47 protein-coding genes and 1 pseudogene (2 of these 48 only partly in view) are annotated in these 57671 nt (G+C 62.1%); 8 read left to right on the top strand and 40 right to left on the bottom strand.

Going from position 1 to position 57671, the window contains the following annotated elements; genetic code table 11:
* Positions 1-1066 carry the 3' portion of a Fic family protein gene (locus H6A07_RS05080; RefSeq protein WP_204813844.1) on the top strand. It extends 173 nt beyond the left edge of the window, so only the last 1066 of its 1239 coding nucleotides appear in the window; its start codon lies off the left edge, out of view; its stop codon occupies positions 1064-1066.
* A gap of 257 nt (positions 1067-1323) precedes the next feature.
* On the opposite strand, the gene rfbB is transcribed toward H6A07_RS05080, so the two are convergent.
* The 11 genes from rfbB to H6A07_RS05025 form a co-directional block, all read right to left on the bottom strand.
* Positions 1324-2343, bottom strand: coding sequence for a dTDP-glucose 4,6-dehydratase (gene rfbB / locus H6A07_RS05075; RefSeq protein WP_204813843.1), 1020 nt, complete (start codon positions 2341-2343; stop codon positions 1324-1326).
* A gap of 284 nt (positions 2344-2627) precedes the next feature.
* Positions 2628-2822, bottom strand: coding sequence for a hypothetical protein (locus H6A07_RS05070; RefSeq protein WP_239471076.1), 195 nt, complete (start codon positions 2820-2822; stop codon positions 2628-2630).
* An 81-nt stretch (positions 2823-2903) separates the two neighbouring features.
* Positions 2904-4133, bottom strand: a complete 1230-nt coding sequence (locus tag H6A07_RS05065) for a Coenzyme F420 hydrogenase/dehydrogenase, beta subunit C-terminal domain (RefSeq protein ID WP_204813842.1) — start codon at positions 4131-4133, stop codon at positions 2904-2906.
* Positions 4126-5556: a lipopolysaccharide biosynthesis protein gene (locus tag H6A07_RS05060; protein WP_204813841.1), complete on the bottom strand. Its 1431-nt coding sequence runs from the start codon at positions 5554-5556 to the stop codon at positions 4126-4128. The genes H6A07_RS05065 and H6A07_RS05060 overlap by 8 nt, the downstream gene beginning before the upstream one ends.
* A gap of 11 nt (positions 5557-5567) precedes the next feature.
* The gene (locus H6A07_RS05055; RefSeq protein ID WP_204813840.1) at positions 5568-6659 is read right to left on the bottom strand and encodes a polysaccharide pyruvyl transferase family protein; all 1092 of its coding nucleotides are present in this window, start codon (positions 6657-6659) and stop codon (positions 5568-5570) included.
* Positions 6656-7825, bottom strand: a complete 1170-nt coding sequence (locus tag H6A07_RS05050) for a glycosyltransferase (RefSeq protein ID WP_204813839.1) — start codon at positions 7823-7825, stop codon at positions 6656-6658. The genes H6A07_RS05055 and H6A07_RS05050 overlap by 4 nt, the downstream gene beginning before the upstream one ends.
* Before the next feature lie 5 nt (positions 7826-7830).
* On the bottom strand, positions 7831-8859 hold the full coding sequence (locus tag H6A07_RS05045) for a glycosyltransferase family 2 protein (RefSeq protein ID WP_204813838.1): 1029 nt from the start codon (positions 8857-8859) through the stop codon (positions 7831-7833).
* A gap of 1 nt (position 8860) precedes the next feature.
* Complete coding sequence (locus H6A07_RS10370; RefSeq protein ID WP_204813837.1) at positions 8861-10108, bottom strand: O-antigen ligase family protein; 1248 nt, start codon at positions 10106-10108, stop codon at positions 8861-8863.
* Entirely contained in the window at positions 10108-10932 is an 825-nt protein-coding gene (locus H6A07_RS05035; RefSeq protein ID WP_204813836.1) for a glycosyltransferase, read from the bottom strand. Before H6A07_RS05035 ends, H6A07_RS10370 begins: the two co-directional genes overlap by 1 nt.
* A 1-nt stretch (position 10933) precedes the next feature.
* The gene (locus H6A07_RS05030) at positions 10934-11620 is read right to left on the bottom strand and encodes a sugar transferase (protein WP_342636563.1); all 687 of its coding nucleotides are present in this window, start codon (positions 11618-11620) and stop codon (positions 10934-10936) included.
* A gap of 298 nt (positions 11621-11918) precedes the next feature.
* Positions 11919-13844, bottom strand: a complete 1926-nt coding sequence (locus tag H6A07_RS05025) for a hypothetical protein (protein WP_204813834.1) — start codon at positions 13842-13844, stop codon at positions 11919-11921.
* Between the two features lie 70 nt (positions 13845-13914).
* On the opposite strand from H6A07_RS05025, the gene H6A07_RS05020 reads away from it, so the two are divergent.
* The gene (locus tag H6A07_RS05020) at positions 13915-15195 is read left to right on the top strand and encodes a lipopolysaccharide biosynthesis protein (protein ID WP_204813833.1); all 1281 of its coding nucleotides are present in this window, start codon (positions 13915-13917) and stop codon (positions 15193-15195) included.
* A gap of 70 nt (positions 15196-15265) precedes the next feature.
* Here H6A07_RS05020 and H6A07_RS05015 read toward each other — a convergent pair whose 3' ends face one another.
* From H6A07_RS05015 to H6A07_RS04995, 5 genes are read right to left on the bottom strand one after another with little or no spacing between them, the layout of a single operon-like run.
* Positions 15266-15526, bottom strand: a complete 261-nt coding sequence (locus tag H6A07_RS05015; RefSeq protein ID WP_204813832.1) for an HPr family phosphocarrier protein — start codon at positions 15524-15526, stop codon at positions 15266-15268.
* Between the two features lie 12 nt (positions 15527-15538).
* Positions 15539-16987 carry a glycoside hydrolase family 1 protein gene (locus H6A07_RS05010; RefSeq protein WP_204813831.1) on the bottom strand — a complete coding sequence of 483 codons (1449 nt, stop codon included), beginning with the start codon at positions 16985-16987 and terminating at the stop codon, positions 15539-15541.
* Positions 16975-17310: a PTS lactose/cellobiose transporter subunit IIA gene (locus H6A07_RS05005; RefSeq protein WP_204813830.1), complete on the bottom strand. Its 336-nt coding sequence runs from the start codon at positions 17308-17310 to the stop codon at positions 16975-16977. The genes H6A07_RS05010 and H6A07_RS05005 overlap by 13 nt, the downstream gene beginning before the upstream one ends.
* 11 nt (positions 17311-17321) lie before the next feature.
* On the bottom strand, positions 17322-18689 hold the full coding sequence (locus H6A07_RS05000; RefSeq protein ID WP_204813829.1) for a PTS transporter subunit EIIC: 1368 nt from the start codon (positions 18687-18689) through the stop codon (positions 17322-17324).
* A 42-nt stretch (positions 18690-18731) separates the two neighbouring features.
* Complete coding sequence (locus H6A07_RS04995; RefSeq protein WP_204813828.1) at positions 18732-19046, bottom strand: PTS sugar transporter subunit IIB; 315 nt, start codon at positions 19044-19046, stop codon at positions 18732-18734.
* Positions 19047-19273: 227 nt separating this feature from the next.
* Between H6A07_RS04995 and H6A07_RS04990 the strand changes: the two genes are divergently transcribed.
* From H6A07_RS04990 to H6A07_RS04975, 5 genes and pseudogenes are all read left to right on the top strand, one after another.
* Positions 19274-21208 carry a PTS sugar transporter subunit IIA gene (locus H6A07_RS04990; protein ID WP_204813827.1) on the top strand — a complete coding sequence of 645 codons (1935 nt, stop codon included), beginning with the start codon at positions 19274-19276 and terminating at the stop codon, positions 21206-21208.
* Between the two features lie 712 nt (positions 21209-21920).
* Positions 21921-22718, top strand: a complete 798-nt coding sequence (locus tag H6A07_RS04985) for a dCTP deaminase domain-containing protein (RefSeq protein ID WP_204813826.1) — start codon at positions 21921-21923, stop codon at positions 22716-22718.
* A 140-nt stretch (positions 22719-22858) separates the two neighbouring features.
* Positions 22859-22924 (top strand): annotated as a pseudogene (locus tag H6A07_RS10425) (zinc-ribbon domain-containing protein); the annotation flags it as partial.
* A 225-nt stretch (positions 22925-23149) separates the two neighbouring features.
* On the top strand, positions 23150-23962 hold the full coding sequence (locus H6A07_RS10310; protein ID WP_342636562.1) for a DUF6273 domain-containing protein: 813 nt from the start codon (positions 23150-23152) through the stop codon (positions 23960-23962).
* Positions 23963-24196: 234 nt separating this feature from the next.
* Entirely contained in the window at positions 24197-25351 is a 1155-nt protein-coding gene (locus tag H6A07_RS04975; protein ID WP_204813824.1) for a glycosyltransferase family 87 protein, read from the top strand.
* Between the two features lie 9 nt (positions 25352-25360).
* Here H6A07_RS04975 and H6A07_RS04970 read toward each other — a convergent pair whose 3' ends face one another.
* The 15 genes from H6A07_RS04970 to H6A07_RS04900 form a co-directional block, all read right to left on the bottom strand.
* Positions 25361-26803 (bottom strand): sugar nucleotide-binding protein, encoded by a 1443-nt coding sequence (locus tag H6A07_RS04970; RefSeq protein WP_204813823.1) that lies wholly within the window; start codon positions 26801-26803, stop codon positions 25361-25363.
* 3 nt (positions 26804-26806) lie between these two features.
* A complete protein-coding gene (gene rfbA / locus H6A07_RS04965; RefSeq protein ID WP_204813822.1) occupies positions 26807-27709 on the bottom strand; it encodes a glucose-1-phosphate thymidylyltransferase RfbA in 903 nt (300 codons plus the stop codon).
* A 77-nt stretch (positions 27710-27786) separates the two neighbouring features.
* A complete protein-coding gene (locus tag H6A07_RS04960; RefSeq protein ID WP_204813821.1) occupies positions 27787-28758 on the bottom strand; it encodes a glycosyltransferase in 972 nt (323 codons plus the stop codon).
* A gap of 49 nt (positions 28759-28807) precedes the next feature.
* Positions 28808-29866 carry a polysaccharide pyruvyl transferase family protein gene (locus H6A07_RS04955; RefSeq protein ID WP_204813820.1) on the bottom strand — a complete coding sequence of 353 codons (1059 nt, stop codon included), beginning with the start codon at positions 29864-29866 and terminating at the stop codon, positions 28808-28810.
* 34 nt (positions 29867-29900) lie between these two features.
* Entirely contained in the window at positions 29901-31910 is a 2010-nt protein-coding gene (locus tag H6A07_RS04950; RefSeq protein WP_204813819.1) for a hypothetical protein, read from the bottom strand.
* Between the two features lie 81 nt (positions 31911-31991).
* Positions 31992-32984, bottom strand: coding sequence for a glycosyltransferase family 2 protein (locus H6A07_RS04945; RefSeq protein ID WP_204813818.1), 993 nt, complete (start codon positions 32982-32984; stop codon positions 31992-31994).
* An 8-nt stretch (positions 32985-32992) separates the two neighbouring features.
* Positions 32993-33652 carry an HAD hydrolase-like protein gene (locus tag H6A07_RS04940; RefSeq protein WP_204813817.1) on the bottom strand — a complete coding sequence of 220 codons (660 nt, stop codon included), beginning with the start codon at positions 33650-33652 and terminating at the stop codon, positions 32993-32995.
* A gap of 3 nt (positions 33653-33655) precedes the next feature.
* Positions 33656-34450, bottom strand: coding sequence for an aldolase/citrate lyase family protein (locus H6A07_RS04935; protein ID WP_204813816.1), 795 nt, complete (start codon positions 34448-34450; stop codon positions 33656-33658).
* A gap of 23 nt (positions 34451-34473) precedes the next feature.
* The gene (locus H6A07_RS04930; protein ID WP_204813815.1) at positions 34474-35412 is read right to left on the bottom strand and encodes an NAD-dependent epimerase/dehydratase family protein; all 939 of its coding nucleotides are present in this window, start codon (positions 35410-35412) and stop codon (positions 34474-34476) included.
* Positions 35405-37252: a thiamine pyrophosphate-dependent enzyme gene (locus tag H6A07_RS10365; RefSeq protein WP_204813814.1), complete on the bottom strand. Its 1848-nt coding sequence runs from the start codon at positions 37250-37252 to the stop codon at positions 35405-35407. Before H6A07_RS10365 ends, H6A07_RS04930 begins: the two co-directional genes overlap by 8 nt.
* A 1-nt stretch (position 37253) precedes the next feature.
* The gene (gene rfbH / locus H6A07_RS04920) at positions 37254-38588 is read right to left on the bottom strand and encodes a lipopolysaccharide biosynthesis protein RfbH (protein ID WP_204813813.1); all 1335 of its coding nucleotides are present in this window, start codon (positions 38586-38588) and stop codon (positions 37254-37256) included.
* Positions 38589-39689: a CDP-glucose 4,6-dehydratase gene (rfbG, locus tag H6A07_RS04915; RefSeq protein ID WP_239471074.1), complete on the bottom strand. Its 1101-nt coding sequence runs from the start codon at positions 39687-39689 to the stop codon at positions 38589-38591.
* Positions 39690-39692: 3 nt separating this feature from the next.
* Positions 39693-40484, bottom strand: a complete 792-nt coding sequence (rfbF, locus tag H6A07_RS04910) for a glucose-1-phosphate cytidylyltransferase (protein WP_204813811.1) — start codon at positions 40482-40484, stop codon at positions 39693-39695.
* Positions 40485-40644: 160 nt separating this feature from the next.
* Positions 40645-41745: an AAA family ATPase gene (locus H6A07_RS04905; protein ID WP_239471073.1), complete on the bottom strand. Its 1101-nt coding sequence runs from the start codon at positions 41743-41745 to the stop codon at positions 40645-40647.
* A 135-nt stretch (positions 41746-41880) separates the two neighbouring features.
* A complete protein-coding gene (locus H6A07_RS04900; protein WP_204813810.1) occupies positions 41881-43074 on the bottom strand; it encodes an ATP-binding protein in 1194 nt (397 codons plus the stop codon).
* A 194-nt stretch (positions 43075-43268) separates the two neighbouring features.
* Here H6A07_RS04900 and H6A07_RS04895 point away from each other — a divergent pair, with 194 nt between their 5' ends.
* Positions 43269-44585, top strand: a complete 1317-nt coding sequence (locus tag H6A07_RS04895) for an endonuclease/exonuclease/phosphatase family protein (protein WP_204813809.1) — start codon at positions 43269-43271, stop codon at positions 44583-44585.
* An 11-nt stretch (positions 44586-44596) separates the two neighbouring features.
* On the opposite strand, the gene H6A07_RS04890 is transcribed toward H6A07_RS04895, so the two are convergent.
* From H6A07_RS04890 to H6A07_RS10360, 9 genes are all read right to left on the bottom strand, one after another.
* Complete coding sequence (locus H6A07_RS04890; protein ID WP_204813808.1) at positions 44597-46261, bottom strand: RNA-binding domain-containing protein; 1665 nt, start codon at positions 46259-46261, stop codon at positions 44597-44599.
* Positions 46262-46575: 314 nt separating this feature from the next.
* Positions 46576-47586 (bottom strand): hypothetical protein, encoded by a 1011-nt coding sequence (locus tag H6A07_RS04885; protein ID WP_204813807.1) that lies wholly within the window; start codon positions 47584-47586, stop codon positions 46576-46578.
* A 3-nt stretch (positions 47587-47589) separates the two neighbouring features.
* Positions 47590-48036, bottom strand: a complete 447-nt coding sequence (locus tag H6A07_RS04880) for a YtxH domain-containing protein (protein ID WP_204813806.1) — start codon at positions 48034-48036, stop codon at positions 47590-47592.
* Positions 48037-48082: 46 nt separating this feature from the next.
* The gene (locus tag H6A07_RS04875; protein WP_204813805.1) at positions 48083-48853 is read right to left on the bottom strand and encodes a cyanophycin synthetase family protein; all 771 of its coding nucleotides are present in this window, start codon (positions 48851-48853) and stop codon (positions 48083-48085) included.
* A gap of 75 nt (positions 48854-48928) precedes the next feature.
* Positions 48929-50275, bottom strand: coding sequence for a hemolysin family protein (locus H6A07_RS04870; protein WP_204813804.1), 1347 nt, complete (start codon positions 50273-50275; stop codon positions 48929-48931).
* Positions 50276-50664: 389 nt separating this feature from the next.
* Positions 50665-51672, bottom strand: a complete 1008-nt coding sequence (locus H6A07_RS04865; RefSeq protein WP_204813803.1) for a hypothetical protein — start codon at positions 51670-51672, stop codon at positions 50665-50667.
* A 105-nt stretch (positions 51673-51777) separates the two neighbouring features.
* On the bottom strand, positions 51778-52962 hold the full coding sequence (locus H6A07_RS04860) for an FprA family A-type flavoprotein (protein ID WP_204813802.1): 1185 nt from the start codon (positions 52960-52962) through the stop codon (positions 51778-51780).
* 132 nt (positions 52963-53094) lie between these two features.
* A complete protein-coding gene (locus H6A07_RS04855; RefSeq protein ID WP_204813801.1) occupies positions 53095-55170 on the bottom strand; it encodes an elongation factor G in 2076 nt (691 codons plus the stop codon).
* A 170-nt stretch (positions 55171-55340) separates the two neighbouring features.
* Positions 55341-57671, bottom strand: partial view of a Spy0128 family protein gene (locus tag H6A07_RS10360; protein WP_204813800.1) — the 3' end only. 3099 nt of this gene lie beyond the right edge of the window; 2331 of the gene's 5430 nt are visible here — the last part of the coding sequence; its start codon lies off the right edge, out of view; the stop codon is at positions 55341-55343.

Here is a 57671-nt window from a genome sequence, read left to right as displayed (position 1 = left end):
TAACGAGACCATTCTGGGGCGTGAACGGGAAATCGCCGTCGCCCTCTCCAATCTTCCCGCCATCGCCCGTGGCGCCCTTATCCGCAGCCTCGTCATCGATGAGGTTGTCTGTTCGAACGAGCTCGAAGGCGTATACAGCACCAGAAGACAAATCAATGAGCTCCTGGAGACCTTGCCCATAGATTCGAGCAAGCTAAGCCACAGGAGATTTAGGGAACTGGCGCGACTCTATCTCGAGCTGAGCGACAACGCACGCGTTCTTCCCCAGACCCCAGAAGACATCAGGAGCATTTACGACCGCATCATGTCAGGAGAGGAGCTGGGCGAGGATGCGCCGGACGGGACGCTCTTTCGGAAAGGGGAAGTGAGCATCATCGGGGATGGCGGCCGAGTGATACATCAGGGTCTCTCGCCCGAGAGCAGAATCATCTCCGCGCTGTCTCAGATGATCGGCCTTGCATCCTCTCCCGACATTCCTGGAACATATCGTGCCGCAGCGTCGCACTTCATCTTCGAGTACACGCACCCGTTCTACGACGGCAACGGCAGAACGGGTCGCTACCTGCTGGCACTCTATCTCAGCCAGTCCCTCTCGACGCTTACGGCGCTCTCCCTCTCACGTGTCATCGCAGAGAACAGGAGCCCGTACTACAAGGCGTTCCGGGAGGTCGAACACCCGCTCAACCATGGCGAGCTCACGCCATTCGTCATCATGTTGCTCACATATGTTGACGTCGCCCAACAGCGCATCCTCAGCGACCTGGAGATTAGGAGCGGCCAATTCCAAATCGTGCAGAGAGGCCTCGAACGGCTGTCCGAGCAAGCATCCATTCCGGACAAACAGCGTGACCTCCTGTTCATGCTCGCACAGTTTGACCTATTCGGCGCCTTCCCCGACGTGCCAATTGAGGTTATGGAGGAGTATCTCGGCCTCCACCGTGAGATGACGAGAAAGCACGTGAAAGCTCTTGAAGAGATCGGGTTCGCCAAAAAGGTCAGCGGGCGCCCTCTTCGTTTTGCTCTCACCGAGAAGGGCGAGACATTGCTCGGCATCGGAGACGTTTAGAAAAGGCGTTTTACTCGGCTGCGGTGCGCACAGATCGCTAAGCGCGACCTGGTGCGCGGATACCATGCCTCGCACCTCTACCTGTTCTCCAAGCGGGCCGTCTCCGAAGCAACCGCCGAGAAGTGTGCCCACCGAGCTGACGTGCACCTCGTAACGCTCGAAGAGCTCTACGCGCTCTGAGGCACCCCCAAGAAAAGGGGCCCCGGATCATATCCGGAGCCCATTCCACTCAGATATGCCTGCCGAGAAGAACCGCGCTACTGGCCCTGGGCGGCGTACTTGGCCTCGGTGGCCTCCTTGGCCGGGCGCCACCAGGCCTCGTTGTCGCGATACCACGCGATCGTGGCCTCGAGGCCGCTCGCGAAGTCGGTGTGGCGCGGCTGCCAGCCCAGCTCGCGGCGGAGCTTGGTGGAGTCGATCGCGTAGCGACGGTCGTGGCCGGGGCGGTCGCGAACCCAGTCGAAGGCGTCCTCGGGCTGGCCCATCGCGCGCAGGATCTCGCGCAGGACGGTGATGTTGTCCTTCTCGCCGTCCGCGCCGATGAGGTAGGTCTCGCCGTAGCGGCCGCGCGTGAGGATCTCCCACACCGCGGAGCTGTGGTCCTCGGTGTGGATCCAGTCGCGGACGTTCTTCCCGTCGCCGTAGAGCTTGGGACGGATGCCACACAAGACGTTGGTGATCTGGCGCGGAATGAACTTCTCCACGTGCTGGTAGGGGCCGTAGTTGTTGGAGCAGTTGGAGATCGTGGTGCGCAGGCCGTAGGTGCGGGTCCAGGCGCGGACGAGCATATCGGAGCTGGCCTTGGTGGAGCTGTAGGGGCTGCTCGGGCGGTACGGCGTCTCCTCGGTGAAGCGCGCCGGGTCGTCCAGGGCCAGGTCGCCGTAGACCTCGTCGGTGGAGACGTGGTGGTAGCGCACGTCGTACTTGCGGCAGGCCTCGAGCAGGCGGTAGGTGCCCACCACGTTGGTCTGCACGAAGGGCTCCGGGTCGGCGATGGAGTTGTCGTTGTGGGACTCCGCCGCGTAGTGGACGATCGCGTCGTGGCCGGGGACGATACGGTCGAGCAGCTCGGCATCGCAGATGTCGCCCACCACGAGCTCCACGCGATCCTCGGGCAGGCCGGCGATGTTCTCGGGGTTGCCGGCGTAGGTGAGCTTGTCCAGCACCGTCACGTGCACGCCGGGGTGGTTGTTGACCACGTAGTGCACGAAGTTGGAGCCGATGAAGCCGCACCCGCCGGTGACGATGATGTTGGTGGGGTTGAAGGTGTCAGGCATGTTGGAATCCTCTCTCGCGCCGCCGCGCTAGACCACCGCCGGTCCGTAGACCAGGGCAAGCACGTCGACCGTGCTTCCGTCATAACGATACACAATCAGGAGCGTCGAGATGGTGATCTGTCGCAGCCCCTTGCCATGCCGGACCTCAGACAGCGGAGCACGGTTGCCGACCCAGCTCGAGAGAGGCCGGCAGGCTATCCAGCGCGCCCCGAACCCTCAAAACGTGCTCGGAAGACACCTCGACAAGTGCCTTAACAAAATCGTCGGCAAGTCGAAGCTCCGCCCTAGGTGCGCTTTCTCCTCAGCTCCTCAGCCCGTTCGAACGCCTCGTCAACTGAGGTGGCATAGCGGCCCGTCTCGATGTCCGCGATCCCTCGGCCCACCGCCTCGACAAGGCGCGCCTCAAAGGCGGCGTCTCCTCGCTCGGCAGCTATCCGTCGCTCGAACTTGGGACAAATCGACTCCACCGTTCCTCTCACGATATCGCTCCCCGTTATCCGCTGTATTTGCAAATAATTATCTTATAAATGATTAGACGAGAAGAACGTCGGACAGTAACTTCAGCGGCCCAGCAATCGCTTGACCACGCGCTTGAGCGGCTGGGGCACGCAGCGTTTGGCGACCTGCAACGCGCGACGTCGCCGTGCCGCACGCCGCCACAGCACCTCGACCGCGTCCCAGCCGCCGTCGGCAAAGGCCGCTAGGTACGCCGCGCGGCCGGCAGGCTTCTCGGCCGGGTGGCGCAGCTGGTCATTGTGCAGCGCCACGTTCTCAAACGCGACCGGCTCGCGCACGATCTTCTTGCCCAGCTCTTCAAGCCAGCGCGCGCCCGCGTCGGTGTTCACGAGCAGGCATGACACCCCGCGCCGGAGGCTGAACGGCCCGCCGGCATCATCGAGCAGATCGGGGCGTACCTCCTCGATGCCCCAGAAGTCCCCGATCGTGAGGTCGCCCGGGCGGAGCGGCCCCGCGAACGGACACGCGTAGCAGCTGTCACGCAGCGTCTCCAGGCGCAGGAAGCAGTCGTAGTAGCTCGACCGTCCGGACGGGACGCACCTCCGTGCCCCGTCGGCACGCACGAGCTCGAGCTGCAGCGATTCCGACCAGCCGTCGCACTTGGGCCTAAACCTCGCGTCCGTCACGCGCGCGCCCGAGCCCTCCAGGCCCCGCAGGTACTCCCGCAGCATACGCTCGCTCGGGACGCCATGGCACACGATGTCCACCGTGAGCAGACCGTCATACGGACGACCCAGATAACCCCGCAGGCCGGCGACCTGACACGGCGTGCCCGAGAAGAGCACCTCGCGGCCGGCCCTCAGCTCCCGCTCGACCTCGCCAAAGCACGCCGACGCCGAGCTCTGGACGTATTTGGACCCATAGAGTCCCTCGAGCTCTCCCTCCGTCCGAGCCGCGCGGTGCCGGACGAGAAGACCGTCCTCCTCCTGCTCGTACGCACAGCCAAAGACGACGCCGCCACGCGCGACCGTCGTGCGCGCCAGGGCGCCGAAGACGCCCCCGGAGGCCGACCGCTCGATCTCGTCCTCGACCGTCGCCGCAGCGTAGGCGCGCGGCCCCGTGACCCATCCCAGCCCGCGCTGAAAGCCGCATACCTGCTTGCAACGCCCGCACCGGACGCAAGCGTCAGCGTCGATGCGGGGATACGTAAACCCGCACTCATCCTCGTGCATGCTGATGGCACCCACCGGGCACGCCTCATGGCACGCCCCGCACCCGCAACACTCGTCCGCAGACGAGAAGAGCGTGGGGACTGCGCGGCCGGGCTCAGCCATTGCGCCTCACACCCACCATATCGCGGGCCATCCGGGCGCCCAAGCGGAACATGTCCATGTTGGCCCACAGGAAGAACGCGACCGAGACGGCTAGACCCACATAGAGCAGCCACGTCAGATCCAGGTACGCCTCCAGATAGAAACAGGCGAACGTGGCGGCCAGGCACGCGAGCGTGACAAGCTGCTCGCGGCGGTCCTCGACGAGCCGGGCGTACGCGCGCACCTTGACCCGTCGGTACTCGTTCACCATGAACATGGCCGCGATCGTGGCGAAACTCGCACCGTAGAGCCCAAAGCGCGGGATGAGCAGCAGGTTGAGCACAAGACACGCGAGCGCGGAGACGATCGTGGTGGTACCCATGATCTTGGTGTCCTTGTGGGCCGTGAAGATGCCCCCGTAGAACCCCGATATGTTGCTCAGGTACGTGGCCAGCAGCAGGATGGGCACGTAGAGGATACCCTCGTGATACTGCCAGTCGATCATGAGGTCATAGACAAAGGGCATGAGCGCCGTCATGCCCAGCACCACGCTCATCATGAGACGCCTAAGGGCGCAGTAGATCCGGTTGTAGAAGCCCACCTCGTCCTCGCTGGAGTTGAGGGCGCGCGCGGAGCTCTCCTTCCAGGACTGGTAGAAGAACCCGTAGATCTGGTCCATCACGTTGGGGAACTTGTACGCCACCGCGTAGAGGCCGGCCGCCGCCGGACCGATCGACATCATGATGACCAGGCGGTCGAGCATGTTCATGATGGTCCAGGAGACCTTGTTGGGGATGAGCGGCACGGAGTAGCGGACGAGCCGCCCCATGTACGCACGATCGATCGACCGTAGGTCAACGAAGCGCCACACCCGTTTTCGCACCGCAAACACGAGCGCGATGCCCCCTTGGGCGATGACCGTGGCGGCCAGCATGCCGTTCACGCCCCAGCGCAGCACCGCAATGAAGAGCACGTTGAGCACGATCATGATGGCGCTGGCGAGGAAGTTGGCGAGCGCGTAGCCCGTCGTGTCACCAAAGCCCCTGAGCAGCGCGGAGACCACCTGCAGCAGCACCCCCGCATAGACGAGCGCCACGATCCACCAGAAGCTCTCGGGGTGGAAGATCAGGTCGAGCACGCCCATGAGCACGGCAAACAGCACACAGCCCACCGCGAGCACACCAATCGTGGCCGTGACGGCCCGGCGACGGTCGGCCTCGGAGCGGCAGTCGATCAAAAAGCGGAAGAGCGCCTCATCCATGAGCAGCGACGCTACGGGCACGCAGAAGAGCGCGATCGTGTTGAGGTAGTCCACGGCGCCGTACTCCGCCGGCGCGAGCACCGAGGTGTACAGCGGCAGCAGCAGGAACTGGACCAGCTTGGTCGCCATTCCGCCCACGGCGATGATGCCGGTGTTCTTTATGAGTCTTCTCGCCTCTCCCATAGGTGACCAGTCTACTCCGCGAGCGCCCGGTCGAGAAACGCCAGGGAGCTCGCACGCAGCTTCTCCAGGCGCGGCGCCAGCACCTCGGGGGGCACCGCCGTCGGAACCGTCAGCACGGAGCCGTCCACCAGATGGCTCTCCTGGCCCAGCTCGGCGAGAAGCTCGCGCATGCGCGACCCGCTGCGCTCCGTGACAAACGTCTGGAACGGCACACCAAAGAGCAGCGAGAAGACCGTGGCGTGGAAGGAGTTGGTCACCACGGCCGAGCAGCCGCGCACCAGGCCGAGAAACTCCGAGGGCCCCACGCCATAGTAGTTGCGCGCCGGGACACCAAAGTCCAAGCGGTGCTTGGAGACGTAGCTCACCGAGACGCCTGTCTCGCGCGCGAGGCGCGCCGCATAGGCCACGAGCTCGGGGTTCTTCTCGAGCATGTAGACGAGGAGGGTATCCTTCGCCTCGGTCACGGGGGTCGTAATGGCGTCATAGTCCGCCGCGTCCAGAAGCAGCGTGGGGTCGAGGCAGGTCTCGATCGGCACGGGGCAGAGCGGCTGGAAGAGCGGTGCTGTCGACGCCTCGCGCACCGAAACAGCCGAGAAGCGCGACAGCCAGCAAGCGATCTGCTCCCGCTGCGCGGGGCCAAAGTTCTCCGACGCGAACGCAGTGTGCGAGAGGCTCGGTGCATAGGCCACGCGTCGCACTCCCCCGGCGAAGCTCAGGAAGTAGGGGCCGACCGGACCGCAGGTGCAGTCGAGGTTCCAGATCTGGTCGCTCCCGCACACGAAGCAGTCGAACCGCTCCGGCAGCTCGGCGGCCATGCGCGCCTCGTCATCCACACCGTAGCGCGCGGTCGGCACAAGCCGCTCGGCAATGAAGCGCTCAAAGGAGTCTCGGCGCCGGCGGTTGGACCCGTAGAACGCAAGACTCGCGAGAAACGCCTTGGGCGAGAAGGTCTGGATCAGGCGGTACTGGTCAAAGTCGCGCCCGCGGTAGTCCACGACGTGCGCCTCGTGCCCGCGCGTCCCGAGCGTGCGCAGCAATGCCCACGCCTGCAGCGCGGACCCAAAGTTGTACGCACAGTGGAACGTGACGATTCCGACCCTCATCGTCGCCTCACCGCCTGCCGATAGATGCGCCACGCAGTGGCGAGCTTGATGCTCCCCTCCTCGCGGACGAGCGCGGCGCAGGCGAGGCACCACAGCTCGTAGCGCCGCTCACGCAGGGCGCGCTCGGCGTCGGGCCACGCCCCGCCGAGCGTCGTCCGGGCGTCGCCCAGCTCGTCCAGGAACGCCAGCAGGTCACAACAGGCCGAGAAGAGCGCGCGGCGGCCAGCGTCATCCAGAAACGTGGTGCGCCCCATGAGCAGCGGGCCCATCAGGCGCAGGATGCGGTCGTAGTCCGACTGTCCGTAAACGATGCCCAGCTCGTCACGCCAGCCCAGCATCTCCTCGAGCGCCCAGTAGGAGTCGAGCGCCTTGGGGTTGGACGAGCTCTCCTCGACGATGGAGCCCGGCCGGCTGCGGTACAGGTACCCCGCGTCATCGACGAACTCCTCGTGAAAGAGCGGCTGGATGCAGCAGGGCGTGATCAGGTCCTCGTACCAGCAGCCGACGGGAAAGCGCAGCCGCTCCCAGACCTCACGCCTATACAGCCGGCCCCACGGCGCCATGTGCGTGCGCACGGGCTCGCCGAGCTCGCCCACCACGCCGTCCTCGCTTATGCGCCGCCAGAGGGAGCCCACAACGTCGCACCCGCCCTCACGAGCGCGGGCAAGAAGGGCGGCAAGGTGCCCGGGCGCGAGCAGGTCGTCCGAGTCGACGAACGCGAGCCAGCGGCCACGGGCGAGCGCGATGCCAGCGTTGCGCGCCGCCGAGAGACCCGCGTTCTCCTGCGTCACCACGCGCAGACGCGCGTCCTTCTCGGCAAGGGAGCGGACGATTTTCTCGGAGCCGTCCGGCGAGCCGTCGATGACGGCTATGACCTCGAGCGTGCCGTCGAGCTCCTGCCCGAGGATGGACTCGAGGCAGGCGCCCACGTACTTCTCGACGTTGTAGACGGGGACGATCGCGCTGATGTCCAACGTCGCCGGCGGCAGGGGTGTCGGCTCCGCGCGCATGCCGCGAGGCCGGAGCGAGATGGCCTCCAGCCGCTCGCGCGCGTCCGGCACCTCAGTGACAGGGCGCCGCAGGGCCGCCGAGCGAAGCCGCGCGTAGACGGGGCCGGAGAGGACCGCCCCCTGGATCACGCCCTTGACGACGTCCTTGACCGGCACGCCGCTCACCGCCTCGCGCGGGCGTCGCGCACCCGCTTGAGCGCCTCAAAGGCACGAACGAGCTGAACGACGCCGCGCCAGCTGCCGCGCTCGAGCGCCCGGACCTCCAGACGCTTGTCGGGACGCAGGTCATGCTCCCACGGACCGAAGAGCCCCGCACCCGTCGCGTAGTCATGGATGCGCGTCACCTGCTCGCGCAAGGCGCTCGTCCCCGGCCGCGAAGAGACGAGCATGTGCAGCAGATAGCTCACCTGAAGAAGCGCCCCCTTGCGCGCGGCGAGCAGGTACTCGTCGCCCCACGCCGCCGCATGGCGCAGCAGCGCGTCGAGCGCGGCGGACAGGTCATCGAGCTGGCGCGGTTTGTAGCTCCCCGTGGCGCTCGCCGGGTTGGGCCGATAGTAGTAGAGCGACTCCCCCACGTACGAGAAGGTCCGCCCCGCGTCCACGATCGGTAGGAGCTGCAGGAGGTCCTCGGCGTGCGTGAGCCCGCGTAACGAGGAGTAGTCGGCGTCGACGTCTGCGATGGCGCGGCGGTAGCACTTGCTCCAAAGGTTGTTGTGCCGGCCGCCGCACACCTCGGCGCGCAGGAGGCCGTAGTCGTCCGCTCCGTAGTACCCGGGTGCGATTCCCAGGCGGCTCGGCCCAAAGGTCGCAAAGTCGACGGAGCGCGAGAAGTCAAAGGCCACGATATCGGGAGCATGCGCGTCAATCTGAGCCGAGATCACGGCGAGCGCGTCCGGACGCAGCGCGTCGTCGGAGTCGAGCGTGACGACGTAGTCCCCCGTCGCAGCCGCGAGGCCCGCCCGCCGCGCCAGCAGCAGCCCGCGATTCTCCTGATGGATCACCGTGAAGTTATCGTGGGCGGCGGCATACGCATCGCACTTCTCACCCGAGCCGTCAGTGGAGCCGTCGTCCACGAGGACGACCTCGTAGTCGGAACAGGTCTGCGCAAGCACCGAGCCGACGGACTCGTCGAGGTAGGCGCCCACGTTGTAGACGGGCATGACCACCGAGAAGCGCGGCGCGGCCCCCATGCTAGGCCCTCTCGCGCAGCATGTCATAGCCAAAGGCAACGAGGCCCGCCAGGGCAAAGCCCACGAGCAGCTCACCGCCCTTGAACTGGATCATCCCGCCCACCAGGTAGAGGACGACGAACGCCACGAACGGGCTACGGAAGTGCGCGCGAGCGCCCAGCACGAGGAAGCGCACGACCACCACCGCAAAGACCGCCAGACCCACCAGGCCAAAGTCGAGAAGGACCTGCAGCGGGTAGTTGTGCACGTTGTCCTCGTGGTAGGGGTAGCCCGTGACGGCGCGCACCGCGTCCATCGCGTTGCCGGCACCGTAACCCAAGACGGGCGCGTCATAGAAGGCCTCGACCGAGCCCATCCAGATGCCGCGGCGCCCGGGGATGCCCTGGGGCGCATCCGGGTCTAGCGTCTCCTCCTCGAGAACCGGACTCTCCGCGGCGGCGCGGACGGACCCCGCGCGCGGACCGTAGAAGGTGTAGACGACCGCCAGGGCCGCCACCGCGCAGACCACGAGCACGCGCCGCAGCGCCGGGCGCCCGGCGTCCTTGATGAGCAGCACGTAGACGATCGCGCCGACGGCCAGCATGAGGCCCGCGCGGCTCTGCGTCAGGGCACCAAAGACGTACGTGATGCCCAGGTACGTCCAGCCGCTGCGGTTGTTGCGGCAGAACACGCCGAGCATGGCCGGCCACGTGGCCTCCAGGTTCACGCCGCCCGAGAAAATCGTCGCGTAGTTGGGATGACCGTCCCACGGGTGGTCGTAATACTCGAGGAACGCGCCGGCGTGCGCAACCGCGTTGACGAGCACGATGGCCAACACGATCCAGGCGCCCGCCATCACGAGCCGCTCGCTCTTCTCGCCCCCCACGAGCACCATGAGGTTCAGCGCCACCACCAGCACCAGGTACTGGAAGACGTACTTGAGGATCGTCGAGCCAAAGCCGTGCGCCGGCGTGTCCACGAGCGTGATCGCGGCAAACACGACGAGCAGCACGTTGATCGACGCCGAGGGAAGGACGGGCCGCGCATGTGCGAGCAGCACCCGCGCCACCGCCGCAGCACCGACCGCACCCACGAGAGCGTGCCCCAGCGTGAAGTCCATGCCGCCAAAAGCAAAGAGGTTGGGTCCCTGCACGCTCAGCGCGACGACCATCAGGACGAGAAGGACCTCGTTCACGCCGAGGCCCAAACGGGAGAACGGACCCGCCGCGCCCTTCTCGGCCGTGGCGATCCTTTGCTCAGCGGGTGACACTAGGAACTCCTCCTCAAAAGATGCTTGTAGATGGCGTCCCGCACGCCGTTGGGGACGAGCGCGACGCCCACGTTGGCGGCGGAGCGCACGAGGAAGTCCACCGGGGAGAACCAGCCCTCGCGCAGCTCGAGCGCGTTGAACGAGAGCATGTCGCAGACGTAGCGCAGACCTCCGCGACGGCGGTACGCGCCGGCGTCGACCCGCACGTCCGCGAGCGTCTCCTGGAGATTGTAGCCCCGGTTGCCCGCCTTGAGCAGACGGATGAACAGGTCAAAGTCCTCGGCGTAGGGAACGCTCCGATAACCCCCGACCGCCTCCAGCGCGGCGCGCCGCACGACGAAGGTGGGGTGTACGAAGGGGGCGCGCCTCTTGGCGAAGCGCACGATCTGGTCATGCGTCTCGGGCATGATGCGAGAGGCGTTAGGGTGATCGACGTCCTCTGAGAACTCGGCCGCGTTGCAGCCCACCATGTCGTAGCCCTCATCGAGCTTGGCCAGCTGGCGCTCAAGGCGCTCGGGGCGAGAGTAGTCGTCGGCGTCCATGCGCGCGACGACGTCGCAGGAGCAGTGCGCGAGGCCCGCGTTGAGGGCGGGGCCCAGGCCCACGTTCTCCCTCAGCGGAACACGAACGAGCAGGCCCGGGTGGGCGGCGTCGAACGCGTCGATGGCGGCAAGCAGGGGCTCGGTGAACGGCCCGTCAAAGACCAGCACGATCTCTGCGGGAGGCGCCGTCTGGGCGGCCATGCTGTCCAGCGCGAGGGCCAGCCACTCCGGGCGGTCCTTGGCGTAGCAGGACATGAGCACCGAGTACGCGGGCGTGGCCATGCTACTTCCCCGTCTTTCTCGCCATGACGCCAAAGGTGCGCGCGAGGATGTCCAGGTCCATCTTGATGCAGCGCTTGCGCACGTAGGTGAGCTCCATCTCCTGGCGCACGCCGGTCTGGTAGGTGGCGTCGTTGCGCTCGAGCGTCTGCCAGAGGCCGGTGATGCCGGGATGGCAGGAGAGCAGCTCGTCGACGTCGTCTCCGAACCAGGCGAGCTCCTCCTCGGTGACCGGACGCGGGCCCACGACGTTCATCTGGCCCGCGAGCACGTTGAGGAACTGCGGGAACTCGTCGATCGAGGACTTGCGCAGGAAGGCGCCCAGATGCGTGACGCGCGGGTCGTGGTCGAGCTTGTGCTCGCGACGGAACTGGGCGAGCTCCCAGTCACAGAGGTACTTCTCGAGGTCGTCCGCGTCGGCGACCATGGTGCGGAACTTGAGCACGCCGAGGCGCCGGCCGTGGTAGCCCACGCGCTCGTGCACGTAGATCGGCGAGCCCTTGGTCTCCAGCATGATGGCGAGGCAGAGGATGAGCCCGGGGACAAGAAGGACGACGAGCACGAGCAGCGAGAACACGATGTTGAAGGCGCGCTTGACCAGGCGGTATGCCAGCTTGGCGGTCTGACGGTACTGCCCACGGTCCGCGTAGCGGTCCGCGAACTCGTGCAGCTCCGCGAGCTGGGAATCCACCTCCCTGCTGGCGGCGGGGCTCCCCACGGAAACCTGTGTGTCTGTCAGCTGCGTCCTCATGCCCCTCGCGTGCGGTGGGATTCGTTTCACGTATTCTTAAGGATATCAGCCCCGGCACATTCGCAACGGTCTCAACTCAAAAACAACGCGACTACACGTGGAGAGGCCCTGATTTCTTGCTTGCTAAATTAACCAGCAAAATCTGACATTCACAAAATTCTTTCCAGCGAATATATAAATATGAAATCATTATTTGCGGGTTATTTTCCACGGGAGGGCACGCCAGGGAGCGGCAGCGTCAGCCCACCCGCTCTATCCGGTAGACGACAATCGTATCCCTCCCATTGTTCGAGTTGGTCCCCAGCACGCGCTCCGAGACAAACGTTACGGGTCCGTAGAGCCCCTCTAGGTAGCTCCTGAGCAGGTCGGTGCTCTTTTCTGAGCCGCTCACAAAGCGCACGTTCTCATCAAAGAAGTCCTCGGTCGTCTGACGCCCCGAGAATCCGGCCTTCTTGAGGGCCTCGTCGTACCACGGGGCGAGATACCTCCACCCGCCCCACGCGACCTGGTTGTTGGGGCACCGGAGGTTCCACGGGTCCTGCGAGACCAGCGACGCGGATCCGTCAAAGATAAAGAGGGTGTTGGGATGGGCCTCCGCATAGTCGTAGAACGCGTCGACGTTACGCTCGCGCTGTGCCTCCTTTGCGTAGTCCTCGCTGCCATATCCATACTGCGTGACCGCGCACGCGGCGGGCAGCAGCGTGAGCGCAGCGAGAAGCGCCAGGATGCCGCCGCTCAGGACGCGCAACACGCGGCCGTTTGTCCCACGCCGCACGGCAAGGTCCCGTGCCGCGGCGAGCGCCATCGTCATGAGCGACACAGCGATGACGAAGCGCCCCGCCCGTGCCGCCGAGACAAACAGCGGCGCCGAGAAACCTGCGCAGAGCACCAAGGACACAATGGTCGGCCACGCAGCCTTGTCGCGCGGGCCGGGGCGCCTCTCTCCCACCCCGACGGATGCCAGCGCGCCCAGCGCCGGGAGCACCACTGAGAACACCGCCCGCTGGGGGATCCGGCCTCGGAGGAACAGGTATCCCAGGAGCCCCAGGGCGAGGACGCCGGTCAGCAGGGCCACGCGTCGGGTACCGCATCGCGTGAGGGAGACCACGGCCACAAACGCGCCGGCAAACAGCGCGAAGTAGCTCACCGTGCTTCGCTGGGACGCCTCGGAGAGCCGGCTCGCCGTGACCTCACCCGGGTCCTGGAGCAGCTCGGTCAGCCAGGTGTTGTTGTTCGCCATGACCGCGTCGAGCGCCTCGGGAGTAATGCGCTCGTCCATGGCGTACCAGTCGGCGACGAGCTCCGCCAGGTCCTCGTCCCAGCCCACGGACTCATAGCGCTCGGGATCCGACTCGTACGACACACGAGGGTAGTCCGTATAGGGAGAGATCGAGCCGTCAAAGGCGGCCTGCCACTCGGCGGTCCCGTACACGACCCTCTGAACCACGAACAGTCCCAGGCACATCACCACGCACATTGCGAGCGCGGACCAATATCGCCTCGTTGTCGCAAGACGCTCCCGCACCCCGCCCGACACGCGGACGAGGGCGGCGACAACGGCGCACCCCCAGAACGCCAGACCCAGCAGCCCCGACTGCTCACGGATCGCAAACCCGATGGCGCCGAGAACCGCCGGAAGGACTGCGCGGGCAACCGGGTGGCCGCCGCGCCCGGGGGCACAGCACGAGCACACGATCGCGGCCGTCATGAGCAACGACGCGGTATCGGTGAACTGGAGCCGGGCCACCAGCAGCGAGAAGAGCCCCACCTCCGCACAGGTGAGGCACGCAAAGGCCGCCCACCGGGGCAGCCTCGGCAAACGCTGGCACGTCACGCAAAACGCCGCGTAGCCTATCATGGTCATCGAGACGTAGATCAACGCCAGCTGGACCAGCGGCCACCACGCCACCCCGGAGATCAGCGCGTAGAGCCTTGAGACGAGCCAGCAGAGGCAGTAGTTCATGAACGAGATGTACCCGCTGGGCTCTGGGGCGATGAGGCCCGCCATGATCTGCTGGGCGTACGGGTCATCGTTGGTGGGGAAGAACATGGGGATAAGCGCCATCGCCAGCGCCATCGCAATGGCCGCGGCAGCGGCCGCGACCGGCCACGCACCGCGAGCGGAGGCGCACTCTTTTCCTGAAGATGCCTCGGGCTGCTGCATGTTCGTCCTTTGCCGAGTACCATCGCTACCGTAACGTTTTCAACAAGTGTACCCAAGGGGAGCGGAGCACGTGAACAGCGCAGCCAAGCAACAGCCCGCCGCCGACGCCGCCATCGAGCGCGCGGCCTACGTCTGGAACACGGCCGCCGGGCTGCTCAACGCCTTTCAGTCCGTAGTCATGCTCGTCGTGCTCTCGCACGTGTGCGACCCGGTGCAGGCGGGCATCTTCACGATAGCCTACGCCAATGCCAACCTCTTCCTCAATCTGGGCAAGTACGGCGTCCGCAACTTCCAGGTCTCCGACGTGGACGAAAAGTACGCCTTCGCCCCCTACCACGCCGCCCGCGTCGTGAGCGTGCTGGGCATGGTCGTCTTTGGCGTCGCCTGGACGGCGTGGTCCGCGTTCACGGTCGGCTACACGGTCGAGAAGACCCTCGTGGTCCTCATGATGCTCCTCTTTAAGGCGATCGACGCCTACGAGGACGTGTTCCACGGCAACTACCAGCAGCACGGCCGACTCGACGTGGGCGCCAAGGTGCTCACGCTGCGCATGGCAACCATGATCGCGGTCTTTGCCGTCCTGATTGCCGTCACGCGCAACCTGCTGCTCTCCCTCACCGTCACCACAGTCTTCACCGCGCTCTTCTTTGTGGGCGAGACGATCTGGGCGCGTCGGAGCTTTGGCCTGCCGTGTGACGACGCGCCCCAACAGACCGGCCGCCTCGGCCGGCAGACCGTCGCGCTCCTGCGCGAGTGCTTTCCCGTGTTTCTCGCCGCCTTCCTGCTCTTCTACATTGGCAACGCGCCCAAGTACGCCATCGATGCCGTGATGGACGACGTCGCGCAGGCGCAGTACGGCTACATTGCCATGCCGGTCTTTGTGGTGGGGCTGCTCGCGGGCTTCATCTACAACCCCATTATCGCCTCGCTCGCCGACGACTGGGCGGAGGGCCGCCGGGACGCGTTCGCGCGGCGCTTTGCCCTGCAGGTCCTCATCATCGTGGGCATCACGCTCGTGTGCATCGCGGGGGCGTGGCTCGTCGGCGTGCCGGTGCTCAACCTGCTCTACAACACCGAGCTCGCGCCGTACAAGGTCGACCTCCTGGTGCTGCTGGCGGGCGGCGGATTTCTGGCCATGGCCACGCTCTTCACCACCGGGCTCACGATCATCCGCTGGCAGAACAAGCTCATCCCGGGATATGTGGTCGTGTCCGCGCTCGCGTTCGTGGCGTGCCCGTTTGCGGTCGGCGCGGCCGGCATCGACGGCGCCTCGTGGGTCTACCTGGGCCTCATGGCGATTCTCACCGTATGGTTTGGCATCGTGTTTGCGGTGGGAATTAAACGAGCGTAGGGCAACGAACGCTCGGACGAGGGAGACTTGCCTAAAAGGGGTCTGACCCCTTTTAGGCAAGTCCGGGAAGTTAGTCGGGCAGGCTCTGTAGGCACGCCAGCACGGCGGCCAGCGCCTCGTTCTCGTCGCTGCCCTCGATCCGAACCGTGACCTCGGCGCCGGGCCGGACGTCCGCCGAGAGCACCGCGAACGGACTCTTGGCGTTTGTCGCCCTGCCGTCGTACAGCAGGATCACGTCGCTCGCAAACGACGATGCCACCCTCGCGAGCTCGGTCGCCGGCCGCGCGTGCAGCCCCGTGCGATTCCGGATGGTCGTCGTGGCCTCGCGCATGACGCTCGCCCCCTACTCCAGGTTGGCCCCGTTGGTGGCGATGACGTTCTTGTACCACCAGAACGAGTCCTTGCGGTAGCGCTTGCACTCGCGGACGTCGTCGTCGGTGCGGTCCACGTAGACGAAGCCGTAGCGCTTGGCGATGCCGTTTGACGTGGAGAGCAGGTCGATCGCACTCCACGGGTTGTAGCCGAGCATCTCCACGCCGTTGTCGATCGCGCGGCCGATGGCCTTGATGTGCTCGCGCAGGTACTCGATGCGATACGGGTCGTGGACGGAGCCGTCCTTCTCGAGCGTGTCGTAGCCGCCAAAGCCGTTCTCGCACACCATGATCGGCTTGCCGTAGCGGTCGTAGATGTCCTCGAGCATGTACTGCAGGCCGCTCGGGTCGATGGGCATGGAGAAGTCCGTCTCGCCGATGAACTCGTTCTTGCAGCCCTGGAACAGGTCGGGCTGGATCTCGTAGGTGACGTGACCGCCCTTGCCGATCTTGTTGTTCTGCTTGTAGCGGCGCGCGGCTCCCGGCGCGGCGGCCTCCACGCACTGGCTCTGGTAGTAGTTCACGCCCAGGAAGTCAAAGCAGCGCGCGCCCTCGGCGATGATGTCCATGTCGCCGTCCTGGATCTCAAAGTCCAGGTGCTGGCGGTGCAGGTAGCTCATGACGGACGGCGTGTAGATGCCCTTGAAGTAGGCGTCCATGTAGAAGTAGTTCTTGAACTCGTTGGCGTTCTTCGCCGCCATCACGTCCGCCGGCTTGCTGGTCTTGGGGTAGTACGGGGCGATGTCGAGCGCGGCGCCCGCCTTGCCGCCGGGCACGAGCTCGTGGATCGCGATGCAGGCCTTGGCGTGCGCGAGGTTCATGTAGTGGTTGGCCTGCCAGCGGAAGCGCGGGTTGAACATGTCCTCGACCGAGATCTTGTTCTTCCGGTCGATGTAGTTCACCACGATGCTCTGCTCGTTGATGGTGAGCCAGTACTTGACCTCGTCGCCGTACTCCTTGCAGAGGAAGCGCGCGTAGTACTCGAAGTCGTCCACCAGCTCGCGGCTCTTCCAGCCTCCGCCGTACTTCTCGACAAGGGCCATGGGCAGGTCGTAGTGCCACATCGTCACCACGGGTTCGATGTTGTGGGCGCGCAGCTCGTGAATCAGGTCGTGGTAGAACTGGACGCCCTGGGGGTTGGGCTCGCCCGTGCCGTCCGGCAGCACGCGCGACCAGTTGATGGAGAAGCGGTAGGACGAGAAGCCCATCTCGGCCATCAGGGCCACGTCCTCCTTGTAGTGGTGGTAGTGGTCGGAGGCAACGGAGCAGTCCGCGTAGCCGTACTCGTCGTGAATCTCACGGTTGATGACGTCCTGCTGGCTGTCCTTCTTGCCGTCGATCTCGGCTGCGCCCTCCACCTGGTAGGCGCTCGTGGCGGCGCCCCACATGAACCCCTCGGGGAACGGCTTTACGATCTGCATGAGGCGATCTCCTTCCTGAGGCGGCGGTAGGCCGCGATGAGCTTCTCGTAGTTGTTGACCTCGGTGGTGATGGTCATGAGCGTGTCCTGCGCGTGCACAAAGAGGAGCGTGATCTCGTGCTTGTTGCCGGCCGCCTCGGCCTGGATGACCCCGGTCTGGGCGCGGTGCGCCTCCTGAAGGTCGGCTCTGGCCTCGGCGATCAGTGCGTCCACGGCGTCATCCTCGTCAGCGAGGAGCCGGTCCACGGCCTCGCTCGCCTTGTTGCGCGCGTCGCCGGCGGCAAGGATGATCTGCATGGCGATGGTCGTCAGTTCGTCGTCCATGGTCGCCTCCCCTAGGCCACAGCCGGCCGGGCCGCCGCGTCCACATCGGCCGCCGGGCTCTCGGAAGCCGCCGCGCTGGCAACGGCCTTGGCAGCCTCAACGTCCACGAGTCTCGACGGGGCGTCCTCAGTACCGGCCGCCGCCTCCTGCTCGGCCTCCTCGGCCAGCACCTGACGCTCGTACGCCTTGAAGAACGGGTAGTAGATGGCGAGGTAGAGAATCAGGCAGACGGCCCACCAGATGATGCCGCGCCAGTCGTCGCAGAACACGACCGTGGACCAGGGGGCCGGGAGCGTGCCCACCATGGAGAGCTGGATGGACGGGATGTTGAGCAGTCCGAACGACATGATGCCGTACACCAGCGTCGAGCCGGCGAACACGCAGAGCCACATCGGGATCATGAGCAGCGGGTTGAAGACCATCGGGATGCCGTAGAGCAGCGGCTCGTTGATGTTGAAGATCGAGGGGGCGAGACAGACCTTGCCGAGGGAGCGCAGGCGCTTGCTCTTGGAACGGAGCATGAGCAGGTTGAGCGCGAGCGTGCAGCCGATGCCGCCCAGGTTGATGAGGGCGATGGTGGAGCAGGTCTCGGACGTAGTGATGTTGGTGGCGACGCCGCCGGCTGCGACCGCAGCGACGTTGGCCGCCATGGCCGGGATGAAGATTGCCTGTCGCGGGCCCGAGAAGACCCAACCGGAGATGCCGATCGAGTAGAACAGCGTGATGAAGAGGTTCATGAACAGGAAGCCCGGGTAGGACTGCGCGATGGCCTGAATCGGGGTGAAGACCGACGTCACGATCGGGAACAGGTCAACGCCAAAGTCGAGCACGATGAACTTGAGGATGAACACCGACAGGAAGATGGGGATGATGTTCCTGATCCACTCCTGCAGGAACTCCGGGACGGTCGTGTTGTTCTCGAACAGCTTGAGCTTGGCGATGAGGTTGAAGATGACCGCCACGTAGATGCCCACGATGAGGGCGACGATCATGCCGGTGGGGCCAAAGCGGTTCCAGGTCACGGAGTAGACACCGTCAACGGTCTCCCCGCCCATGGACATCATGTAGCAGCAGATGCCAGTCAGGCCGCCCACGACCTGGTACTCGCGGTGCTTGAGGTACTGCATGGCCTGATAGACCATCATGAACGCGACCAGCAGGGCGAGCATCGAGAACGTGTAGTCCGTGACCGCGCTCAGGCTCGGAAGCCAGGGGAAGAACACCATGAGCGCGTTGTAGAAGTAGATCAGGCTGCCGGTGAGAATGAACGGCAGGCACTTCACGATCGCCGAGGAGAACGCGCCGATCCACGGGCGCGTGGTGAAGCGCTGCACCGCCGGAGCAAGACTGAACTGCAGCCAGTTCATGAACTTTTCCATGAAAACCTCCTTTGGGGAACGTCGAGAAGAACGATCCGGTCGCTACCTTCCGAGCTCCGAGAGAACGAAGTCGACCATGCCGGCGCCGTCGAGGCTGCCGTAGATGGCCTGCGGGATGACCGCGACGTGAACGTGATAGGGCGCGGCAAGGTCCTCGAACTCGCTCAGGTGGGAGCCGAAGTGCGGCCCCAGCAGCAGGATGTCCATCTCGTCCAGATAGTCGTCCACGACGCTCTGGCTCACCGCCTTCACGCGCATGGCGACGCCCTTGGCGTTTGCAGCTTGCTGGGTTTTCTGTGCAAGGAAGCCCGAGCTCATGCCTGCGCCGCAGCACAGCAGGACGCGAATGTTCTCCATCGCAATCTCTCTTCCTCTCGTGGGTACGTACTGTCGTGCGCCTTGGTCGACCTTGGCCACAGCATCCACCGCCCCGCGCGGGCGGACAAATCGCCGCTTGCATCGTTGGGTGCAGGAGCCCTGCGGGGCCCCTGCCCGCTACGGTGCAAGCGACTGCGCGACGGCGGGGGCGGCGTACCTACACTGGCGTCAGGCCCGCAGGCACGGCCCCGAGACGAAGGAGAGCGGTGAGAAGAGACGCGATCAAGCTGCTGCGCATTCTGCTGGCGCAGGAGGGGCCGCTCACCGCCGGCCAGCTCTCGGAGCTGCTCGGCATCTCCGTCCGCTCGGTCAAGTACCGGGTCTCCGACCTCAACAAGACGGGCGAGCGCCTCGTGGGCGGGCTGCCCATCCAGTCGTCGCGGCGAGGGTACACGGCCGTGCGCGACCTCGCGCGGCCCCTGCTCCATCAGCTCGACGAGGCTCCCGCCCCGCGCACGGGCGCCGAGCGGGAGCACCAGATCGTCAAGCGCTTTGCGCTCGACGGCGCCGACGGCATCAGCATGTTTGACCTGTGCGACGACCTCCATGTGAGCTACTCGACCCTGCGCGGCACCATCTCGCGGCTCAACGAGCGCTACGCCTCGTTCAACGTCACGTTCTCCATCGAGCACGACGTCGTTCGGCTCGAGGGCTCCGAGCTCGACAAGCGCTCCCTCATCAGCAGCGCCCTGTTCGAGGAGACGGGGAGCGGGCTCATGGGCGCGTCGGTCCTCGAGAAGAGCTTCCCGGCCGACACCGTGGAGCGCGTCTCGCGCATCCTCGACGACGGCCTGACCGCGCATCGATACTCGATAAACGACTTTGCGAGGGTCGTGTTCCTGCTCCATCTGATCGTGACGGTCAGCCGTATCAAGAACGGTCAGTCCATCACCGAGGGGTCCACCCTCGAGGCCACGGGGGACCCGCAGCAGGAGCTCGTCTCCGACGTGTGCGACCAGCTGGAGGAGGCCTTCTCGATCTGCATCAACCAGCGGGAGCGGGCGAGCATATACCTGCTCTTTCGGTCGTTCACCGGCACCGAGATGGAGAGCAGCGCCGAGGACGCCTGCAAGATCGTGGACGAGCAGCTCCTGGATCTGGCCTACTCGATCGCATGCAAAATCAACGACCTGTATCTCATCGACCTGCGTGACGACAGCTTTCTCGTCCCCTTTGCGCTGCACGTCAACACGCTGCTGTTCCGGAGGAAGGCGGGTGCCCACATCAGCAACCCCCTTGCGCTCACCTTCAAGTACGACTGTCCGATGATCTACGACGTTGCGGTGAGCATCTCCCTCATGCTCAAGGACGCCCTCGCGCTCGACATCAACGATGACGAGATCACCTTCGTTGCTCTCCACGTCGGGGCGGAGATCGAGCGGCAGAAGACCGTCGCGGACAAGGTGAGCTGCGTCATACTCTGCCCCAGCTATCACGGGATGGCGGAGGCGCTTCGCAACCGGATCCAGGCGAACTTCTCAACGCAGCTGAGCATCATCCAGACGGTCTCCTACGAGCATCAGATCGAGCACCTCAAGTTTGACCTGCTCATAACCTCGGTGCCCGTGCACACCCTTGGGAGCTTCGAGACAGTGCAGGTCACGCCCTACGCCAAGGACCTCAACTTTGCCGCCATCAACACGGCCGTCTCGCGCATCATGCAGCGCCGTCACAACCAGGTGCTGCACAACAACTTCGCGCGCTTCTTCCGGCGAGAGCTCTTTGTCTCGCCGGCGCCGGAGACGAGCGACGAGTTTGAGCTCATCGTACTGCTCGCAGACCGGCTGCTGCGGGAGGGCTGCGTGCGCGAGGCCTTCTGCGAGAACGTGCTCGACCGCGAGCGGGCGGCGTCGACGGCGTTTGGCAGCGTGGCGATTCCCCACTCCGTGGTGGGCGACGACGTGATTCGCACCAGCATCGCCGTGGCGATAAGCGACAAGGGCGTCCGGTGGGGCGGCTCCGTCGTGCACGTCGTCTTTCTCATCGCGATCGGCGACGACGCCCGCGACACGTTCAAGAGCGTCTACGAGTCGCTGTTTGGCCTCTTCACCGACGCCTCGCTCGTGGACCGCGCCCGCGAGGCCCGCTCGTTCGACGAATTCGCGAGATTCATCCGCTCATGCACAGAGGCGGGAGCGTAGGAGGCACATTACCGTCGTTTATCGCCACGGATTATCGACAATTGGACCCACAGATTACCGGTAAATTGACCCACGCGCTGGTAGAACATAGTAGATTGCAACGCATGCAAGAGATGGCTGCCCGCAGATATCCAAGGCGCCAGTGTCGAGCCTGCTTGTGCTTGGATGCCGTGAACCACGTATCACCTACTCCCCTGCCCGCACGAACTCGTACACGTTCATGCCGCCGGCAATCTTGTCAACCTGGCGCATCTCGACGTCGTCGCCATAGGTGCTACGCATATAACGCAGCAGCAGGTCGCACGCGCTCTCAGAGGCGGAGATGAAGATTCACCGTAACGACGCCCGGAGCCAGGACAAGGGCGGCGGCGAGAACAGCAACGACCAGCCTTGCTCGCATCGGCAGGGGCTCCGCAGCGGCGCCGCCACCACCCAAGAGAATCTGAATAGTGCACGAATCGTCGTTGGCTCCAAAGAACATGGGGACGAGCAACCCGGCCGTCAGCATCGCCACTGCAGAAGCGCCGCACGAAACTAACCATGTGCTTCTTACGTGCAAGCCCTCCCCATCGCCGAGTGTCTTGAATCTCCAACCAGTCCCCACCATCTGCCATCTTGGTCTAGTTTACTCACGAAACCACACCAACGACCACCGCATCACACCGTGCTATACTTGCAAGGCATCGAAGAGATTGTGGCAGGGGGCCTCGCGATGCTGTTAAGTCATCAAAGCATTCTCGCGTGCATAAATGATGGCGTCATCAAGGACGGAAAGACTGCGAACGTTGGACCTGTCTCTTACGATCTTACCACGCAGAACTTCTTTACCGACAAGGTGAGCTATAACCAGGGGCTTGTCTCGTACACCCTCAACCCGGGAGACTCCGTTTTTGCCGCCTCCGTTGAGGTTGTCGACCTTCCCAGCAACCTTGCCTGTAGCGTGAGAATCAAAAACTCACGTCTTCGCTTGGGGCTACATCTCGACGCGCCCCTTTACTTCCCGGGGCACGAAACGCGTGTCTACTTTAGGGTTACGAATGTCTCCGGCGACGTCATCGTGCTCGACACCAAGAAGGGAATCGCGCAGCTCGTCTTCGAGCGTCTCGACCAACCGACGGACACCCCGTACGAGGGAGCGTTCAGTGACGAAGACGCCTTCAGGGGCCTAGGCGACTACGAGTCCCGCTATGAGCATGACCTCAAGAAAGTGGAGAAGAAGGCGACCGAGGTCGAGGGGATCGAGAAGCGCATCTACGGCAATGTTATGACCCTCATGGCCATCTTTGCTGCCGTGTTTACTCTCGTGAACGTCAACATGGGCTGTCAGAAGGCTCCTGACGTCAAGCTCGTCATCGCGATTAATCTAGCGACTGTGGGCAGCTTCTCGTTGCTCGCTGGTCTCATAGCGCTTCCCCTTAAGCCCAAAGAGTGGTACGTGAAGGCAATTCCCTGGATTGTAGCCGTTGCCGCCTTCGCATCCGCAGCCGCGATGCTCTGCATAGGGGCCTAGCTCTTCCTGGGGCCCACCCAGCGCCCGAATCGGCTGCCAAACGGTAGCCGTTCGGCGCAGTTAACGAGCTTTTCTCCCGGCATAAGGCGAGCTCTCAACTAGAATGAACGACAGAAACGTCCTCGAACATCGGAGGAGATATGTTCTGCACTAATTGTGGCACCAAGAACGCTGACGGCGCAAAGTTTTGCACAGGATGCGGGGCACCGCTTATGCCCTCCGCTAGTGTAAGCAACAACCAACAGCAGGCCCCCGCGCCTCAGCCAGCCCGGCGTGTTCAGGAGGCCCCGATCGTTGAGGGGCAGCCTCCCATCCAGTCCAACTCCTCCGTCGCCGAGCAGCCTCGGCCCAAGCGCAAGAAGTCAAAGGCCCGCGTCGTCATCCCTGTTCTCGCCGCAGTCTTCATAGTCGCTGCTGTGGCGGTCGCCGCAGTGCTCACCAACGGCTTTGGTCTCCTTGGTGTTCCGGTGAGGGCAACAGTAAACGATTACTCCTGGGAAGAGTTGTCGAAGATTTCTGCCCAGATTTCCGCTTGCGGCAGCCAGGAGGAAGCCCTTGAGGTCGCCAAGAGCTACAACCTCACTAATCCCGACGGCACGCTTGACGGCACGCAGGTGAAGCAACTTGAACTCGCCGATGGCACCACCACCGAAGTCCAGATCCTTGGTTTTTACCATGATGACAAGTCTGACGGATCTGGTAAGGCGGGCATATCGTTCGTCTTCAGGGACGCCATCGGACAACATGTTATGAACTCCAACGGAACCACCGAGGGCGGTTGGGCAAATTGCGAGATGCGCGCTTGGATGAACAGCGATCTCATTGCCCTTCTCCCTGAGGATCTCCAATCGCGGATTGTCCCCGTGAATAAGCTCACCAATAGTGTTGGTTTCACTGGTGATCCAAACTCCGTTACAGCTTCATCTGACAGCTTGTGGCTACTCTCCCAAATCGAAATTGAGGGCCCCTCAGATGGTAGTAATTCCGCATACTTTGGGGCTCTCGATTGTGAAGGCAGTCAGTATCAACTGTATGCAAACTGCGGGGCGGCACGAAACGTTCCCCTGCCCACTCTTCAGAAAACACTGGCCACCGCGCCCGGAATATCTGCAGTCCCTTGGTGGCAGCGCTCGTCCGCAGCAGATGTGGCGGCGAATTTCTATTACACATCTGAGGGAGGAGAGGCTTTCCGCGGGGGTGCCGCCTCGAACGCTTTTGGCGTTGCCCCTGGCTTCTGCATTTAGTGCATCATAAAGAACGCCCCCGTCGGTCACTATACTTGGCGGGGGCAATTTCGTTTTCTAATCATTCCATCTAGTACATTCGAAGGGATTCTCGTGAGTAAGCCATCATACTTGCGACGCTATTCTCCTCTTCTCTTATTTGCAATAGTGAGTGGTGCGTCTTTCCTGGCCATTCTACTCTCCCGCGGACTTCTACTTGACTCCTATTTCCATCCCGCGCCAACTGACTCGGCAATGGACTACTTCAACTGTCTTGCCATGGCAACCTCTGATCAACCTTATGCAGACGGTTCGAACTATCCCCCTCTCTGTTTCATTGCTTTAAAAATACTTCATTATATTGTTCCAACTGGAGTGCCGACCGCAGACCAGCTTGTCCAATCAGGCACCGCGACCACTGGCTTTTTTCTGAGGAACTATGAGCCAGCCTTCATTTCTTACATCGTTTTTACGATGCTCTGCGTGGTCGGGATATGCATCTCCATCATCCACATGACTCGCTCGCTTCCGGAGCATTTAAGATATTGTATCGTACTAATCAATATTCTCTCCGGCCCTTTTCTGTTTCTTCTCGAACGGGGTAACCTGCTGCTGCTTTCCGTATGCGGGACCTTCATATTTGCAGCCCTCCATCAATCACCCAATAGGGCCCTCCGCATCATTGCCTACATTTCGCTTTCCATCTCAGCCGCAATTAAGATATATCCGTTTATATTTTCATTTATTTTATTGGGCGAGCACAGGTACCGGGCGTTTTCCTTCACAGCATTGCTCATTTTTATGCTGTTTATTGTGCCGTTTGCCTTGCTCGGCGGAATGGATGCCTTATTTGGTCTGCTCGCTGGACTTAATCAATTTGTCAACGACCACTCAGCGCACGGCTTCGGCCTACAGTTCTCAATCCTGAACATGCTGCACGTTCTCGAGGCGATTCTTGGTCATGCCTTACCGCGTAGTCTGGATACAGTCCTCTGCTTCGCAGTTCTAGTTCTAGGAATCTACTTCTTGATCCGCGAGACGTCTTCTTGGACTAAGTTCGTTATTGCTGGCCTCCTCTGCGTCATTGTCCCTTCGGTCAGCTATACGTATTCCCTAGTCATGCTTCTTCCTGGACTCACCATGGGCATCCGTGACAGACTGAGCTCTTCTCATACGAATAAAGCAGAGTCAATTGAGCTCTGTCTCTTGTCGCTCTCGGTCTGCACCATCACTTTGCCTATCGTCTCCCTTCCAGGAAATACTCCAGAATCTGTTGTCTACCCTCTATACTGGGGGGGAGTGGTCATCAATCTGGCTCTTATTCTGCTATTTGCATCTATCGTTCTCGGCGCCACACGCACTTCAAACCACCACGACCTCCCTTTGGTAAACGCAATTCAGGGAAGCTAGCACCGAGCGCTAGACTTGTAGATACTCCTGCAGCTCGTCCTCCCAGTCGCGGGGCGAGAAGCCCGCCGCACGGATCTTGGAGAGGTCGAGGTCGGAGTGGGCGGGGCGCGGGGCCACGGGGCCAACGGCGCTCGCGTAGTACTCGGCGGTGGCCACGGGCACGACGGCGTCGCCGTTGCCGCGCGTGAGCTCAAAGACCTCGCGGGCAATCTCGGCCCAGGAGGCCACGCGGCCGGAGCCTGTGAGGTTGTAGGTGCCGTACGGAGCATGGGCGTCGAGAAGAGCATAGATGCCCTCGGCCATCTGGTCGGTAAAGGTGAGCCGCCCCAGCTGGTCGTCCACCACGGTCACGCACTCGATCGCGTCCGCGGGGTCGGCGCAGCGGCGCGCGAGGCCCGCCATCGTGCGGACGAAGTTTCCTCCGTCGCCGATGACCCAGCTCGAGCGCACCACGTAGTGCGCAGGGCAGCCCGCCACGGCCAGGTCGCCGGCGGCCTTGCTCTGCCCGTAGACGCCCAGCGGTGAGAGGTCCTCATCCTCGCCGTGGTTCTCGGTCGCCCCGTCAAAGACGTAGTCCGAGCTCACATGCACGAGCGTGATGCCGTGCTCCGCGCAGGTGCGGGCGAGCAGCGCCGGGCCCGTGGCGTTGGCGCGCCAGCAGGCGACACGGCCCTCGGCGGTCTCCGCGCGGTCCACGGCGGTGTACGCGCCGCAGTTGATCACCGTGCCATAGAGCGACCAGTCGTAACGGTCGTACTGGGCGGGGTCGGAGAAGTCAAACTCGTCGATGTCGCAGAAGTCAAAGTTGGCGAGAAGACCGCGCTTCTCGATAAGCGCGCGCACGGCGCGGCCGAGCTGGCCGTTGCAGCCCGTGACGAGCGTGCGCTCGGGCGCCATGGGGAGGGCGTCGGCGAGCATGGGGTGGTTCTTGTCGGCCTCCGAGAGCGTGCACTCGGAGAGCGGGATGGGCCACTCGATGCCCAGCTCGGGATCGGCGAGGTTCACAAAGGTGTAGGTCTTCTTGAGCTCGGCGGACCAGTGCGCGTCCACAAGATAGGTATAGGCGGTGCCGTCCTCGAGCGCCTGGAAGGAGTTGCCCACGCCGCGCGGCACGTAGATCGCACGGGATGGATCGAGCGTGCAGGTGAAGACGCGGCCGAAGGTCTCGCCAGGGCGCAGGTCAACCCACGCACCAAAGATGCGGCCCGCCGCTACGGAGACGAACTTGTTCCAGGGCTCGGCGTGGACGCCGCGCGTGACGCCGCGCTCCGCGTTGAAGGAGACATTGTTCTGCACGGGGCGGAAGTCGGCGGGCAGCCCGGCGGCGACCATCTTGGCGCGCTGCCAGTTCTCCTTGAACCAGCCGCGGGCGTCACCGTGCACGGGCAGGTCAACCACCAGCAGGCCAGGGATGTTGGTCTTGGTAACGCGCAAATCCTTCTCGAACTCCATGGACTACCACTCCCGCTTCTGGTGCACGACCTTGCCCTCGGCAACGCGGCGCAGGTGGGCGCCGTAGACGCTCTTGCCGTAAGCGTCCGCGGCAGCGAGGAGGGCGTCCGCACCGACCCAGCCGTTCTCGTAGGCGATCTCCTCGAGCACCGCGACCGGCGTGTCCTGCGCGCGCTCGACGGCGCGGACGAACTCGCTCGCCTCGTAGAGGCTCTCCATCGTGCCGGTGTCCAGCCACGCGTAGCCGCGGCCGAGCGTGACCACGTTTAGCGAACCGTCCTCCAGGTACATCTGGTTGAGCGTGGTAATCTCCAGCTCGCCGCGCGCGGACGGCTTGACCTTCTTGGCCAGCTCGCAGACGCGGGAGTCGTAGAAGTAGAGGCCGGTCACGGCGTAGGAGCTCTTGGGGTGCTCGGGCTTCTCCTCGATGGAGAGGGCGCGGCCCTCGGCGTCAAACTCCACGACGCCAAAGCGCTCCGGGTCGTCCACGTGGTAGCCGAAGACCGTGGCGCCGCCCTCGGCCTCGGCGCGCTCGACGGCGCGACGCAGGTGGCGGGAGAGGCCGTTGCCGTAGAAGATGTTGTCGCCCAGGACGAGCGCGCAGGGCTCGCCGGCGATGAACTCCTCGCCGATGATGAAGGCCTGCGCGAGGCCGTCGGGCGAGGGCTGCTCCGCATAGGAGAGGCTGATGCCAAACTGCGAGCCGTCGCCAAGCAGTCGCTCGAAGTTGGGCAGGTCGGTGGGGGTGGAGATGATCAGGATGTCGCGGATGCCCGCCATCATGAGCACCGACAGCGGGTAGTAGATCATCGGCTTATCGTAGACGGGCAGCAGCTGCTTGGACGTCACGAGTGTGAGCGGGTAGAGGCGAGTGCCGGATCCGCCCGCAAGGATAATGCCTCTCATAATTACGTCCCCATCAATTCACTCTATAGCTGTTTTATAGTAGATTGATACATAATCAATTGTACATTTTACCGAAATCAATAGCGATTCGATAAGACTCTAAATTTCAATACCGCGGTGCCCACTAAGTCATCACGATGCGCCCTGAAGGCGAAGGCGAGACGCTTTGCAGCCGACTCTCGGCATTCGCTACTCATAAGCAGGTACCGACGAAAGTCTGGATCGACTTTGCCGGATTTAATTGCATTATCTATGTCATTTCCGTACCATCGAATTAGTTGGTCTGAAGCATAGCTCAATGGATATTCACCGTATCGATCTGGATCAGTAAAGAATCTTGCCTTCGATTTTAGTTTATCTATGAATTTCATATCATTAGACGTATCAGCAATTTGGTTTGCGCCATGCTGCCTGTACAGAACACAAGGCCTGCAATCATATTGGACTACACCGAATAGCGACGCCAATAAAACCATCCAGTGATCGTGGAATAGAATCGGCATATCATTTATATCAATTTTGGATATTAAATCACGCATCTTCCCATTAAACACGTGTGTCATACCCATGGTCGCACTCATGGAAAGGAGGCTCTTCGTAGTTATATTCTGCAAGGGGTTCTTTATGTATTGAGGATGAGGGTCATTTAAATTTGCATTGACGACCAGCGTATTCGCGCAGTAGAGAGCCGGCATGTCGGAAAACTCGCCAATCATCGACACCGCTCTTGCAAGCTTATCTTTAAGCCATACGTCGTCTTGGTCAGAAAATGCGTAGAAATCTGCTTTCGGGACATCTCTTAACGCAGCAAAAAAGCTAAGCTTTGGCCCATAATTTCTATCGCTATCAATAACTGTTACATTAGGATACTTATTTGAAATTGTTCTAACGTATTTTATCTCATCATTACTGGATCCATCGTCAAATACAACGATATTTGTTGCTACGTTCTCTTGCGCAGCAATGCTGTCGATCTGTTCTTCAATATATTTTGATCCATTATAATACGCCAGTATCACCGTGACGCTCGACTTGATGTTCTTGTTCATTTTCCACCAATTCCATATTCATGAACAATTGTTTGAGCGGTTATTTCTTTCACTTAGGTGACTTTTCTCTACCTGTCGCTATTGTATATTTTTGCAGCATCTTCTCTCTTATAAAATCAGCCATTCTTGGATACCGACCATGAATTAAGTGATATGCCTTTACATAAAATGGCGTAGCAAGATGGGCCTTAGCTCTACTTCGATAGTACGAGTCGATAGCACGCATTATCTCTTCAGATTGCCCCCCCCCGTCAATCAGTAGCGCTTTAGCAAGGTTAATCAACTCTTGCTTTATCCAAGTCATATCTGGGGGCGTCGGGTCCCAATCAATCTGCGAAAAGCGATCAGGAGTGTATAGCGGTAGATACTTTTCAATCCATCCGTATCTTTCATCAAAATACTTTCTGGCAAGAATAACTGGTATCCCCATGCCCAAGCATGGTCCCGCGCAATGGAGACGCGAGGTTATAACAAGACGTGCTTCATCCGAATATCTTTTTAATTGCTTTTTTGCCAAAGAGTCGAGCCGTGCAACCTCGTCATCAAAGGACTTGCTCAAGTATGGGACCTCTTGCGTCAGATATTCTATATTATCTTTTAGGTAGTCTGGCATATAGTCCTCGATGCCGGAGGGCGCATCAACAAGAAATACTTTGGTACCCTTCTTTTGTTCGCTGCGTTTTGGAAACACAACTGTTGTGCAACCCGTTAAGTATGCGCGAATGCCCTTTCTCCTCATCATCTCGCATGTTGCCTCGTCCCTGCAGCAAACCGGCTCATGCCCCTTTATCGTTTTGACTGCCAGGCTGCTGTAGTGTCGCGGATCAACAGAGTGATAGCCCAGATATACCGGGGTGATATGTGATGAAAGTGGATAGGTCTCGATGCCGCCCACTCGTCCAAACCATCCCTGCATTGGCAAGATGCAGGCTTCGCCCGAATAACTCGACAGTCTGTTTCTGTCTATACGGACGATGAGATCATCCTGTATCGATATGGACTTGTAGATATAGTCCATTGCATATGTTTGGAACCAGTCGCCTAGGTTCCCATACTGGTGCGTTTCTATTTGATTCGGTCCATAGACCATTTCGGCGTATTTCAACATTCTTCCACTTCTTCGGAGACAGACAATACGTGTGTTATTTCTTCTCTAATATATAGAAGCACATCTCGGACTGCATCGGGATGGAAACCCAGTTCGGTTCACCCGCAGCGTACCATTGGCCCAAATATAAGAGGATGTCGTCCATCGCATTCTCGAAACCGGCATAGGAGTCAACGTTGGATCCATCAAAGTTTCTTTGCGAGAATGGATCCCCTATCAGAATAATCGTAGATGGCAAGCTATCTCCCTCACTTGCCAAGCTTCTAAACTCGTCAGCATCCCAGCACTTTAGGTCGACAATACTATTCCCATCCTCTTTTCTTAACGTTCGTCTCCCCTCAGCAATATCCCAGTTTAGCCCCAAGTCAATGCGCCCTCCGTTTCCGTCATCAATTATCGTTCCGCCAGTAACGGAGAGAGTAACGTCGACGACTTGAGAGTTGTTGTATGCCAGCACGCCCTGCGTCCCATCGTATCCAGCCTCATTCAAAATCTCGTCAATTAGTTCTCCACGACTAAGCAGCTGTCCGTTGTATACGGCCATATCCGGCCCGCCATTGGTAAATACAATAGGATTCTCTATACGATTGCTGCCATAAAAGCGGTTTGCCTTTTGAGGCGCGTACACTTCCACTCCCTCTCTACCCGACGGAATACCTACGCCGAGCAGCCTCGTAATAGGGTCAATTGATGTGTAAGCCTGAACCATGGATATAATGACCAGCGCCGTTGCTGCGACAGTCATGTATTTTGCATGCCCAGACGTTGATGCCAAGACAAGAAAGATAGCACAGAGCGTCGAGGCGAACAGCTCCAGCGGCATCGAATACCTTGGGTTGTTCAGTGTGACATAGAGTATTGAAAAGGCACCGAACAGAATAACGCATACCATGATTACCAGCGTTATATGGTGGCAGAGGGGGTAATTTTTCCATATCCCTGCTGTAAACAGCCTTCCCTTCGTCAGAATAATGGCGAGACACGCCGTTAGCATCCAATAGAGCCAGTTGAAATTAATTAGAAAGCATGTAATAAATCGAAAAATGAAGTACTTAGTTAAATCAATTGTTGTTTCTATGGTTAGATGTTCTATAATATAGTCAAAATATGAGACATTTGCCGCAGATGGATCCCAAGACTGTACATACAGCCTAGAAAAGGCATAGATTCCTGCGGATAAAGCCAGGGGAGCAATTAGCACGAAGCTGCCCACTTTTATAGCATCGTCATTGTGCTTCTTTCCATGCTTAGCAAGCAGCATTCCCCCAATGATGCCAAACAGCAGTATTACACCAGGCTCTTTGGAAAAGACTAGGCACAGCGCCGACGCAATATAAAGTATTTCATGATTGAATAGAATGAAATAAATAGTGTATACAGTAAAGATGTGCAGCGGCCAATCCAAGTTGAGAGTGCCAAATACCCCTAAGTAAAGCGGGGACGACACGACGAGGGCCGCGCCGAGCGCTGCCATCGATGGCCTAGCCTTCGGTACAATTTTTAAGATAATTCGGTATAAAAATACTCCCTCAATGATAGACATAAGGACACGTATAGCGTTGACACCTGTGGTTCCATATGGATCGAGATAGTACCCGATCAAAAGAAAGATGCTGTATGCCTGTGATGGATGATATCCAATCGCGGCATAATGCATTAAGTCTGAGAAGGAGAAGTTGAATTCTGCAGCTAACTGTAAACCATGCCAATAAAAGGCCGAATCCCAGAATAAGGGGACGTGCAACTGGAATAGACGCGGAACGAGAACAACTGCAGCGACTGCGAGCCCCCCGAACAATGGCGCCTTATTCTCAATCAGCCATTGCTTGGCCGCGGGACGTTTAAAGCGGAGTCTGAGTTCCATCAAGAACACCGCAGCCGCAATGGCCGTGGCCAACACAAACGCCAGGGATATCACTAGTCCCCGAATCCTAAATTGGTCTCTCAGAAAGTCGTAGTAGGCAGCTAGCACAAAAAAAGTGGCAAAGACCGCGAGGATTACCGTTACATCCATTGCTCGATTAATCTTCGTGTTTCTTGCCATATGCTGCTTCCTTGCTCATACTTGCTGATATTACGTATTATTTATACTTTGTTATTTGATTATATAAGAGCAAGCGCCCTTCTACTGCTTTGCAGCATGCCCCGGCCCCCGTTGTCCCCACTCTCCGATTCTTTGATCCTCAACCACTAGAGGTCTTCTCATGCTTCGCGCATTAATGGTTAATACGTACTCCCCCAGCAGTCCAATGAAAAACAGCTGGAGCGAGCCCAGAACAAGTACCGCCAAAAGGACGGGAATTGAGCCGGCCGGCCAAGCAGACCAGTTCGTCAACTTAAGCACCAAGAACACAACAGCAACAATCAAGCTGATCGCCGAAGCCGCAAACCCGATGAACACCGCTGCCCTTAACGGAGCCTTGGTGTAGCTTGTAAAAGACAACATCGCGGCGTCGTACAAGCTCCAGAAGTTGTTATGCGTCTTGCCGCTCTTGCGCTCCTGCTGCTCATAAGGAAGAAGAGCACGGTCCGCAGGGCCGAGCTCGGCAACAATTCCGCGCAAGAAGGGAGTGGGATCTTCAAGGGAGCGCATGACATCCAGAAATGCCCTGCTATAGAGACCGAAACCAGTAAAGTGCTCAATCTGATCGACTGAAGAAAGCTTTCTGATTAGCTTATAGTAGCAAGACCGCAGGAAGTAGACGAATCCACTTTCCTTGCTCTGTGTCTTGACTGGGCACACTATGCCGTGCCCGTCCTCCCAGAGCTCGAGCATCTTTGGGATGAGCTCGGGGGGATCCTGGAAGTCACAGCTCAACGAAATGGCACAGTCCCCGCTTGCCTGACAGAGGGCGTAATACGGCGAGTTGAACTGGCCGAAGTTTCTCGAGTTGAGAATGGCCTTCACTTTAGATCCCGCAGCGCAGATCTCGCGCAACTTGTCGCGCGTACCATCCGTCGAGTAGTTATCGATGAAGATAATCTCGTAGTCATATTGAGGCAGCGCGTCCATCTGCTCCTTAAGGGCGGCCGCCATCGGTATGACATTGTCAACCTCATTGAAGCAGGGCACACATATGCTCACGAGCTTCTTTTGTTGCTGTGTAGTCTCATTCATGGCGTCTGCTATCGCTCCATCAAAATCGATTTAAGCTCGCGGGCGTTGCGAGCAACCGGCGCATCCGAGGAGACCGCAAGCACCCGACGCTCGTCGCCCTGTCCCCAGGCGCAGTATACAAAGCGCATGTTCGCATTACTCGCCGTCAGCGCATCACTCACTCCGTCGCCAACGTATACCGCCTCTTCGGCCTTATAGGGGCCAGCATCGAGCAACACGTTCACCCCACAGGGGTCAGGCTTGTGCGGGATTCCGTCCACAAGACCGCTAACGGGAATCTTCATGTTGGGAAACGCAGATGCCAAGCACTTCTCCGCTAGGTCCTGACCCTTGTTGGTGTTAACGGCGATATCTACCCCGTTGGCTTTCAACTCGCCCAGCAGCTCGGGAATTCCGTCATAGGGACGAGTCTTTGGCTTTTCGCTCGCCGCATAGATTCGACGGTAGCAATCCTTCACCTCAGCCACATCCTTTTGGGATGCGCCTAGAGGCAGCAGCTTGCTCACAATCGTCTCGAGGTCACCGCCGACCAAGGCGATAATGTCATCGAGAGACTTCGCCGGAAAACCGCACTCGCATAGGGCCGCGTTGAAGCAATCAGCAACGTCCTCAACGGTATCGAGAAGGGTTCCGTCCAAATCGAATATGACGAGCTTGGGTCGTGTCACGACTTACAGCCCCAAGTCCTGCTCGGCCTTAGCGATGCGCTCATGCATCATCTTCATTCGAGCGCGATCCTCGTTGGCCATGCTGTCATAGAACGAGCACTTATTCTCGAGGTAGAGCGCCTCAAACTGCATGGCTCGGAAGATGCCGCCCTTGAGCTTCTCGGCATTATCGGTGACCTCAAAGTGGACCTTACGCGTCTCGAAGCGATCGGCATAGGGCGCCATGGCCTGAATGAAGGGAATAGCGTCAAAGGAAACGCCGCCACCGAAGGCGACCATCAGGCCCGCCTCACGGGAGCGCTTTGCAATATCAATGCAGGCCTCGAGCATCACATCGTTGTTGATGTCAGCGCGCGTGAGGCCGCGCGAAGCGGAGTAATCAACGCGCCCGATGCCCACCATGTCGAGAAAGCCCTTCCCCTCTTCAAGGATGGCATCGTAGTTGTTGTGGCAAGTAATGGTCTCGGCGTTGATGACCCAGTTAATCTCGTTCATCTCGTCGCCGTAGATCTTCCGGGCAGCACCCTTGAACTTGCTCAGGGCGAACGGCGTCTCGATCATGGGGGCCATGATGCTCTTGGCGCCGAGCAGCTTGCACTGGTCGAGGTCGCGCACGGCCTCGCAGCCGCCAATCTTGATGGTCAGCGGGATGTCCACGGTGTTGAGCACCTCGCAAAGCATGATCATCTCATCGGTGCGGGAGCCTTCGGCCTCAAACTCGGCCTTCACGGCAACACAACCGTAGTCGTCACGAAGTTCCTTGAGCAGCTCGACCATCTTCTTGCCGTTTACGTTCATGGCGGTTCCTTTCCTCGGTATGCTTACTCAGCAGCCCTTATCGAATCGATTGTTTCGCGAATGCCCTCCTCAAAAGAGAACTCGGGCACAAAACCTGTATCCTCCTTTAGGTTGGCTATGTCCGCCTCGAGATGCATGACCTGGTTCGGGTAGTAATCTATCTCACCAAAGCCAATCTCTGCCGAGGGATCGATGATGTCCCGAACGGCCTCGATGTACTTGCGCAGGGTACGGGTCTCGCCCGTTCCAAAGCAGTACACCGAACCATGCTGTCCCCGCTCGGCAACCAGCTTGAAGGCGCGGGCCGCATCCTTGCTGTAGATGTAGTCCCAGACCTGGTCCCCCTTGGTGCAGGAGAGGTGCTCATGAGCAAGGAGCTTTCTGATGGTCTGGGAGATGAGGGTGTATTCACCATCTCCGGGACCAAAGAGGCTGAGAATCCGGCACCACTCCTGGCGCATGCCGAGATGGGTGCAGTAGGCCTTGGTCATCTCGCGGGCGGCAAGCTTAGCGGCGCCGTAGCCGTTGTCCGGGTTGCAGGGCATATCCGGGTGGAGCACACCATCCACGTGCCCAAACTCACTCTGGCTACCGGCACCCACAAAGACCTTGCATCCCAGCTCGTATGCGGCACAGACGGCATCGACGGAGAAGTCGACGTTCTTTGTCTGGGTCGCCCAGTCCTGGCGAGGGGCCCCGAACGTCCCGTCCCACGCGAAGTGGTAGAAGGCGTCGCACTTCTCCCCCACCAGCTCGGGAAGCCTAGCGTAGTGGTCAAGCGAGCACTCCACCACCCTGACGAGAGGGTGCTTCGGGATGGACGAAAGGCGCTTGGAGGCCTCGCGGGGCACCGCCACGACCTCGATGCCGTTGGCAACCAGCTCGTTTATCAACGCTGTGCCCACGGCTCCCGTCGGGCCCGTAATAACGGCACATTGGATGTTGAGCGGCGCGCTAGACACCGGCCATCTCCTCAAGCTTGCTCAGCAGGTTGGTCATATCCTCGTCAGGAATAAACGGGGACATGTCCTCGAGCGACGGAGACACCATGGTGCCGTCCGGAAGTCTCTTCGAGCCAAGCTTCGGCTCGAAGAACTGTCCAGTCGTCACTACCGCCTCAAGAATGGCGGGGCCCTCCTCGGAGAGGAAAGCGTCAATCGCCCTCTCAGCTTTATCGAGCGACGAGACCCTGTGGAAAGGAATCCCAAAGGCAGCGGCAATCTTCTCCCACTTGGGGAAGCCGACGCCGCTTTTCTCGTCCACGCCGCAAAAATGCGAGTTAAACGTATTGGTCTGCGTCTGACGGATGGAGTGATACCCGTCGTTGTTGATGATGACAAGCTTGATATTGAGATGGTTGTACGCGACTGTCTCAAGCTCCTGAAGGTTCATCATGAGGGAGCCGTCGCCTTCGAGGCAGATGACCGGCTCGCCCTTGCGTGCTACCGCCACGCCCTCGGCGGCAGGCAGGCCGTAGCCCATGGACGCACAACCGGAGTTGGTGAAGAGTCTCTGCCCTTCCTTCATGCGCCACGCCTGGAAGCCCACGACGCACGCCGATCCGTTGCTGGCAACCACAGCCTGTCCCTCGGGAGCAGCGGCGCTCAGCACATCCATGAAAGCATAGGGATTCATGGGCTCGGAGGGAACCCCTTGCGCGGGGAGCGTGGCGGGGAACTTCTCATTGACCATCTTGCACCAAGAGAGCCAGCCCTCGTGCTCCCAAGCTTCCACGCGGGTACCAAAGGAAGCGGCCTTAGTGAGGAAGTCTTTGACGTCTGCATGAATTGGCAGATCAATCGAAAGCGTCGGCTTTACCAACTCGGCAGAATCGATGTCGACAGCAACCTTGTACGCCTTGGGCGCGAAGTTCTCCCAGTTGTAGCTAATCTGCCGGATGTTCATGCGGCACGCCAAAGAGATAAGCAGATCAGCATTCTGGACAACAAGGTTCCCGCCACGCAGGCCAACCGTACCGGGACGGCCCGCGTAGAGAGGATGCTCATCGGGAAGGAGATCGTGAGCGTTCCAGGCGGTGCACACGGGAACGCCCATCGCATCAATAGCGGCAAGGAACTCGTCGTATGCCTTTGCCGTTCGGATGCCGCCACCAGCAAGGACCACGGGACGCTTGGCATTGCGGATGAGCTCGAAGAGCTGTTTCACGGTCTCGTCCGCAACGGGTGCAACCTGCTCCTGTTTGAGAAGCGGCATGCGCCCTGAACCCAGGTCATCGTGCTTGGGGTCAAAGTGAAGAAGCTGGTCCTCCTCAATCAGGGCACCCTGAACATTGAGGGGAACATCCAGCCAGCAGGGGCCGGGTCGCCCGTTCGTGGCCACATAGAGGGCCTTCTCGAGGTGATACGCAATGCGACTGGGATCGGTCACCATGGAGCAATACTTGGTCATGGGCCGCACGGAGTCCACGATGTTGTACTCCTGGTCACCGAGCTGCCTCAGAGGCACGTCAGTTGACGCAATGGTTGTCTCGTACTTGACCTGACCCGAGAGCACCAGCATGGGAATCGAATCGAGCCAGCCGCCAAGCACGCCGGTCATAGCATTGGTGCCACCTGGACCGCTCGTCACGTTAACGACGGCGATACGCTGCGTAAGACGCGCATAGCCCTCGGCCGCAATCGCACACGCCTGCTCATGATGGTTGTAGGTGACGTGCATGCCGGGGTTGTTCCCAAGCGCGTCATTCAGATGCATCGCGCCACCGCCGGTTACACAGAAGCAGTCGGTGATGCCGTGGGCTATAAGCCAATTGGCGATGTAGTCCGCAACGCGAATTGCCACGTTACGCCACCGCCTTCTTGATGGCGTTAGCCATGTACTCGAGCTTCTCGTCCGTCATGCCGGGGTAGACGCCGATCCAGAAGGTATCGCGCATGATTCGGTCGGTCTGGTCGAGGGAGCCCACCACACGATAGCGGTCGGTGTTGCGGATGGGGTCGAAGCACGGGTGGCGCAGGAGGTTGCCCGCAAAGAGACGCCTGGTCTGGACGCCTTCCGCCTCCACGCGACGTGCGACTTCGCTGCCGTCCACACCCTCCGCAGAGGTGATGACAAAGCCGAACCAGCTGGGATCGGAGTCGGCCAGCGGCTCCGGAAGAATGAGCTTGTCCTCCGTACCGGCAAGCACGTCTCGCAGATACGCCCAGTTCTTCTTACGCGCCTCGACGAAGTCGGCGATCTTCTCAAGCTGCGCGCAGCCGATGGCAGCCTGCATGTCCGTGACCTTGAGGTTATAGCCAAAGTGCGAGTAGACGTACTTGTGATCGTAGCCACGCGGGAGCTCGCCGTACTGGCCGTCAAATCGGTGGCCGCAACGGTTGTCCTCGCCGCCGCGGCACACGCAGTCGCGACCCCAATCGCGGAACGAGCGGACCATGCGATTGAGCAGCGGGTTGTTGGTAAAGACGGCACCTCCCTCGCCCATCGTCATGTGGTGGGCGGGATAGAAGCTCGCCGTTCCGATGTCGCCAACGGTACCGCACATACGAAGCTCGCCGTCGACGAGGGCCCTGGAGCCCAGGGCATCGCAGGAGTCCTCCACCAGCCAGAGGTTGTGCTTGTCGCAGAAGCTCTTTACCGCAGCAAGGTCAAACGGGTTGCCCAGCGTGTGCGCGATGATGACCGCCTTTGTCTTGGGCGAGACGGCCTCCTCGAGCTTGGTGACGTCGATGTTGTACTGAGGAATGGTCACGTCCACAAAGACGGGGACGGCGCCAAACTGGATGATGGGCGACACCGTGGTGGGGAAGCCAGCGGCCACGGTGATGACCTCGTCGCCCGGGCGGATAGCGCGGTCGCCGAGATCCTGAGCTGTCAGGGCGGAGAAGGCCAACAGGTTAGCGGAGGAGCCGGAGTTGGTGACGGCGGCATACTTGACGCCGACGTACTTGGCGAACTCACGCTCGAACTTCTCTGTGTAGCGGCCGGCGGTAAGCCAGAAGTCCAATGAGGAATCCACCAGATCAACAATCTCACGCTCGTCGAACACGCGACCGGCATAGCTAATGCGCTCCCCAGGCTGCCAAGGCTTGGGCATCTTGTAAGCCTTCGTATACTCGGCCACGAGCGCCAGAATCTCCTCGCGTGCCTCCTGCTCGGTCTTGTCCTCAAAAGCCATCTAAATCAGAGCTCCAAGATAGTCGTTGATCTGCTCGTCCATGCAGGCGACTGCCGCGGCGTCGCCGCCGTCGAGCCAGGCGCGTGTCCAGTCTACCGTACGAGAGATGGCCTCGGCCACGTCCCATACGGGCTGCCAGCCCAGCCGCTGCTTGGCCTTCGTGTTGTCCAGCTTGAGGAAGTTGGCCTCGTGCGGACCGTCCACATGGCCCTCCACGAAGGAGAAGCCGTCGCCCCAGCTCTTGGCAAACAGACGCACGAGCTCACCGGTGGTCACGCAATCCTTGTCGTCCGGACCGATGTTGTACCAGTCGGCGAGCGCACGGTCGGCTTCCTGCCCCGCCGCAATGCGCAAGTAGGCAACGAGGGGCTCAAGAACATGCTGATAGGGACGCACGGAGTTGGGGTTACGGATGACGATGGGCTCACCGGACTGCACGGCGCGCACACAGTCGGGAACGATACGGTTGGCGGAGAAGTCACCGCCGCCAATCACATTGCCGGCGCGTGCCGTGGAGATGGCACAGCGGCCTGCCGCATCGCCGGTCGCACCCTCGTCGAAGAAGCTCTTGGCGTAGCAGTGGGTCACGATCTCCGAGCAGCTCTTGGAGTTTGAGTAGGGGTCAAACCCGTCAAGCTTGTCGTCCTCCTGGTAGCCGTAACCGGGACGCTCAAGGTTCTCGTAGACCTTATCCGTGGTGACGTTGAGGAAGGACGTGACGCTGTCACAGGACCGCACGCACTCGAGCACGTTAACGGTGCCCATGACGTTGGTCTCGTAGGTATAGCGGGGGCGCTCGTAGCCGTCAATGACGAGGGGCTGCGCGGCGAGGTGAAGGACAACCTGAGGACGGAACTCGTCGAATGCTTTGGCGAGGGCATCTAAGTCACGGATGTCCGCCATGGAGTGCGCGGCCTTCTCGCCCATCCCGGCGATGCCCCAAAGACTCGGGGTGGTGGAGGGCTCGAGGGCATAGCCGTATACCTCGGCCCCCAGAAGTTGGAGCATGCGGCACAGCCAGCTTCCCTTAAAACCAGTCGAGCCCGTGACGAGCACGCGCTTTCCCTCGTAGAAAGAGCGAAGAGAGCCTTGCGTGGTCATGTGCTACCACACCTTCCATGGAGCGTTGCCAGACTCCCAGAGATCCTCAAGCTTCTGCTTGTCGCGCTGAGTATCCATGCAGCGCCAGAAGCCTTCGTAGGGATAGACGGTAAGTTGGCCCTCGCGAGCGAGACGCTCCATCGTTACGCCGGAGAAGTCCTCGCGGTCCGCAGGGACGCCGCTCGTGCCGATGATGTCAAAGACCTCGGGCTCCACGACCATGAAGCCTCCGTTTATGAAGGCGTTGTCCGCGTCGCGCTTCTCGCGGAACGACGAGATGTGGTCCGTCTCGTCTATGTCCAGCACGCCAAAGCGCTGACTCATAACAACGCCCGTAATGGTGACAAGGCCGCCGACCTTCTTGTGATGGGCGATTATGTCGTTGGGGTTCACATCCGAGACGCCGTCGCCATAGGTGAGCAGGAAGGGCTCGTTGCCCACATACTTCTGGATACGCTTGATGCGGCCAGCGGTGAAGGTATCAAAACCGGTATCCGCCACGGTCACGCGCCACGGCTCGGCGACGGTGCTGTGGACCTCAACGTCCTTGTTGCCGTCACGATAATCGAACGTGACATCAGACATCTCGAGGAAGTAGTCGTTGAAGTAAGTCTTGATTACCTGCTGCTTGTAGCCCGCGCAGATGACGAAGTCGTTGAACCCATAATGGGCGTAGCCCTTCATGATGTGCCAGAGAATCGGCTTGCCACCGATTTCAATCATGGGCTTGGGGCGCAGATGGCTCTCCTCGGAAATCCGGGAGCCAAAGCCCCCAGCCAGGATGACGACCTTCATACCAGCTCCTATCAGTCAGGGGAGCGGCTGAGTTGCAGCCTCTCCCCATGCGCTTTCATCAACTTTTAATCATAGCGGTCTTTGCTGGGCATTTGTGGTGGCGGAGCATGATTTACGTAAGCTATATGGAGCGGGCGGTGGACGCTCTCCGGCTGGGTCGTTACTCCCGACTTAGATAGTCCTGCAGGTAGGATACGGCAAAGCGGACAAAGCCACGGCCTGCTGGCTCGATGATGCCTGCGTCTATGAGGCGCTTCCGATACTTCTGCGCGTAGTCCACGGTGACGTGCATCCGCTCCGCGATGTCGGACACGCGGGAGCGCAGCTGGTCGCCTGCCATTGCCGCAAGAAACTCGGCGTCCTTCTCGGACACTGTGGCAAGGGTCGTCTCGCACACGTCTTTCTCGAAGATCCGGGCGGCGGCCGCAAGGGCACGATCCAGCCCGGGTTCTGTAACTCTCCCGAAGTCATCGGCCACCAGCACGACGCCATGCCCCACCAGCTGAAGCAGATACGGCGATCCCTGCGTAAACTCCGCCGCGCGCTCGCAGCCGGACCCAGGGACCCGTATTCCCAGAGCCTCGAACGACTGGCGAAGGTACGACTCAACGTCTGCCTGGGCCAGCGGGGGCAAGGTTATTCGGTTCGCCCTGTTGAGGAATGTCAGCACGTGATCGTTGAGCGTGGCGGACACGGCTGTGGGAAGGCCCGCAAGAGCGATTGCGACGTTGAGGCGCTCGCCCACCAGCTCCTGGTAGACGGAGACGAGCCGTCTCACCTCGGACGAGTTGGCCTGGAGCTCGTCCACCAGAATGAGCATACCGTGCCCCTCGGCCGTGAGCCGTCGTGCCAGCTGAGTGAGCCGGTGTTGGGCGCTCTTTGTCTCCTGGACCTCGCGCGAGAACTCAAACCCCACGGAGAACCCAAGGGCACCGATGGATCCGCCCGTCAGCCGGCTTTCCCTCTCACCGATATAGCGCTCAGCCTGGTCTTGGATTTTCTCGACGATGCGCTCGAGCATATCCTCGGAGGTTATGGTCGGACTTGCGACGACAAAGCCCTGACGTGTCGCACGATCGGCCAGCTCCCAGAGCAGAACCGTCTTTCCGCTGCCGCGCTGGCCCAGCAGCATCATCGCCCGCTCCCTACTTCCGGGCTGACTTTGGATAGCGATGGCAAAGTCCCGGAGAATCTGCTCGCGACCCACGAGCGCGGACGGCCTGTTCCCAAAGGACGGCGAGAAGATGGTGTCTTGAATCATGGCGGCACTCCTGGATGGCTTTCCTTTTTTCCTAAACTGTCAAGGAGCTGGAAATTGGCCATCGTTATGTTGCCGGCTTCCCACCACGGGGCCGGCGATGTCATTCAAGGCGAATCGACGCCGTGGGCTGGACGGCTAGTAAAACAGCTCCACCTCGCCGAGCAGGAACTTCTCGACGGAGCAGGCCCCGGCGGATGCGCCGCCCACGACGATGCGCTTGGCGCCAGGGTGACCGTCGAGAAACTGCGCCATGCCGCTCTGCCTGGTCTCGGCCCCCGACTTCACCTCGACCGCAGTGAGCGACGAGCCCCGCCGCAGCACGAAGTCGACCTCTCTGTTGCCCTCGCGCCACCACATGACGTCAAAGCCCTCGTTCGCGGATCGGGCGAGCAGGTACGCCCCCACGGCAGACTCGACGAGATGCCCGCGCAGCTCGCCCGGAGCAAGGAACTCGTCTTTCCCCTTGTCCGACGTCGCCGTCATGAGCGAGGTGTCATGGACCATGAGGCGCGGCGAGCTCCGCCGTCTGGTGAGCTCCTTGTCGGAGAACTTGGGCATCGCGAAGATCATTCCCGCCTTGTCCAGAAGGTCCAGGTAATGCGCGAGCGTCACCGTGTTTCCGTTGTCCTGGAGCTGTCCGAGCATCTTGTTGTAAGAGAGCTCCTGCCCCGAGTAGGCGCAACCCAGGCGGAACAGGGCGCGCATGAGGGCGGGCTTGCGTACCTCCTCCATCTCGAGGACGTCGCGCGCAATCGTGGGTTCGATGATGGCGTCGCGCAGGTACGCCTTCCAGCGGAGCTCGTCCGACGCAAACGCCGCAGCTCCGGGATAGCCTCCAAAGTACAGGAACTGATCGATCGAGAAGCCGAAGGCATCGCTGCACTCCGAGAGACTCCAGTGGGGCGAGCGGATTATCTCGTAGCGTCCCATGAGGGAGTCCTCCATGCCCTTGTGGAGCAGGAGCGAGGACGACCCGCTGAGCACCACGCGAACCGGAATTCCCTCACGGCGATCGCGGTCGTAGAGCCCCATGACCTGGCGGGCCCAACCAGGGACTTTCTGCGCCTCGTCAATGCAGAAGACGACAGTCTGCCTGCCGCCGAGGGTCATGTCGCGCGCGACCTGCCACTCGCGCTCGATCCAGGCGGCGTTTGGGTTGGCAACTTCGTCGGCGCTCACAAAATGATGCGCAACATCCACCTTGGCGAGCGCCTGGGCCAGGATCGTACTCTTGCCCGTCTGGCGCGGCCCAACAACAAACTGCATCGTCCAGATATTCGGCTCAGACAGCCGGCCGGAGAGGATGTCAACTTGAGCCCTCTGGAACATGCCTGACCTCCTGCTCTCTCACCGCGTTGCGTTTTTTCTCATTGTATCTAGTATTTTTGCTAACTGTAGTGAGTGTTTTTGTCACTCATTGAGATTTATGCGAAGGTGACCGTTGCGGCTGCAAAAGTTGTGGTGAGCGCCGGACGGCGCGAGCCCAAGGGTACGATATGCCTGTCAGCAGACGAGGAGACCCCATGGCGCAGCCGTACGAAGACGAGGACACCAGCGCGCGCTGGGAGCCCATTCCGGACGAGGAGTGGGCCATGGGCGAGGCTGTGCCGGAGCCCGCGTCCGACACGGCGGCCGAGCGCGCCGTCGACGCGTGGCTCGAGCCGTCGGCGACCGTCGTGCGGCAGACACCCGTCAGCGTCGCGTCAGACAGCGGCAAGGTCGCCGTGACGGCGCCCGGGCCGCGCGCCGTCACGGCGACTCCGCCTGCGGCGGGAGGTTCTTCTCGACCTGCGCCCGCGCGTCCTTCTCGGCTGCCACGCGAGCCACGTCGTCGGCGCGGCGCCCGCCACGGCTGTCTCTCCTCACTGCTCTGGCTCGTCATGCTGGGCGTCCTGGCTCTGATGGCGCTGCGCTGCCTGCCGGCCGAGCTGGCGAATGGCCGCCTGGTGCCCGAGGCGGTCTCGTTTGTGCCCTGGCTCTTTGCGCCCATCCTGCTGTGCCTGGTGCTGGCACTGTTCTGGCGGCGCTGGGTGCTCCTTGTGGTGACCGCCGGTTCCCTCGCCGTGATGCTGTGGTGGCACGCCGGCTATCTGCTGCCACGCGACGGGGTCTCAGACGCCGCCGTCACCGTCGCGCAGACCGCAGCTGACCCCACCGACAGCGTCGCGCGCGTCATGACGCTCAACACGGCCCACGGCGGCGCCTCGGCCGAGGACGTGGTCTCGCTGGTGCGCGAGAAGAACGTCGAGGTCCTCTGTCTCCAGGAGCTCACCGATGACTTTCTCGCCGACCTCTCGGCGGCCGGGCTCTACGACCTGCTGCCATACTACGTGATCTCCGACGAGGCGTCCGCGATCAGCAACGGCGGGCGCAACGGCATCTGGACGCTGGCGCCGATGGGCAACATCTCGAGCAACCTGCTGCCGATCGAGACGAGCTCCATGCCGGCGGGCACGGTGGACGTCGGCGGGCTGGCGGTGCGCGTGGTGAGCGTGCATCCCAACTCGCCGGTGCGCGGGGCGCAGGACCTGTGGGACGAGGGACTCGGCGTGATCGGCTCGCTTGCCGACTACGACCACACCTACCTGGTCATGGGCGACTTCAACTCCACGTGGGACCACGCGCGGTTCCGCGAGCTGCTTGGCTCCGGATTTGTGGACGCGGGCGCCGAGGCCGGCGAGGGGTTCCATATGACGTTTCCATCCGGAGCCCTGCCGTCCGTGGTGGAGATCGACCACATCGTCTACGCGCGCGACTCCGGCATCACGGTGAGCGAGCTCGAGACGGCCGAGGTCACCGGCACCGATCACCGCGCGCTGCTGGGCGTGCTGGAAGTTTAGGGTCGTGGGGTCTACCGCCCCTTGTTGCTCGCCGCCACGTAATAGCTCGAGCGCGTCTTTCCGCGCTTCTCGAGCTTGCCCGCCTTGACCAGTCTTGTGAGAGCACCGTATGCGGCTTGCGAATCGACGTGCAGCAGATTGCACACGTCGGAATTGGTGACCCTCCCGCTCTGCTCGGCAAGCTTGAGGATGAGCTCCTCATGACGAAGCCGATCTATGTCCGTCTGACGAACATACTCCACGCTCTTCCTCGCGGCACCGTACACCCGCGAGCCGAGCATGTAAGTGCGAGCTCTCCCCTGGCCACTGGCCTCAACAAGGCCGGCCTCCGTCAGCTGCTCGAGCGTCTGCCTGAGCCGCGAGGGCTGGAGATCAATTTCTCCCTCGAGCGCCGTTGCCGACGCACGGCGCAGTCGCTTGAGGCAGTCCAGGACCAACAGGGCTTGGAGTGACATCTGCCTTCCGGTGCGCTCGCGCTCCTCGACGATGAGGCGTACAAACGACTCGTCCGGCTCACTTCTGGCGATGAAGAGCCTAACCTGACGCGCATTCGACTCCGAATAATCGGGCAGGGGCCGACCGTATGCAAGCGAGCCCTGATAGATCCTGTCAACACCTCGGCCGGTGCGCTCGGCCAACCCAACACGTTTGAGGGCATCCATCAGACAGGGATTCCTTCCGCCCGGGTCGGCAGTCAGAAGGTTCTTCACGGTAATTCCCTCGACGAATCCTCCCGGATTTGTTATCGAGAAACCTTCGTCGTCAATGAGGACGCGAACACGACCGAGCACCGAGTAGTCCCTGTGTCCAAAGGCGTTGACAACCACCTCCCTGATGGCACGACGGTCGAAAGCGGGAACTGGGTCGGTGAATATGCCCCCGAGGGACACCTCGGTTACAGGGTTCCATGGCTCTATAGCCAAAATCAGCTGCTCGATCGTCGTAAGGAGCGCAGTGTCGAAAGAAGTGTTCGCACGTACATCGGTACCCTGCAGGACCTGGAAGGCTGCGCCCGCAGTTGGGACATGCCTCTCCAGCGATGCCCGCTTACCAACCAGAAGCAGCCCGGCAAGCGTGGGGACCTCCATGTCAGAAACGGTCGTCGTGAGGCGCAGCGCCCTTCTAAGCTCCTCGTCGGAAAGCTCGAGGAGGCTTTTATCGCTATTTCTGGAGTCCTCGACAATCCTTCGCAGGTGAGTCAACTCGACCGGATCGAAGTCATCGATCGTGGAATCCGGGACCGCCTGAGCGGTCAAGTCAAGCCGTCCCAGGTCTGACAGGCGCGTCGTTATCTCGAAAGGGTACATGGGGACGGATGCCGGCTTTCCGTCCGACTTGATCCTCCGCCTGAGAATCCTTCCCGATGATGTGGCGATAATGCTGGCCGACTGGGGAACTTCGAGATGGAGGACAGGAAGTCCGTCGAGCTCCAGAATCTCCGGTCGAACCGATACGGGAGGAACGGTTCTGTTTGCAACGAGCGCCGCCATTTTAATGGCATCTTGATGCTGAGCCTGGACGCCCGTCACCTCACCATTGTCCTCAACGCCAATGTAGAGGTCCCCTCCCTCGGTGTTTGAGAGGGCAACAACCTCCTCGACTATCACGTTTTCCGAAATGGTCTTCCTGTCGCTCTTGAACTCAACAGAAAGAGACTCAGTCCACGGCGCCGCCATCGTACGTATCCTTCCGTCGGTTTCGATTAGGATACCAGATATTCCGAATGTATCGGAATCTATTCCGAATTATCGGAATACGACTGGAATAACGGAGTCTCAACATGGGGAGATTGCCGACATTCACGCCAACTCGCTGCAGTTTTGTATATGTATGCAAAAAACTTTGCAGATATATGCAAAGTTTTCTTAATTGTATGCAAAATGCGATAACCGCGCTGTATTAGGAATCCCATTCCGAATCATTCCGATTGCATCGGAATGTATTCCAAGTATTCCGAATACATTCGGAAAGCGGGTGTGCCACGTTGTCGCTACTTGCCCTTGCTGGCTTTGTCGAACTCGTCCTTGAAGGATCCGAACATCTTGCCGAGGCCGCTGAGCTGCTTGCCGGCGGCGCGGGCGACCTTGTCGCTCGTCGAGGGCGCGGGCTTCTTCTTGGCCGTCTTGGGCGCGGGCTTCTTCGCGGCGGCAGGCGCGTAGGTCTTGGGCTTGGGCTTCTTGGGGGCGTCCGCCGGATCGACGCCCTTCTCGGCGATGCGGGCCACGGGCTTCTCCACGCGGACGTCGGCCGCAGGCACCTCGGGCACGGCGGGCGGTTCGTCCTCGGGCGTCGCGGCGCCGGCGATAGCGCGCTTGGCCTTGCCGAGGGCGCGGCCCAGCGCGAACGATCCCTTGTCCACCGCCTCGCCGGCGGCGGCGCCGACCTTCTTGCCCACCTCGGACGCACCGGCCTTGGCCCGCGCGTAGCCTTCGCCGGCCGCCCCGGCCAGACCGCCGTCGAGTGCGACGTTTCTGCCCCGCGCGTCCACGATCATGAAGCCGTCGCGATAGCCGCGCACCATGTCGGCCGTGATCACGAAGGAGCCGATGAGGGCGCGCGCCATCCCGCCGTCGGCAGTGAAGAAGCGCGTGACCTCGCCGGTCTTCTCGTCGTACTCCGCGTCGGAGACGTAGCCGAGCGCCTTGCCCTCCGTGGTCTTGGCGTCCATGCCCGACCACATGATGCAGCGGTCCCAGTCCAGCTCGAGGCGACGCAGCGCGGCGTCGTCCAGCCCGTCCTTGGGACGCGAGACGAGGAGGGTCTTCTCGTCCATGCGCTCGAGGGAATCCCAAGCCACAAAGGCGTCGGCGCGCTTGACCATGCCCGCCACGTCCGGGCGCTTGATCACGAAGCCAGCGACGTGCTTCCCGTCGGGCGAGAAGACCGCAGTGCGCACCTTGCCGAACTTCTGGTACTTGTCCGTGATGGTGCCGTCCTTGGCCTTGGTCGACTTCTTGTGGAGAAGAACGCGCTGGCCCGTGAGCGAACCTATTCTAAGCACGCGCTAGGCCTCGGGGGTCTCGTCGTCGTCGACGACCTCGACGTGCACGGCCTCGGCGGCCTTCTCGCCGGCGGGAGCGGGGTCGGTCATCGCGGAGACGCGGTCGGCGACGGCGCTAGCGGCACCCTTGACCTGGTCGGAGGCGTTGGCCACGGCCTCGGAGAGGGAGTCGCGGAGCTGGTCCATGCGCTCGCGGGCGAGGTCGACCTTGGCACGGAGCTCGTCGGTCTTGGCGTCGACGGTGGGACGGACGGCGTTGAACTTGTCGGTCACGACGCTGGCGCCGCGCTCGTAGGTGTCGACGGCGGAGTCCCAGGCGTCGTTCATGGCGTCGGCGGCCATCGCGCGGCTCTCGGCGCCGGAGCGCGGGGCGAGCATGATGCCCGCAACGACGCCGGCGGCAGCGCCGACGATGCTTCCACAGATGAAGCCAACCGTCTTCTTGTTCATTGGTACCTCCTGTCGATGCGGACTGTACGGGCGCGGGTGGCGCGCACTAACGAACGAGGTGCGGACGCGGGACGTCGTCCATGTCCCACGGGCTGGGGGCGGGAACGGACTCCGCCGGGGCGGGCTCAGGCTCAGGCTCCGGGACCGCCGGCTCGGGCTCGGGCTCCGACTCGGGCTGGAACTCAAGCGCGGGCTGGGGCTCGGGCTCGGCGGGCTCTGGCTCCGGCGCGGCGTCGACGATAACCTCGGGCTCCGGCTCGAGGACGACCTCCGGCTCGGGCGCGACTTCCGGCACAAACTCCGGAGCAAACTCGGCCTCGGACTCCACGTCCTTCTCGGCTGCCTGGTCGGAGACGCTCTCCACAAGGCTCACGAGCCCCGAGACGATGGCGGGCACGTCGGGCTTCGGCTCGCCGCCACCCGAGAAGGCCCACTGCAGAATCCATGCCGCGCTCGAGAGCGCGCCGACGACGAGGACGTCGTCCGGGCAGCCGAGCGTGACCTCGTAGGTGCGCTCGCCGACCTCGGCGGTCTGGCCGCACGAGACCTCGTCACCGAGGTTGGTCTGAGCGAGCAGCTCCACCGTGACGTGCTCGAGTAGGTGCGCGAGCTCGGTGTCCTGAGCGACCTCGCCGAAGGTCGGCGCGACGTCGCCCAGGCAGACATGGTCGAGCAGGCCGGGCAGGAGGTCAAGGACGAGGTCGGTGGCGGCGGGGTCGTCGCCCGTCATGAGCGGGGCGCTCGGCGCGAGCTCCACCGTGGCGACAAGGGCGCGCGGCCCGACGGTGACCTTCTTGAAATCGAACAGCTGAGCCATCCGGGGCTCCCTCTCAATCGCGGCCCGTGGCCGGACCTACCCTTCCCCCATTGTAGTTAAACTCGCTGCGCGGGCCTACTCCTTCGCCGGATCCGGCTGCTTCTCTCCGTCAGCGTCGCCCTCGCCGTCCTCCGCAGGGGGCTCGGGGGCGATGACGCGCAGCATGGAGAGCCTGCGGCCGCGCATGGACTGCACACGGAACTGATACCCATCCTTGACGAAGACGTCGCCGGGATGGGGCAGCTTGTCGGCCTGGTCGAGGACGAAGCCGGCGATGGTCTCGAACTCCTCGGAGTCCTCGACGGGCCAGCCGAGCTCGATGGCGTCGTCGATGGAGAAGCGGCCGTCCACGAGCCACTCGCGCTCGGAGAGCTGGGTGAGGTACTTGTTGTCTGGGTCGAACTCGTCCTCGATCTCTCCGACGACCTCCTCGACGATATCCTCGATCGTGATGACGCCGGCCGTGCCGCCGTACTCGTCCACGACGATGACCATCTGGTCGTGGCTGGACTGCATCTCGGAGAGCAGGGGGATGATGTCCTTGGTGTCGGGGACGAAGTCCGCCGTGCGGGCTTGGCGGGCGACGGGGTCGCTGCCGCGGCCCTCGTCGAGGATGGGGCTGATGATGTCCTTGATGTGCGCGATGCCCACGATGCGGTCGACGGACTCGTGGTAGACGGGGATGCGCGAGTAGCCGGTTCGGCGCATGATGGCCAGGACCTCGGAGAGCGTGGCCGTGTCCTCGACGGCGGTCATGTCCACGCGCGGGACCATGACCTCGCGGGCGATGGTGTCGCCGAGCTCGATGACCTCGTGAATCATGGACTTCTCCTGGTCGGAGAGCTCGTCGGCGTCGGCGACCATGTACTTGATCTCCTCCTCGGAGACGCTGTCGCGCTCGTCGGCGGACTTGATGCCGAGCACGGCGGACAGGCCGTTGGCGGACTTGGCGGTGAGCCAGACCAGCGGTCGGGCGACGTGCATGAAGCCGCGAATGGGGCCGGCGACGGACTTGGCCATGCGCTCGGCGTCGGAGAGCGCGATGCGCTTGGGGACGAGCTCGCCCACGACGATGGAGAGGTAGGAGACCGCGAGCGTGATGAGGATGGGAGCCAGCGGGACGGCGACGCCCTCGGGCATGCCGAGGCTCATGAACCAGCCGCCCAGCGGGTCGGAGAGGCTGGTGCTCGCGAACGCGGAGGACGCAAAGCCCACGAGCGTGATGGCAACCTGAATGGTGGCGAGGAACTGCTCGGAGTTGGATCCCAGGTCAAGGGCGGCGCGCGCCTTGCGGTCACCCTCCTCCGCCTCCGGCTCGAGAACGGCCCTCTTGGCGCTCACCACTGCCAGCTCTGACATCGAGAAGTAGCCGTTGGCCAGGGTGAGCAGGAACGTGACCACAATAGATATCGCTACGTCCATGCGCTCGTGCGCAACCTCCTTGGTCGGAAGACAGATGCGTGCTGCGGCGCAAACGCCGACGCCGCTGGCACAATGGATTGATTTTAGCAGGTCGGGCGGGCGGGCGCATTCGGTAGCGTCTTAGTTTATGGATGGCGGCGCCGCATCTGCAAAACGACCGTTCGTGTGATGAAATGCTCGTCCGCACTGCAAAACAGCCTCTCGTGTGATGGCTTTTTCGGCCCGCCGGCGTCCTTTGGCCTGCCTCAATCCGCGTTTCCCCAGTTGGCAAAATCATTAGTCAAATCAGTTTCCGTAGCGGCCTCGATTCTCTATCACACGAAGGTCACTTTTGCAGCGAACCACGCCGATTCATCACACGAGCGGCCGTTTTGCAGCGGAATCGGCCGTCACTCCCTGCCGCGCAACGCCCCGAGGGCCGCCTCCTCTGACTCCGGCCCGAAGAGCCGCTCCCGGAGCCGGGCCCGCGCCTCAAGAATTCGCGCAGTCGGAGGCCTCCGCTGCAGGCCGAGGCTGCCCTCGAGATCGCTCACGAACAGGTTGAGCTCGACGTTGCTGCGGAAGGTTCCTTTTGTCATGGTTATGCAGTCCATGCCCACGGCCCTAAACGCCCGCCGCTTCCGTTCGTCACGGGCACGGGCCTCGGGCGAGAGGTGCTCCTGGTCGCTGTCGTACTCCCCGACGGTACCGTTAGGCCAGGAAAAGTCGGGAATGAGGGTCTTCTGGCCCAACGCGTCGGCGAACTCCCCGGGGAGGCGAACCGCCACGTTCATCTTGAACCCCGGCGCGCCCGCCCCGCCCTGCACCCGAGGCAATGCCAGCAGCACGCCAACGCAGCTCTCCTGCGGCGAGTTCGAGTTGTCGGCCACGAGCGCGAGGGCCTTGATGGCCCGCGCGGCCCCGCGCACGCCAAGGGCTCGGGCCGCGTTCGCGTAGGTGCGCAGCTCCTCCACCGTCGCAAGCGGCTCCACGTCGCTCTCGAAGCCGCGCGGCGAATCCGTCGCCAGCGCGTAGCTCCCCGCCAGTTCGTAACCGACCTCCGCAAGTGAGATCTCGTCCATGGTAGTTGCAAGCTGGACAAACGTCACCGCCGGCCGGCAGATCGAGATTCCGTCCCCCACCGAGAACAGATGTCGCTCAAGAAGCGGCCCCGCCCACACCCTGCTGCGGACGTCCCCACGACGTCCAAGCCGTGCCGACGTGTCGGGAACCACGACGTCCAGCGGGCCGTCGGCGGAACACAGGTCGAGCGCCCGTCCGACCTGCTCGCCGAAGGTGAGCTCGCGCGTGCCGTAGACCTTTCCCTCAGGCTCGTCGTCCCAAAGGGGCTGGGCCGCAACGCGGACGGCACGCCAGAAGGAGAGCGCGGATTCAAATCCTATGCGCAGAGCTTTCATCATGCCGTCCTTACACTAATACTATTAAGTTTGTACGTTATGTACTATAGCAAAAAAGGGGCCGCCCGTGAGGACGACCCCTTCCCTTTGCTCTGGGCGTGTGCGCTACGCCATCAGCTTGGCAACCGAGTCGCGCGCGGCAACGAGCTGCTCCTCGCTGGGGATCCAATTGATCGCCAGCGTGTCGACCGGCATCCGGAACCCGGCGGCCTCCAGCTCGGCGGCGACGTTCTTGGGGCCAGCCGGCGCCCAGCCGTAGCTGCCAAAGGCCAGGCCCACGCGGTTGTCGTTCTTGGGCGAGAGGCCCTTCATGTACGTGAGGAAGCCGGCGACGGTCGGCAGCATCTGGCTGTTGAGCGTCGGCGAGCCCACGCACACGTACTTGCAGTCCATGAACACATCCATCACGTTGGAGACGTGGTTCTCCTTGAGGTCCATGAGCTGCGCGGGAACACCGGCGGCAAGGAAGCCGTCCACCAGCGCGCGGGCGATCTTCTCGGTGGAGTGCCACATGGAGTCGTAGACCACCACGGCGCGCTCCTGCACCTCACCGGACACGAAGCCCTCGTACGCCTTGAGGATGTCCTCCACGTGGGAGCGCCAGATGACGCCGTGCGCCGGGCAGATCATGTCGAGCGCGTCCGGGCCGAGCCCGCGCACCGCCTTCACGGCCGCCGCCGCCTGCATGCGGTACGGCTGCACGATGTTGGCGTAGTACTTGTGCGCCTGGTGCATGACCTCGCACATGTCGTTCTCGTCGTCAAAGCGCGCCGAGCTGGCAAAGTGCTGGCCAAACGCGTCGTTGGAGAAGAGAATCTTGTCGTAGGCGTCGTAGGTGACCATGTTGTCCGGCCAGTGGACCATCGGCGTCTGGACAAACGCCAGCGTGCGCTTGCCGATGCAGAGGGTATCGCCGGTCTTGACGCCGTTGTAGCCCAGGTCGCCAAAGTGCGCAGTCATGTTCTTCACGCCCTGCGGCGCGGAGCAGTAGATCTGGCAGTTGGGCGCCAGGCGCTTGATCGTGGGCGTGTTGCCGGAGTGGTCCATCTCCACGTGGTTGGCGATGAGCACGTCGATCTTGGACGGGTCGATCACCGAGGAGATGCGCTCGAGCAGCTCGTCGGTGAAGGTGATCTTGGCCGTGTCGATCAGCGTGACCTTCTCGTCCAGGATGAGGTAGGCGTTGTAGGTGATGCCGGCCTCGGTGGTGTAGCCGTGGAACTCGCGCGCGTTCCAGTCGAGCGCGCCGACCCAGTAGACGTCCGGCTTGATCTGAACTGCGGAAAGCATGGGCCCTCCTTGGAAGTGTGGGATACCTGCTCGCAGTGTAGCACCCCGGCGAGAAGAACGGGCGGCCGGCCCAAATGCCGACCGCCCGCGTGGGGGGCTCACATGTGGAAAAGGGACTGTCCCCTTTCCACGTTACTTCTCGCCGGCGGCGCGGCGGGCGGCGTAGTCGTCCGCCAGACGCTGCTGGATGTCGTGCGGCACCTGCTCGTAGCCGCTGACCTCCATCTCAAACTCGCCGGTGCCGCGCGAGAGCGAGCGCAGGCGGGTGGCGTAGTCGGTGACCTCGGCATACGGGATGGTGGCCACGACGGTGGTCTCGCCGGCCTGCGCGCCGGTGCCGGCCTCCATGCCCTCAACGCGGCCGCGGCTCGCGGAGACGTCGCCCATCACGGAGCCGGCGTAGCTCTCCGGCACGGTGATGCGCAGGTGCGCCATCGGCTCCAGCAGCACGGGCTCGGCCTGCGCCACGGCCTTCTGGAAGCCGATGCGCGCGGCGGTCTTGAACGCCATCTCGTTGGAGTCCACGGGGTGGTAGGACCCCTCGTAGACGGCGCACTTGACGTCGATCATCGGGTAACCGGCGAGCACGCCCTCGCGCATGGTCTCCTGGACGCCCTTGTCGATCGCCGGGATGAAGCCGCGCGGGATGTGGCCGCCCACGACCTCGTCCACGAACTCGTAGCCAGCGCCCGGGTTGGGCTCGATGCGCAGCCAGCAGTCTCCGTACTGGCCGGCGCCGCCGGTCTGCTTCTTGTGGCGACCCTGGGCGGAGGCCACGCGACGGATGGTCTCGCGATACGGGATCTTGAGCGCCACGGTGTGGGCGGTGATGCCCGCGCGGTCCTCGAGCCGGTCAAGCAGCACGCTGACCTGCGCCTCGCCGATGGCGGAGATGACGGTCTGGCCGGTGTCCTCGTCGCGCTCCACCTTGAGGGTGGGGTCGGCGTCCGCGGACTTCTCGAGGAAGGCGTAGAGCTTGCCCTCGGTGCCGCGCGCGTCCGGCTCGATTGCGATGCGGTAGAGCGAGTTGGGGAAGCGGAACTCGGCGGCCTCCACCTTGCCGGTCACGGAGAGCGTGTCGCCGGTCATGGCCTCGAGCTTGGGCACCACCACGATGTCGCCGGCCGCGGCGCTCTGCACGTCCGTTGTCTCGCGGCCGCACATCTGGTAGAGGTGGCCCAGGCGCTCGGTCTTGCGCGTGCGCGCGTTGGTGAGCTCGATGCCCGGCGTGATGGTGCCGGCCAGCACCTTGAGGAAGGAGAGGCGGCCGTTCTGCGGGTCGTTGAGTGACTTGAAGGCAAAGACCACGGGGCGCTCGTCGTCCTCGGAGATGTCAAGCTGCTCGCCGTTGACCAGCGGGATGCGGCCAAAGTCGGCCATCGTGGGGAACCAGGCCACGGCGGCGTCCATGAAGGAGATGACGCCCTCCTCGCGCACGCAGCTGCCGGAGAACACGGGCACAAAGACGCGCTCGCGGATGGCCTTTGCGAGAAGCCCCTCGAGCTCCTCCTGCGTGACCTCCTCGCCCTCGAGGTACTTCATCATGATCTCGTCGTCCGCCTCAACGACGAGCTCGGTGAGCTGCGCGCGGGCAGCCTCGGCGGCGTCGGCGTACTCGGCGGGGACGTCCGTGACCACGGGCTTGCCGCCCTCGAGGTGGCGCGCCGTCATGTGCACGACGTCGATGATGCCGGAGAACGCCTCGCCGGAGCCCATCGGAATGGTCACGGCACCCAGGTTGGAGCCAAAGCGCTCCTGCAGCGCGGCCATGGCCACGTCAAAGTCCGCGTCCGGGCGGTCCAGGCGGTTGATGAAGAGGGCGCGGGCGAGGCTGAGCTCCTCGGCCGCGTACCAGAGGCGAGTGGTGATGGTGCCCGGGCCGCTCGCCGCGTCCACCACAAAGACGGCCGTCTCGCACGCGCTCATGGCGGCGTAGGCGTCACCGACAAAGTCCGGGTAGCACGGGGCGTCGAGCACGTTCAGGCGCGTACCCTCCCAGGTGATCGGGGCGATGGAGGTGGAGATGGAGAAGCCGCGCTCGCCCTCCTCGCCGTCGTAGTCAAGCGTGGGCTTGGTGCCGGCGTGGCCGCCGAGACGGGTGGTACGCCCCGTCAGGTGGAGCATGGCCTCGGCCAGCATGGTCTTGCCCACGCCGCCTTGGCCCACAAGGACCACGTTCTTGACCTTCTCGCTTCCCTTAGCTGCCATGATGCCTCCCTCGAACGGGGTGTGTGCACGATGTCATTCACCTTACCCACGGGAGGGCGCTGTGTTGCGGACATATCGGGCAGCGGGCGAGAAGAACGGTGGGGGCGGGTGAGACAAAGGGGCGGCCCCGTTGCCGGAGCCGCCCCGTGCTTGAGCCTATGAGCTCTTGGTTACTCGCGCCTCAAGTACCTGCGGACAAGGACGCCGCCCGCGATGACGGCCACGCCGAGAAGCGCGACCACCGGCACGTAGGCAAACGACTGGTCGCCCGTCTGGGGAATGACGTCCTGCGGGCCGCCGTTGCCGGACGTGCCGTCGGTGGTCCCGGAGCCGGTGCCGGCGAAGGTGTTGACGAAGTGCGAGCCGTCCTCACCGTAGCTGACCTCGGCGACGAGGCTGCCCTCGCCGTTGTCCGTCACGCTCACGTGGATGGTGCGGTCGGCGTTCTCGTCGTAGGTGACGCCGTCCTGGCCGTCGTTGACCTCGGTGACGGTGTAGTCGTACTCGCCCGCCTTGTCGAAGGCCACCGCGCCAAAGCTGACCGTGCCGTCAGCGGCGTTGGTCGCCGTGGTGGCCTCGGGCATGGGCGCCCCCTCGGAGCCGGTCAGTTCGAAGGAGAACTGCCCCGCCGCGAGCGCGCCGCCCTTGAGCTCCTTGATGACGCTCAGGGTCGCCGTGGTCGGCGCCGCCTCGTAGTTGTTGGCGAACGTGATGTGATCGAGCTGCTGACCCTCGGCGTCCGTCACGGTCCACGTCGCCGTCAGCGCGCCTGCACCGTCGTCCTCGACGTGCGCCACGGCGGTGTACACGGCTCCGTCGTAGGACACGCCGCCGAGGTCGTTGTTGTCCTCGCTGATGGCGAAGGCGTAGTCGCCCGGCTTCGCGAAGGTGAAGCCGTCACCAAAGACCACGCTGCCCGTGCCGTCCTCGTTCACCGTGTTGGTTGCAGTGATTGAGGCGGGGCTCACCGCATCGCCGTAGCCGCCAGCGGCGGCCATGGTAAAGCTGAACTCGCCCTCGTTGAGCGTGCGGCCGTCAAGCGTCTTGGTGATGATCAGGTTGCCGGTCGTCGGGTCGGTCGGGTTGGTGGGAACGGTCGGATCCGCATCATAGGTGTTCGTGAAGCTGAACTGGCTGCCCGCCGCCTGCTGTGCAGCGGCATCCACGCTGATGGTTCCGTCCTGGTTGTCGATGAGCGTCACCGAGAAGGTCTTGCCCTCGGAGGCCGCCGCGTCGTTGTCGACGCCCGCGACCACGCCGCTCTCCGTCACCTTATAAGTGAAGGTCTTGGAGTCGGCGCCGTCCAGGTCGGCGATGTCGTAGTTGATGGTGCCAAAGTCAACGGTACCGTTGGCCTGGTTCTGGGCCGTGGTAGTCGCGGGCAGCGGGGCGGGATCGCCCTTCTCGTCCACGCCCTTCAGCGTGAAGGTGTACTTGCCCTCGATGTTCGGCGCGTTCTCGAGACCATTGGTCTCGTAGATCTTGGTGCCGGCCACATTGAGCTGAGCCTTGGCGGAGGCGCCGTAGGTGTTCACGAACTCGAGGCCGTCCTCGGAGCCCTGAGGATAGGTGACAGTAAAGCCGAGCGTGCCGTTGCCGTTGTCGGTCACTACGACCGTCACGTCAAACGACGCCTGTGCCGTGCTCAGGCCGTTCTCGGCAAAGTCTGCCGTGTCCTCCATGACACGGTAGACATAGGTGTAGGTAGCTTTACCGCTGTCATCAACGCCCTTCTGCGCCACACCGTCGGCGACGTCCGCCTTGAGCGACTCGGTCGTGTACTCGATGGCCGGGAACATGATGTCGCCGTCGGCGTCGTTCTTGGCCTCGGAAACCTTGTCGACCGTCTCATTCGCGCTGTTCACCGTCCATACGCTGAACGTGAAGTCGTCGCCCTTGAGCGTGTCGTTGTTGAGCGTCTTGTGGGCCTCGATGGCCGTGGCGCCCTCGGCGTCGCCACCAAGCTCGCCCGTAGCGTTGTAGGTGTTGGTAAACGGCAGCTCGATGCCCGTACTAACGTGCTTGTCGCCAGTTATGGAAACTTCCTTGTTGAAATCCTTGCCGTCCGTAGCACTCGTTTTCACCGTGACTACGCCGTCATTATCTGCCGAGACCGTAATGGTCAGCGTGTAGGAAGTCTCGTCGTACGCAATTCCGTCGCTCGGATTGTCGGCAGGACGCTCCTCGGACACCGTGTATTCATACGTTCCGACGTTGCCTGCCGTAAGCTTAATGTCCTTGTTGGCGAGCAGATTGACCGAGCCCTTTACGCCGTCGTCCAAGTTGGTGAACGGAATGGTCAGCTTCTCGGACGCATCCGTGAGGCCAAACAGCTGAGCCGACTGGTCATCCTTCGGCTGAACGTTGACGGTGAACGTCTCGCCCTGCTTCATGTCACGGCCGTTGAAGGTCTTGGCTATGTTGACGTCAGTCGCGTAATCGTAATCGACCGAGCCACCCCAGAAGGTATTGGTGAAAGCAACGGTGTTATTGGCTGCAGT

Origin of the sequence: Olsenella uli (genome assembly GCF_016899935.1) — a bacterium.
Classification (GTDB): Bacteria; Actinomycetota; Coriobacteriia; order Coriobacteriales; family Atopobiaceae; genus Thermophilibacter; species Thermophilibacter uli_B.
Note: the sequence above shows the minus strand (reverse complement) of the source record. Positions and strands in the feature narration are given on the sequence as shown.

Coding starts and splice junctions, on each gene's coding strand:
- H6A07_RS04955 (WP_204813820.1), bottom strand. CDS start 29,866: ATGTTGAAATACGCCGAAATGGTCTATGGACCGAATCAAATAGAAACG.
- H6A07_RS05015 (WP_204813832.1), bottom strand. CDS start 15,526: ATGCGCGAGGCCACGACGACCATCCGGAATCGCACGGGGCTGCACGCG.
- H6A07_RS05060 (WP_204813841.1), bottom strand. CDS start 5,556: ATGGGAGAGGCGAGAAGACTCATAAAGAACACCGGCATCATCGCCGTG.
- H6A07_RS04975 (WP_204813824.1), top strand. CDS start 24,197: ATGGACTACTTCAACTGTCTTGCCATGGCAACCTCTGATCAACCTTAT.
- H6A07_RS04855 (WP_204813801.1), bottom strand. CDS start 55,170: ATGGCAGCTAAGGGAAGCGAGAAGGTCAAGAACGTGGTCCTTGTGGGC.
- H6A07_RS04865 (WP_204813803.1), bottom strand. CDS start 51,672: ATGAAAGCTCTGCGCATAGGATTTGAATCCGCGCTCTCCTTCTGGCGT.
- H6A07_RS04880 (WP_204813806.1), bottom strand. CDS start 48,036: ATGAACAAGAAGACGGTTGGCTTCATCTGTGGAAGCATCGTCGGCGCT.
- H6A07_RS05035 (WP_204813836.1), bottom strand. CDS start 10,932: ATGGCCACGCCCGCGTACTCGGTGCTCATGTCCTGCTACGCCAAGGAC.
- H6A07_RS04905 (WP_239471073.1), bottom strand. CDS start 41,745: ATGATTCAAGACACCATCTTCTCGCCGTCCTTTGGGAACAGGCCGTCC.
- rfbB (WP_204813843.1), bottom strand. CDS start 2,343: ATGCCTGACACCTTCAACCCCACCAACATCATCGTCACCGGCGGGTGC.
- H6A07_RS04935 (WP_204813816.1), bottom strand. CDS start 34,450: ATGAACGTAAACGGCAAGAAGATGGTCGAGCTGCTCAAGGAACTTCGT.
- H6A07_RS05010 (WP_204813831.1), bottom strand. CDS start 16,987: ATGCAGATCGTAAAGCCGTTCCCCGAGGGGTTCATGTGGGGCGCCGCC.
- rfbA (WP_204813822.1), bottom strand. CDS start 27,709: ATGAGAGGCATTATCCTTGCGGGCGGATCCGGCACTCGCCTCTACCCG.
- rfbH (WP_204813813.1), bottom strand. CDS start 38,588: ATGGCTTTTGAGGACAAGACCGAGCAGGAGGCACGCGAGGAGATTCTG.
- H6A07_RS04960 (WP_204813821.1), bottom strand. CDS start 28,758: ATGAACAAGAACATCAAGTCGAGCGTCACGGTGATACTGGCGTATTAT.
- H6A07_RS04985 (WP_204813826.1), top strand. CDS start 21,921: ATGCTGTTAAGTCATCAAAGCATTCTCGCGTGCATAAATGATGGCGTC.
- H6A07_RS04895 (WP_204813809.1), top strand. CDS start 43,269: ATGGCGCAGCCGTACGAAGACGAGGACACCAGCGCGCGCTGGGAGCCC.
- H6A07_RS05055 (WP_204813840.1), bottom strand. CDS start 6,659: ATGAGGGTCGGAATCGTCACGTTCCACTGTGCGTACAACTTTGGGTCC.
- H6A07_RS04900 (WP_204813810.1), bottom strand. CDS start 43,074: ATGTTCCAGAGGGCTCAAGTTGACATCCTCTCCGGCCGGCTGTCTGAG.
- H6A07_RS04945 (WP_204813818.1), bottom strand. CDS start 32,984: ATGAATGAGACTACACAGCAACAAAAGAAGCTCGTGAGCATATGTGTG.
- H6A07_RS05045 (WP_204813838.1), bottom strand. CDS start 8,859: ATGGGGGCCGCGCCGCGCTTCTCGGTGGTCATGCCCGTCTACAACGTG.
- H6A07_RS05065 (WP_204813842.1), bottom strand. CDS start 4,133: ATGGCTGAGCCCGGCCGCGCAGTCCCCACGCTCTTCTCGTCTGCGGAC.
- H6A07_RS04995 (WP_204813828.1), bottom strand. CDS start 19,046: ATGGAGAACATTCGCGTCCTGCTGTGCTGCGGCGCAGGCATGAGCTCG.
- H6A07_RS05025 (WP_204813834.1), bottom strand. CDS start 13,844: ATGCAGCAGCCCGAGGCATCTTCAGGAAAAGAGTGCGCCTCCGCTCGC.
- H6A07_RS04970 (WP_204813823.1), bottom strand. CDS start 26,803: ATGGAGTTCGAGAAGGATTTGCGCGTTACCAAGACCAACATCCCTGGC.
- rfbG (WP_239471074.1), bottom strand. CDS start 39,689: ATGACCACGCAAGGCTCTCTTCGCTCTTTCTACGAGGGAAAGCGCGTG.
- H6A07_RS05000 (WP_204813829.1), bottom strand. CDS start 18,689: ATGGAAAAGTTCATGAACTGGCTGCAGTTCAGTCTTGCTCCGGCGGTG.
- H6A07_RS04890 (WP_204813808.1), bottom strand. CDS start 46,261: ATGGCGGCGCCGTGGACTGAGTCTCTTTCTGTTGAGTTCAAGAGCGAC.
- rfbF (WP_204813811.1), bottom strand. CDS start 40,484: ATGAAGGTCGTCATCCTGGCTGGGGGCTTTGGCTCCCGGATTTCCGAG.
- H6A07_RS04870 (WP_204813804.1), bottom strand. CDS start 50,275: ATGGACGTAGCGATATCTATTGTGGTCACGTTCCTGCTCACCCTGGCC.
- H6A07_RS05005 (WP_204813830.1), bottom strand. CDS start 17,310: ATGGACGACGAACTGACGACCATCGCCATGCAGATCATCCTTGCCGCC.
- H6A07_RS04950 (WP_204813819.1), bottom strand. CDS start 31,910: ATGGCAAGAAACACGAAGATTAATCGAGCAATGGATGTAACGGTAATC.
- H6A07_RS04860 (WP_204813802.1), bottom strand. CDS start 52,962: ATGCTTTCCGCAGTTCAGATCAAGCCGGACGTCTACTGGGTCGGCGCG.
- H6A07_RS04875 (WP_204813805.1), bottom strand. CDS start 48,853: ATGGCTCAGCTGTTCGATTTCAAGAAGGTCACCGTCGGGCCGCGCGCC.